Below are 56,554 nucleotides of genomic sequence, written 5' to 3' on the forward strand. Positions count from 1 at the left end.
TCGTCCAGGAACGGCCGGATCCTAGCGAACCGCGACGCGATCTCATCCTCAGTCAGCACCCTGCGGGCCTATCACAAACCGGCAGGGGATCTCTCGGACACCACCGCGTAGTTCTCACGCGAGCCCTTAGACACCGCCGCCGCAGGAACAGCAAACTCAGAATCTGCGACCGCAGAAGCAACGGCCATATCCGAAACCACTCAGGGCACCTCGGCCCAGCCCGCGCCCGCCTTCAACCGCCGCCTCACCGTCCCGCTCCTCCTCGGCGCGACCCTCAACCCGATCAACTCCTCGATGATCGCGATCGCGCTGGTGCCGATCGGCACGGCCTTCGGTGCCTCCCCAGCGGCGACCGCGTGGCTCGTCTCCGCGCTCTACCTCGCTACCGCTATAGGCCAGCCGGTGATCGGCCGGCTGGTGGACCGCTTCGGGGCGCGTCCGCTCTTCCTCGCCGGGGCCGGGATGGTCGGCGTCGCCGGGGTGATCGGTGCCGTGGCGCCGTCACTCGGAGTGTTGATCGTGGCGCGCGTGCTGTTGGGCTTCGGGACCAGCGCGCAGTTCCCCGCCGCGATGCACACGGTGCGCGGCGAGGCACAGCGCACCGGTATGAAGACGCCCAGCGGAATCCTCACGGCGCTCTCCATATCGGCGCAGAGCACGATGGTCATCGGCCCCACGCTCGGCGGCGCGCTCATCGGGGTCGGCGGGTGGCGCCTGGTGTTCGCCGTCAACATCCCTCTGGCGCTGGTCTGTATAGCGCTCGGCACACGTAGGCTCCCCAAGAGCGCTCCAGTAGGGACCGAGAGCCGCATCGATCTGGTGGGCATGGGCCTGTTCGCCGCGATGCTGACCAGCCTGCTGCTCTTCCTCATGGACCTGAGCGTCGGCAACCTCTACCTGCTCCTCATCGCAGCTGCGATAGCCATGGCGTTCGTCCGTATAGAGCTCCGCACAGGGGAGCCCTTCATAGATCTGCGCATCTTCGGCGGGAACACTCCGCTGCTGATCACCTATCTGCGCCAGACGCTCACCTACATCCTCACCTACTGCTTCATCTACGGATTCACGCAGTGGCTGGAGGAAGGACGCGGCCTCAGCGCCTCCGCAGCCGGCCTCGTCGTCCTGCCGACGTCCCTTACCGCGATCGTCGTGGCCTGGTTCACCGGACGGCGCAACGGGATCCGCGGCAAGCTCTTCGTCGGCACCGTGTCGATGATCGCGGCGTCTACAGCGTTGCTCGCCCTTAACCGGGGAACCGCTATATGGATCCTCATAGCCGTGGGACTTCTGGCGGGCACCACGCAGGGCATGAACGGTCTCGCCAACCAGAACGCCCTGTTCCGTCAGGCGGATGCGGCCCGCATGGGTACCGCCTCGGGACTGCTGCGTACCTTCCAGTACCTCGGCGCCATCCTGTCGTCGGCCGCGGTGGCGATCGTCTTCCGCACCGGGGCGTCCTCAGGCGGCCTCCACTCCCTGGCCGTCGTTATGATCGGCTGCGGTCTGTTGCTGCTCGCCGTGGTGCTCGTCGACCGCTCGCAGTCCCTTCGTGCCGCGCACGGCGAACAGACCGGATAAGGAACCCGCGACATGGCGCTGACCACGCTCGACCCGAAGACCGCGCTCGTCCTCATCGACCTCCAGCACGGCATCGTCGCGCCTCCCGCAGTCCCCTACAGCAGCGCCGAGGTAGTGGCACACGGCAAGGAACTGGCCGACGCCTTCCGCGCCCACGGGCTCCCGGTGGTCCTGGTGAACGTCTCCTTCTCCCCCGACTTCGCCGACGCCCCGCAGGGCCGGGACGACGAGGAGCCGGTCGAGGACGACGGCGACGACGACGAGGGGATGCCCGCGGACTTCGCCGTCATCGTCGACGAGCTCGGCGCGCAGAGCACCGACATCCGCGTCACCAAGCACCAGTGGGGCGCCTTCCACGGCACCGACCTCGACACCCAGCTGCGTCGGCGGGGCGTCACGCAGATCGTCCTGGCCGGCCTGGTCACCAGCCGCGGCGTCGACACCACCGCGCGCGAGGCGTACGCGCACAACTACAGCGTCGCCTTCGCCACCGACGCCATGGCCGACCGCGGCATCGAGGTGCACGAGAACGCCGTCGAGCGCATCTTCCCGCAGATCGGCCAGCGCGCCTCTACAGCGGAGATCCTGCAGCTTCTCGCTAAGACGCATGGCTAGAGAGCGTTAGCAGTTCCGTCCAGAGGCTCCGACACTTCCTGCAGCAGCCCATAGACGAACCGGGCACGGCGCCGTACGACGACGCCGTGCCCGTCGTCGTATCCGTACTCACTGTGCCAGCGCGTCGGAGCGTCCTCAGGAAGGTGCCGCACCCGCGGATACATCCGCTCCAGGTCCCCGACCACGTACTCCCACGGCTCCAGCGCCTGATCCTCCGGCGCCGCCGGCGGCTTCGTCCCGGGCGCGCGCACCAGCCACTCCTGCCAGACCTGCCCGCCCGGCCCGACCACGATCTCGAAGCGCAGCTCCGGCCACAGCGGCAGCACCCAGCGATAGAGCCGGCTGACCAGATCCCCGGTCCGCATGTCCATCTCGTTGTCCGACGGGCCGAGCACAGCCCTGAAGCGTTCCGGCCCGCGGGGCGAGGAGCGCGACCGCACATAGCGTTGCCACCAGGCGTTCGCTTCACGCATCTCAGTGATGGTGAAGCCCAGGCCCTGCCGAGCTTGTTCCACGAGGGCCGGTTGGTAGTCGGCCATCCGACGCAGGAGGACCAGCTGGAATTCCGAGCGCGAGATCATCACCGGAGAGCTTAGTGCGGAACGCCTGCGCGCCCTAGAAGTCCGGAGTCTCAAACGGCTCGTCACGCTGCGGCGGGCGCCGAGGCTCCGGTGGCTGTCCGGTACCCCACGGCTCGTCACGCTGCGGAGCCCGGCCGCCTTGCGGTGGTTGCCCTGAACGCGGCACGCGGCCGGGATCGGAGGGCACTCCACCGCGCGGCTCCGGACGCCCGGGACGCGGCACCCACTCGGATCCGGGCTGCGCACTGTCACGCTGGGGGTTCCGCGAGCGCTGCGCCTGTTCGGCCTCCGCACGCTCGCGGCGCGAAACCTTCCTGGGCTCCGGCGCGCGCCCGGACCGCTGCGCCTGCTCGGCGTCGCGCTCGCCACGCCGCGGTGCCCTCCGCGGATCTGCCGCGTCGCGTGGCCGTTGCACCCGGTCCGCGTCGGAAGGCTCCCGGCGCGGTGCCTTCCTGGGCTCGGCCACCCTCCCGGACCGCTGTGCCCGATCCGAATCAGAGGGCTCACCCCGACGCGGCGCCTTCCTCGGCTCCGCGGCCTTCCCCGACCGTTGCGCCTGTTCGCCCCGTACCTGCTCACCCCGCGCGGGCTTCCCGCGCCGGAACCACCCCGAGCCGGCTATCGGACCCGAATCAGCAGCCTGCCGCGCGTCCGCACCCTCACGCCGCCGCTCCGCACCTTCGCGCCGCGCGGACGGTGTTCCAGTGCCGGGGACATCGTCCCGAGCCGGCTTGCCGTCTCGTCGTACCCGTCCCGGATTCGCCGCCTGCCGCTGGTCCGCACTTGGCCGTGGTCCCGGTGCCGGTCCCTTGCCCGGCACCCCGGTCGGCCGCAGCCGTCGCGCATCAGTAGGGCCGACCGCGTCATCGGTACGTCCCTGCGTCCCCGCCGGCCGCAGCCGTCGAGGATCCGTCGGCCGACCCGGATCCGCCACCGGACGCGCGCTCGCCTCTCCGCCCCGCGCACCGCCATCCCCACCGCGTGACCCGGCCGCCGAAGGCCCCGCCGCCAGCTCCCGCCGCGTCGCGCTCCGTCCCGTCGGCAGCGCGTGCCCGACCGGCACCGGACCGCGCGCCTGCGTCTGCTCCAGCGCCCTCTCGCGGCCCCGCAGGTATCCGGCGACGAACTTCTCCAAGCCCATCTCGGCGAGCGGCATGCGCTGCTGCGGGTCGTAGGCCGCCAGGCCGGTGTCCGACTCCACCGCGTGCGCGAAGCGGAACGCCATCGTGGCCGCCATCCGCGCGACCGGGCCGTCGTACCAGTAGGGCAGCGCGATGACGCCGTCCTCGCCGAAGAACGTGAACCGCAGGCGGGTCACCGGATGCACGAGCTCACGCTGGCCGCGGCCGCGGAACTCCTCGATCTGGCCCAGGATCTGCGCGGCGTGGAGCACGAGGTCGGGCCACGGCTCCAGGCGCGCGGCCACTATCCTCGGGTCCTCCTCGCGGGCCGCCGTGCGCGCGGCGGTCAAGGCCTGGCCCCACGTCTGGCCCAGGATGTGCGGGAGGAAGACCACCTCGTGGCTCATGTGGCAACTTTAGTCGCGTTCGGACCTTGATCGATCTCAGGACGCGAACGCGCGAGTCTTAAAAACACGTGCGGTGAAGCAGTTCCTTGAGGAGCGGGGAGATATCAGCAGATGACGCGCGCCGCCGGTCGGCAGCGCGCGTCGTCGCCGTGTGCTTCCACCGCTCGAAGGGCGTCAGCTCGCGTAGGCGTCCACGACTTCCAGCGCCTCGTCCAGCGCCGCCAGCCCCTTGCGCGCGTCCTCCTCGGAGATGGTGCACGGCGGCACCACGTGCAGCCGGTTGAAGTTGATGAACGGCCACACGCGGCGCGCCTTCATCGCCGCCGCGAGCTCGTTCATCGGCGCCGCGTCCGCGCCGGCCGCGTTGTAGGGCACCAGCATCTCGCGCGTCTCCTTGGAGCGGACCAGGTCCAGCGCCCAGAACGCGCCGACGCCGCGCACCTCGCCGACGCTCGGGTGCTTCTCCGCGATCGCGCGCAACTCCGGTCCGAAGACCTCCTCGCCGAGCCGCGCCGCGTGCTCGATGATGCCCTCCTCCTTCATCGCGTTGATGGTCGCGACGATGGACGCGCACGCCAGCGGGTGCCCGGAGTAGGTCAGCCCGCCGGGGTAGACGCGGTCCTTGAAGGTGTCGCGGATCTTCTCGGAGATGATCACACCACCGACCGGGACGTAGCCGGAGTTGGAGCCCTTGGCGAAGGTGATCAGGTCCGGGGTGACGCCCCAGTGGTCGACGGCGAACCACGCGCCGGAGCGCGCGAAGCCGGCCATCACCTCGTCGGCGATGTACACGATCCCGTACTTGTCGCACAGCTCGCGCACGCCCGCCAGGTAGCCGGCCGGCGGCATCAGCACGCCGGCGGTACCGACGATGGTCTCCAGGATGACCGCGGCGATGGTCGCCGGACCCTCGTACTGGATGGTCTCCTCAAGGTGCTGGAGCGCGCGCTGGCACTCCTCCGCCTCGGTCGTGGCGTGGAAGTGCGAGCGGTACAGGTGCGGCCCGAAGAAGTGCACGGCGCCGCCGGTGGACTGGCCCACCGCGTCGTTGGCCCAGCGGCGCGGGTCGCCGGTGACGGAGATGGCCGTCGAGGTGGAGCCGTGGTAGCTGCGGTAGGTGGAGAGCACCTTGCTGCGGCCGGTGTGCAGCCGCGCCATGCGGATCGCGTTCTCGACCGCCTCCGCCCCGCCGTTGGTGAAGAAGACGTAGTTCAGGTCGCCCGGCGCCAGCTCGGCGATCAGCCGCGCGGCCTCGCCGCGGACGTCGTTGGCGAACGACGGCGCGATGGTGCACAGCTTGCCGGCCTGCTCCTGGATCGCCGCGACGACCTTCGGGTGCTGGTGGCCGATGTTGGTGTTCACCAGCTGGGACGAGAAGTCCAGGTAGCGATTGCCGTCGTAGTCCCAGAAGTAGGAACCCTCCGCGCCGGCGACCGGGAGCGGACTGATGGCCCCCTGCGCCGACCAGGAGTGGAACACGTGGGCGCGGTCGTTCGCGAAGACCTGCGCGCCGGCCGCCCGGTTCTCATTCAGCACAGCGTCGTCGGAGGAGATGTCAGTCATAACCCCGAACGTACATGTTGCGGCCCCCTGCGAGGGAGGCCGCAACATGTCAAGGAATCGTCCGGAGGCCCTTACACAGGGGACCTACAGGAACGAGCGCAGCTGGATCGTGGCGTTGCGCTCCGGGCCGACGCCGATCGCCGAGATCGGCGCCCCCGACATCTCCTCCAGCGCCTTCACGTACGACTTCGCGTTCTCCGGCAGGTCCTCGAAGGACTTGCAGCCCGAGATGTCCTCGGTCCAGCCGGGGAACTCCTCGTAGATCGGGGTCGCGTGGTGGAAGTCGGTCTGGGTCATCGGGATCTCGTCGTGCCGGACGCCGTCCACGTCGTAGGCCACGCAGACCGGGATCCGCTCGAAGCCGGTCAGCACGTCCAGCTTGGTGAGGAAGAAGTCGGTCAGGCCGTTCACCCGGGAGGCGTAACGGGCCACCGGCGCGTCGAACCAGCCGCAGCGCCGGTCCCGGCCGGTGGTGACGCCGTACTCATGGCCGATGCTGCGCAGCGCCTCGCCGTTCTCGTCGAACAGCTCGGTCGGGAACGGGCCGGCGCCGACGCGGGTCGCGTACGCCTTCAGGATGCCGATGCTGCGGGTGATGCGGGTCGGGCCGATGCCGGCGCCGGTGCACGCCCCGCCGGTGGTCGGGTTCGAGGAGGTGACGAACGGATAGGTGCCGTGGTCCACGTCCAGCAGCGTGCCCTGGCCGCCCTCCAGCAGCACCACCTTGCCCTCGTCCAGGGCCTTGTTCACCACCAGCGAGGTGTCGGCGACCATCGGCCGCAGCCGCTCGGCGTAGCCCAGGTACTCCTCGACCACCGCCTCGGCGCTCAGCGCGCGCCGGTTGTACACCTTCACCAGCATCTGGTTCCGGTCGCGCAGCGCGCCCTCGACCTTCTGCAGCAGGATCGAGGGGTCGAACAGGTCCTGGACCCGCACCCCGATCCGGTTGATCTTGTCCGCGTAGGTCGGCCCGATGCCGCGCCCGGTGGTCCCGATCTTGTTCTTGCCCAGGAACCGCTCGCTGACCTTGTCCATGGTCCGGTGGTAGGGCGTGATCAGGTGCGCGTTGGCCGAGATCAGCAGGTGCGAGGTGTCGACCCCGCGCTGGTCCAGGCCGTCGAGCTCGGCGAACAGCACGGCCGGGTCGATCACCACGCCGTTGCCGATGACCGGCACGCAGCCGGGCGAGAGGATGCCGGAGGGCAGCAGGTGCAGGGCGTACTTCTGGTCGCCGATGACGACGGTGTGGCCGGCGTTGTTGCCGCCCTGGTAGCGGACGACGTAGTCGACCGAGCCGCCGAGCAGGTCCGTGGCCTTACCCTTGCCTTCGTCGCCCCACTGGGCGCCGACGAGCACGAGAGCGGGCATGGAGATGCCTTTCCAACGCTAGACGCCTACTAGCTGCCAGTAGGTCCCTCTAGGGCGACGCGTCTTTGTGTTAACGACGGAAGCCCCGGTCGCAAGCGGCGACAGGGGCTCTTGCGGCAAGAGTTTACCGCGTCGTGTCCGGGGATGGCCATTTCTGTTCGCCAAGCGTCACCGGGGCGCCTTTTTGGACGGGAAGGGCTTTGTCCCGCGAGTCGAAGGCCGTGACCTTGGTCAAAGTCTTTCCCTTCGGGACGAAGTAGGCGTAGAAGCGGTAACCGCCGAGGCTCTTGATGGCCACGGGACTCTTGGTGCCGTCGGAGAAGTCGAGCTCCATGTGATCGGCCTTCGAACCGGCGATGCCGTACCCGGAGTCCTGAATGTTCGTGGCGTCCCCGCGCACCGGGTCCTTCCCGATCAGCACCGTCCCGTTCACGACCGCGGTTTGGCTGCACTCCGGGGACGGATGGCCCCCGGCCTTCCCGCCCGCCTGGAACACCACGCACGGCCCCGCCGGTCCCGCGTAAGCGCTGATGACCGTCTCTTCGCCGGGTCCGAACACACTGCGCGCCAGTTCCACCGAGCCGGAATCCTTGGCCGGCGTCTCGCCGGGCTTGTACCAATGCCCGGCGGCGCTCGCGGATCCCTTGATATTGAACGGCATCGCATATGCGAGCTCCGCGCCATGGGTATCGAAGAGCTCGATCTTACTGACCCCGAGGCCGAACGGCAGAGCGAACAAGACCACAGGAACTCGCGCGGTGGGTACGGCCTCCAGGTTCAGGACTTCTCCGTCCTGAAGGGTGATCGCGGCCCGCGCCACGTTCTTGTTCAGGAACATGGTGTAGTCGTCGGGCTGGCCTTGCAGCCCCCAACTCGAGTTGGGGCTCAGGCTGGCGTACTGGTCCCACGGATACAGATCCGTGAAGCCGCATGACCACTGGATGTAGTAGCAATTCTTGTTGTCGAAGTCGACGCTCCACTTCTTGCCGTCGACCGCGCCCGAGAAGTGCCCCTTGCCGTCGGTGAGCCGCACCGGGTTCACGGTGACGCGCCCTCCGGTGCCGGTGGCTCCGTACACCCCGTTCGGGCCCGAGCCGCCGCTCGCGGCGCCGGCCCCCGCGCTCCCGCCGGCGATCGCGACCGGCACGCCGATCGACAGCGCCGCCGCGATCGCCAGCGCCCCACCGCCGACTGCGCGCCGCCGGGTGCGGATCGCCTTGCCGTGCCGCACCACCGCGTCCACCGGGATGGCCCCGGTCGTGAACCGGCCCAGGTCGGCGAACATCTCCTGGTCGGCGTCGGCGCCGAGGCCGGTGCCGGTACCGGTGCCCGCGCCGCCGGAGCCGCCCGTGCCCGGTTCGAACTGGTCGTCGTTCATGAGATCAGACTCCTGTCCTGAAGCTGTGTGCTGGTGCGGAGCTTCGCCAGGGCCCGCGAGGCCTGGCTCTTCACGGTGCCGAATATTTGTTCGCACACCATGACGGGACCTGGGGTGTTGGGGTTGGACTGCGGCTCGCAGCTCTCCCCTAGGTTTTGATCATCTCGTCGGTCGGGCAGGCTGCGCCTTGCCGGGCGTTGTCTCCATCGTCAAGCGCTCTCCTTGATGATGGAGGCGGCGTCTGGCAGCCCTTGTGGTGTCCGACCGGCGAGATGATCAAAACCGGACGCAACCAACATCGTTCGGGAGTGATCTTCGCGGCCATCTCGGAGGGAGGGCTCGCCGAAGGCGTGTCATTCAGCTCGTGGACCACTCGGTCGGTGTCGGCGGCGGAGAGTGCGGCGCACGGGGCGTATCCGGCGGAGTGGCGCGCCGTAGGCGTCGTTTCAGCTTTTTGCCTGTGGCCAACCGCGAAGTGCAACGAGTTGCCTGTTCCGGTGACCACGTGCCCCAAGAGCGAAGGGGGTGTCTTCGGAGGAGGGCAAGGGCTAACGAAGTGCCCTTGACGTCCGGAGAAGGCGCCACCGTAGCGGCGGCTACATTCGCGCCTGCGGACCACGAGCGGCAAGCAACTCTTCCGCCGAAGGTGCCCATGATCTCACTCCCACACAACGCTCAGATCCGATCATCCAAGGTACGGGTGATCACGCTTCTCCGCGTAGTGCCTCAGCCGAAGGCGCTGCGTAGCGTGCATCGGGAGAGCATCAAAATCGGAAGGGGCTACGAACTCCAGAGCTGTCGACTCGTCTGACGGCGTCAGCTCCCCGCCGATGACCTTTGCCGTGTAGCAGATGTTGAACTGCTGGCGGACTTCGCCATCCGAGTACGCAATGAGGTGTCGTGGGTCGGAGTATGTACCAACCAGCCCCGTGATCTCGACTTCGAGACCAGTCTCTTCGCGAGCCTCACGTACGGCGCACTGCGTTAGCGACTCGCCGAGTTCCATCGTTCCGCCTGGCAGCGCCCAGTTGCCTGAATCGGTGCGTCGCAGCAGCAGTACGCGGCCGGCCATGTCAGCGATGACCGTTGAGGTGGCCACCACGAGCGAGTTTGGCGCGGGTGCTGCCGGATCGTCGAAGTAGTCGATGCGAAGCATGCCGTTACGCTACTGGGTTCGCCTGCTCCCAGACGGCGTCGAACGAGTCGCGGTACGTGTTGACCATGGTGGCACTCTTGCCGCGTCGTAGATGCCAGACCGGTGCGCCGAAGGCATTCACGCCCCAAACGTGGCCGTTGACCAGCAGTTCGTCGTCAGCGCGGTAGATACTGTTGTAGAGCGTTGTGCCGTGGGTTCTGATCTCGATGTTCCGTGTGCCGATCAACGGCTGGTAGTGCATAAGGGCGAGTCGGCAGCGGCTCTCGATGCCATGACCGAACTTCTCCTCGTTACCTCGGGCGGCGACGTTGGGCGAATCGGGGTCGCCAAGCGCGATGCGGACAGCACAACCGTTCGCGGCCTTGTCAGCGAGCAACTCGTTGAATCCGGGGACTGATTCGTGGAGCTGGTTTGCGGCGTATACGAGGATGTCAATGGCATGCTCGGCCTGTTCGAAGAAGCTGAACCACACAGCGGGAGCCATCTCGGCTCGCTGGCCGTAGATCGCGACCAGTTCCGGTGACAGGGCTCGTGCTGAGCGACCTTGGTGCAGGTTGGGCCAAAGAAACATGGCGTCCTCCTGGAGGACTTCGGCGGCTGGTACCGCGAGACGGGCATACGGGACTCGGCCCGTATTCACCCAGCGCTCAACCGTCTTGGGATCAATCCCGATGGCAGCGGCAAGTGTCTCAGCCGTCATCCCTCTTGTTGCCATCGTTGCCCGTAGGCGCTCGTTCGCCATACCTCACCTCGCAGACGTCTACCTCTAGGACTTGTATAGCGCACAGGACGTCTTAAAGTCGTCCCTTGCGACAGTTTAGGCGTCCTGCTTCTGACCGAATACTCAGAGTCATGTCTGATGCCAAAGACCGGCTGGTCAACGCGGCGGCTAGCAGGGGCGGGCTTGAGGGTCCGACTCCGGTTCGCATCCTCGCGAGGCTTGCCCCGGATCCGGGCGCGCCGCCGGTCGGTTTCACCGTGATCACCGCAGATGACTTGCCGATCGGCTCGATCAAGACGGGCGACCAGATCGGCATTGATGGGCGCTGGTCTCGGGTCACCAGCTGCCACGCCCTGAACGGATGGGTGACCGTCACGACTCCGCTTGGGTTTCCGTCCGTCACCTCAGCCTTTCGGGACGCACCGGTTCATCTGGCTCGGGTGGTCGATCTCGAAGGCATCGGGCTATCCGAAGGCTGCCGATGATGACGTGCGAGCACGAGCGGGGCGAGCCTCGCTATCGGACCGTGGCTCTGCTCGGTGTCACCTGGGCGGCGGCCATGACGGTGATGTCCGGCATCCTCACGGTCCATCTCGTGGAGACGGCGGCGTCCGGCGACGTGAGCCCCGAATACCACCCGCCGCTCGCGAGCGTAACTCAAGCGGAGCCGTGGCCCGCAGCCCCCTGATCCCCGCCGCCGGTCCTGCTCTCCCAGACGTGGCACCGGCGGTGGGTTCCACAACCCACCCCCCGGAAGGAGTGAGCGCTGTTATGAGCTGGCCTCCAGGAAGCTGTTCGAAGCGGCTCCGGGACATCCGCGAGAACGATGAAGTGCTCGTTGAGCTGATGTTCCGCACGGTCGAGTCATGGGAGGACACGCCGAAGGGCTTCGTCGTCCACTTCAAAGATCGGGACGTTCCGCCCAGGACGTATCCCGGCCCCAACACCACCGTGACCGTATGGGATGCGCGGCTGAACGCACCCCCCGCACCCATTCAAATGTCTATCTGAAGACTCCGGCGGCTGCGTCTTCGGGCGCGTAGTCGCCGTCCATCGCGGCTCGCGCACCCTCTCCCTTCTCCCGCCAGGGGGCGCGCGGGCCGCCACCCGACCCCTGCCGCCGCGCCCCCCATCCGCAATCGCTCGCGACGGCGGGTCATACCCCTACGAGTCAGCGAGAGGAGGCAAATTGATGAAGCTCAAGCACTGGTGGTTCGCCAACGGCGGAGGAGATGACGACGGAGGCGGCGACGGGAACCCGCATGGCGGCGGCTCCGGCGACGGCGTCCCGGACATCGGCGACGGTGACGACGACTGACGCAGACCACGACCACAACTGAAGATCACAATGCATGCACCTCGACCCGCATGCATGGACCCGGAGGAGGGGACCGACTGCAACGGCCCCCTCCTCTGCCAATGAAAGCACACGAGGGTGAACATGGTTCATTTCCACGTCTACGTCTCCCGCGTTCCGGGCCTGCTGGCCAACGGCAACGCCGAGAGCCAGCCGGAAGCCCCGGGATTCAGAATCTCGCAGGTGCCGCCTCAGATCACGCGGCGGTGGCTGTTGCGGGACTCCAAGATGATCACGGAGACGTTCGCGACTCCGGGGTTGGCGGCTGACTGGTACGCGAAATGGATCGAGGCGAACCCTCGGCCGGATGGGGCGTACTTCCCGAAAGATCCGCAGGAGGAGCAGCGGGCTCGGATGGTCGAGTTCACGTTGAAGACGCTGATGGGCGCCGAGGACCGGGTGGACGGTTTCTATACCGCCGGTGGCGAGTACGTGTCCGCGTCGATCATCGCCTGTCCTCCGCGTGATGGGAAGTGGCCGTGTCCGTTGGGACGCACCAGTTAGGAGAAGCACTCCACATGGCCAAGAAGCCGATCAGCGGTGTTCCACAGCTTGACGCCTACCTCGAAACGCGACTGACGGCCGAGGAGCAGGAGCAAATGCGGCAGACCTACCAGAACGGAGACCCCGAGGGCAGTCAGGCGATCGTCAACAAGGCGAACATCCGCAACGAGAACAAGAAGAAGTAGCGCTGTGGGCTGGTGGTTGCTGCCATAGCCCACTGTGCGTGAGGGCGGGCGCCTGACTGCCACTTGGTGTCCCGTCCCACGTGCGACAAGAGCAAGCCGGACCACCTGATTCCTGGGGAGGAGCGGTGGTCCGGCGGGGTGATTAACCCCGGTGCCGATGGTACCGGGGCGTACTGACATGTACGCGTCCTGATTCCTCGGCACGGGTCGGTTGGTCCGTTGCTGCCGGGAAGTTGGTTCTGCGTGATGGAGGTCGGGGGCTGGTGGATGGTTCACCCGGATTGGTGGACGTGTCGGCCGGGTGTGAATTACGTGCGGGCTTGGGCGCGTGCGCGGTGGCTGGCCGGGGTGCTGCGGGAGCTGGCTTCGGTCGAGGGCGCGCCTGAGGGTCTTCGGTTGGCGCTGGAGTTGTACGGGGTGGGCAAGGCGGTGCGTGTGGACGGCGCGGTGTTGGTGTGGATCGGTCCGACACCTCACGATGCGGACATGGTGGCGTGGTGCCTGGATGGTGAGGCGGCATCCGGTGCCGGGGTGCGGGCTGTGGCGTGGTGGACGATGGCTGCTTGAGCTGGTGGCGTGCTGCGTGGCCTGGGTAGCGCGGGCGGGTTCGGCCGGCGGGCGGCTTCCCGCGGGGCGGATCTTGCAAGTGTCCTCGCCGCCCGCCGGCCGGTTCCGCCTGGTGACCCGGCCGTGTTCGTTGCCTGGCTGGGACGGTCCGTCGCGGGGCGGAGACAGGAGCGGCGGAGCGGCCCAGACGGGCAGTTGTCGTCAGTGTCCGCTATGTGTTGCCTGTCTTGCAGCCGTCGCCTGGAGGTCGTGACTACCTACTTGCCTAGATGGTCCGGTTCCGTGCGCGCGGTCCGGGACGGACCGCGTCGCGCGGACCGGCCGAAGGCCGCATGCCGCGCGGGCGCGAGGACGGCGCGGGTCGCGCGCGGCGGCCGTAGGCCGCCCTTGAAGAAGTAAAGATATGTTGCGGGACCCTTGAAGAAGTAAAGATATGTTGCGGGACCCTTGGCCACTGACCATGCATCAAGGTCCTGTCATACGGTCAGGATGGCGGTACGTGCGGGTGCGGGGCTGGTGATGACTTCGAAGCGGTCGGCGGGTGCTTCGATCGTGGTGACTTCCAGTGTCCGGCCGTGCTGATCGGTCATGGCGCGTCGGATTTGGAGGATCGGTGTTCCGGGCTCGGTGCCGAGGTCGTTGAGTTCGTCGCCGCGTGGCATGCGGGCGGTGATGGTGGTTGCGTATCCGGTGGCGCCGGAGTCGGCGAGTCTGTCGTAGAGGGGCCTGATGGTCGTGTTGTCGGGTTCGGCGGGCTCGAATTCTTCGTTGGCCGGGTCGTGCGCGTCGTCGGGTTCGTGGTCGGTGTTGTCGAACACGTCGTCGTGCTCGAACGGCTCGTCGTGCTCATCGCGGACCGGAGGGGTTGCGAATGTGGCCGGTTCCTTGTTCTGCCCGATGTTGAGGCCGATCAGGTGTGCGGGGGTGGTGGAGGTGATGGAGATGACGCGTTGGGTGTGGCGGTGTCGCCAGTGGGTGAAGCGGTAGTAGATGAGTTCTCCGGTGCGGATGCCGAGTGCTTCGGCTTGGTCGCGGGTGGCGGCGGTGATGACGGCGTTGGTCACGCGTGTGGTGCCGTCTTGTTGGAAGCGTGCGGCGTCGGGGTGTTCCTCGCGGTCCCATCCGATTCGGGTCGGGTTGAAGTCGTCGGCGAGGAGGTCGGGGTGTTCGGCGGCGTTGATGGCGATGAGGCGTCGGTCGGGTCTGGGGCGGACGAAGGTTCCGCGTCCTTGGGCGGCTGTGACCAGTCCTTCCCCGGCGAGTTCGGTGATGGCGCGCCGGACGGTGGGTCTGGAGGTGTTGTAGCGGGTGGCCATGGCGTGTTCGCCGGGCAGTGGGGCGCCTGGGGCGTAGATCTCCCGTGCGATGTCGGCGCGGAGCTGGTCGGCGATCTGCTTCCACAGCGGGGAGTCGTCGGTGGTGTTCGTGGTGTCCATGGCATGTCTCCAACAGGTCAGCCGAAATGTGCCTCCACTTGTACTACAGGCTGCGCTATCATGTCTATGTGGGCCAAGATGTAGTACAAGCTGGGAAGACTGGACGGGTCGGCGACGGAATAGAGCCCTGGTTCGATCGGGCGCTGCTGGCGTTGATGATGCAGCCGGAGTATCGGGCCTGGGAGGAGCAGGTTCGGCTGATCGGGGGCTGTGAGCATCCGATCTATCTGAGGGGGCGCACGGTCATCCGTGATGCTGGCTCTGGTGTGGTGCTGTCGGTGTTCGATTCGGCGGCGCTGCCGTATGGGCGGTTGATGGTGCCGTGTGGGAACCGGCGCTCCTCGCGGTGTGGGCCGTGTTCGCGGGTGTATGCCGGGGACACGTTTCAGCGGATTCGGGCGGGGCTGATCGGCGGGAAGGGTGTTCCGGAGGAGGTGGCGGGGCATCCGATGGTGTTCGCGACGTTGACGGCGCCGTCGTTCGGGCCGGTGCACACGCGGGTGGACAGGAACGGGGTGGTGCTGCCGTGTCGTGCCCGGCGTGGCGGTCAAGTGTGTGAGCACGGCCGGGTGGTCGGCTGCGGCGTTCGTCACGGTCCTGATGATCCGGCGTTGGGTACGCCGTTGTGCCCGGCCTGCTTCGACTACACCTCGGCGGTGTTGTGGAACGCCCATGCCGGGCGGTTGTGGCACCGGTTCTGTGATGATCTGCGGCGGGTGACGCTGCCGGGTGCCTCGGGGCTGACGAAGCGGGAGTTCGCGAAGCTGGTGCGGGTGTCGTTCACCAAGGTCGCGGAGTATCAGCGTCGGGGTTTGGTGCACTTCCATGCGGTGGTGCGGCTGGACGGTCCCGACGGGGCGAAGTCGATGCCTCCGGTGTGGGCCACGGCGGAGCTGCTGTCCGAAACGATCGGGCAGTCGGCGCGGCGGGTACGGGTAGCCGCCGCTCACAAGGGTGCGCAAGACCTCATGTGGGGTGCGCAGTTTGATGTGCAGCCGATCGTGTTCGGTGACGGCGGCGAGGGGCTGTCGGCGGCGCAAGTGGCGGGATACATCGCGAAGTACGCGACCAAGGGTGCCGAATGTGTGGGGACGCTGGATCGGCCGATCACCTGTCGCAAGTGCGGCGGAACGGGGCTGGGTGGGGCGTGTCCGTCGTGTGAGGGCACCGGGCTTGGTGTGGTGATCGCTGACCTGCCGATCCCGTCTCATGCCCGTGCTCTGGTGGCGACCGCATGGCATCTGGGCGGACTGCCGGAGTACGAGGATCTGCGGTTGCGGGCGTGGGCGCATCAGTGCGGGTTCGGTGGTCACTTCTCTACCGCGTCGCGTCTGTATTCGGTGACCATGACCAGGTTGCGCAACGATCGCGCGGCGTGGCAGCGGGCTCGGGCTGGCCTGGCGGAGTTGCCTGATGACGTGATCGTGGAAAGTGAGTGGGAGTTCGCAGGGTCCGGATATTCCGCAGTGGAGGCGGAGCAGGCGGCGGCGATCCGGGAGGCGATCGAGTTCAACCGGGAGTTGGCGCGGGATGCTGCTGATGAGCTGGCTCGGGGACGTGATGCCGCATGACTGGTAAGTCGAAGCCTCGTCATCATGTGGTGCCTGGCGGTCCTGCCGATCGGGAGTTCCACCTGGCGCGGGTGTGTTCGCAGTTCCCGAAGACGATCAGTGTGGAGTCGGTGCGGCGGCTGGCCCGTCTGTTTGAGGCGGAGAATCGCGCCGAGTAGGCGGTGAGCACGCGGGGCCGGATTCCTGAAAGCGGGTCCGGCCCTTCACCATGTCCGGGCCGGTGTCGGCGGTGCCAGGGGGCGGCGTCGCGGAGTGATCCGCTTGAAAGGGGCGCGCCGTAGGCGTCCATTCACGTCGACGTCCTGTGGTGGGTCGCCTGCGGGTGCCGGCCGCGTGTGGGCTGGCGCGGATCGGGTGGGTGGGTGGGGTGCGGCGCCGCCGGCGGACCGCTAAACGATCATGGCCGTTCCCGGGTGATCATCCGCTAGCGTGGTGCGGGGCCAGGCTCCTAGACCGAGTCTGGCCCCGCGTGCTGTACCGGTGGCGTGCCTACAGCTGCGGCGGGTCTATCTTGACGCGGCCGAAGTCAACCACGCCGCGCACGCTGGATGCCTCGATCCGCACCGCTGGGAACAGAAACCGCAACACGGCGACCTTGCGCTCGCCGGTCATCTTGTCGAACGCCTTGCCCGCCCCCGGTCCGATCACCACGCCTTCAAGGGCCGTCAGCGGCCGGACGACGGTGGCGCGCTGCCGGGCCGCCATCCGCTTCTTGATCTTGGCCTGCATCTGACGCATCTCATCAGTGCCGATCTCGTTGGCATCCCACATCTCGCGGACCTCGGCAAGCTTACGCTTGTCCTCGGCCTCGGCCTTCGCGTCATCCTCGGTGGACGCTGTCACCGGCGACCTGGTCAGCGCAGACGCGGACAGGTTCTCCAGGAAGTCCTTCGCAGCGTCCACCACGAACTCTTCCAAGTCCTTCGCCCTGATCTTGCGTGAGCACACGTCCGGCTCGGAACTGGTAGACCGGGTGCACTTGTAGTAGGCCACCCCACCCTGCATGTTCCCGACCATAGAACGCGTGCACTTCGTGCACAGCACCATGCCTGACAGCAGATAGTGCCGGTAACTGCGGCGCGCATCTGCGTAGTCCAGGGAACGGCGGGCCCGAAGACGGCTCGCCTCCTCCCACTCGCCTACGGTCACGATCTCCGGCCACGCGCCCTTGCGGTAGTTCCCTTGCTCGTCCTTCTGCACCTCGCCGCGATACATGATCAGACCGGCGTGCCTGGCAGACGTCAGCAGCGCACGCACCCGCCCCACCGTCCAGCCCCCGCCACCAGCGGACGGAATCCCTCGCTCGTGGATGTCCCGGAAGATCGTCCAAATCGCGTCTCCGTCCAGGAACCGGGTAAAGATCTCCTTCACCACCTCCGCCTCGTCCGGCACGACGGCGGACATGTCCTTGGTGTAGCCGTAGGCGCGCCGTCCGCCGTGCGCCTTCCCGGCCGCCAAAGCGTCCTCCTGCGCCGACATCACCCGGCGGGAGGTGTCATCGGAGGACTTGCACGCGTGCGCCACCTCGATCCGCAGGAAGAACCGGTCATCGGCGCTGGACAGATCACGCCGGTTGGCCTGCCCGTGCAGTATCACGTTGCGTTCCTCGGCCTTGATCAGCAACTGCTCAAGATCGGGAGGCTGTCGCATCAGCCGGTCGGGGTGGTAGGCCAGGACGTGACGGAACGCCCCGGCGTCCATCGCCTCAAGCAAGCTGTCCCAACCTGGCCGCTTGCGCTTGCGCTGCCACGCCGACCGCGACGGATCGATGAACACATGATCCGGGGACACTCGCATCCCCATCCGCTCGGCCATCTCCCGGCAGATCCGCTCCTGCCGCTCCACCCCGGTCTGATCGTCGTCCTTGATGTGCGAGATCCGACAGTAGATCGCCGCCGACTCGCCTTCGAACTCTGATGTCCTCATGTCTCTATTGTCTCAAAACCATGGTGGGCAAACAACCTTTGAGTGTGCCGACCGAGCAGCCGAGCACCGCGGCGGCCTGGGTCTCCGTCAGGCCGTCCCAGTAGCGGAGCACGACGACCGCGCGTTGCTTCGGCGGCAGCTCCATGAGCGCCGCCACGAGCGCGTCGCGCTGGTCGAGGGCGGCGGTGCCGTCGGCGACGGCGGGTTCGGCGGGCGCCTCGCCGCCGTACTCGGCGACCCGGCGCTTGCGGAACCGGTGGTTGTTGGTGTTGATCAGGATCCTGCGGACGTAGGCGTCTGGGTCCTGCGCGCGGCGCACCTTCGGCCACGACGCGAAGGCCTTCGCCAACGCGGTCTGCGCCAGGTCCTCGGCGTGGCCGCGGTCGCCGGTCAGCCCGTAGGCGAACCGGACCAGGCCGCCCCACCGGCTGACCATGAACTCACGGAACTCCGCTTCGTGGTCCCCGCGGCTTTCACTTCTGTCACCCCGCATCCGTCCCCCTCGTCTCATGCTTCATGTCGCAGAAGAGGGCCGACTGCGTGCGGATCGTTGCACGCGGAGGGGGAAACGGGGTCTCAGTCCGAGAGCTGCTCCAGGAACGCCACACAGCGCACCGCCTCGACCCCGGCCTCGGTGCAGGCCGCGATCGCCTCGCGCAGCCGCTCGACGGCGGCGTCGCGGCTGCCGTACCGGTCCAGCAGCCAGGCCACCATCTGCTCGGAGAAGTCGTAGTCCATCGCGCTGTGCGGCAGCAGCGCCCGGAACCCGGAGGCGGCGCGCTCGGCGTACGGCATCGCCTTGTCGGTGAGGTCGGCGTTCAGGTGCAGGCGGGCCAGCTGGTCGTCGGTCTCGGCCAGCTCGTAGGCGATGACCTGGGCGTCGCGCTCGTAGCTGCCCGAGCGCTCGGCGGCTTCCAGGACCTGCGCGGCCTCCGCGAACAGCAGGAGCACCTGGTCCAGGACGTCCTCGCGCTCGCTGTCGTGCGCCGTCTCCTCCGACTCGCCGAACGTCACCCAGGCCAGGGCCCTGAGGGTCTTGGCGAGGTTGATCGGGTCCGGCAGGGCCCGGAGCAGGATCACGGCGCGGTCGAAGGCACGCCGGGCCTCGTCGGCGAGCCCGGCGGCGCGCAGCGCGTGCCCGGCGGAGGCCGCGAGCATCGCGTGCCCGCCCTGCTGCGGGAAGTGCTCGGCGATCGCGGCGGCCAGCAGGTACTGCTCGGCGGCGCCGCGGTAGTCCTCCAGGCGGCCCAGGCAGCGGGCCAGCGCCCAGCGGGCGTTGACCACGGTCGCGTCGTCGAGGTGCTCGACGATCTCCGGCAGCGCGGACTCCAGGATGGCGGCCGCGTCGGCGTCGCGGCCGAGCTGTTCGTAGGCGAACGCGAGGCTGTGGCGGGCGCTGGCGGCCAGGTCCGGGACGCCGTGCCGGTCGGCCCACGCGACGGCTTCCAGGGCGTGCTCGGCGCTGTCGTCGTAGCGGCCCAGCCCGCCGGTGGCGTTGGCCAAGACCTGGCGGGTGTACCCGGCCGGGAAGCGCTGCTCGGGCCAGCGTCCGGCGATCTCGAGGGCGGCCAGGCCGGCGCGCTCGGCGTCGGCGTCGCGGTCGGCGGCCAGGTAGGCCTGGGCCAGGAGCATGTTCGGGTGCAGATTCGCCCAGGGGCGCTCGGCGCGGTCGTACAGCGTGATGGCCGCCAGGAGCTCCGGTACCGATTCCTCGGGGCGGCCGCGGCGCTGCGCGATCTCGGCCCGCATGGTGTGCGCGGCGGCGGCGCGGGCCGGGACGTCGAACTCGACGGCGTCGGCCAGGAGGGCTTCGACGCTTTCCGCGAAGGCGTCGAAGGCTGATTCGCGGTCGGCGTCGGATTCGGTGTCGGGATCGATGTAGGAGCCGACCTCGGTCGCACGGCGCGCTTCGAACGCCTGCGCGCGACGGACGGTCAGAACGTCCTCCGGCGCGGCCTGGCCACGTGCGAGCAGCACTCGGGCGGTCGCGTAGAGCTCGACCAGGGCGTGGTCCGGAATGGACTCGTAGGTCCTTTCGCGCAGCGCCTCGGCCAACAGCCCGCGCGCCCGGACGGCGACGGCCCGCCCTTGCATCCCGCCTTCCTCGTAGCGTTCAACGGCTTCGCCGAGCAGCCGGACAGCCCGTTCCATGTCCTCGCAGTCGAGCGCGTCGGCGGCCCGCTCCTCGGCGAGTTGCGCCTGGGCCTCCAGGTCCAGCGCGATACCACGGCGATCGGCCACGATCGCGACGCGCTCCCACATCTTCATGGCCGCGGGATGCGCCACGTCGAAGAGCCGGCGGGCCTCGGCGAGCAGGTCGTCGAAGTCGATGTCCGCGTCCGGGTCGATCAGCTCGGGGAGCGGCTCACGCTGGATCGGCGACGCCGGTTGCGGTGGCGGTGGCGCCGGTCGCGGGACGACGACTAGCGGAAGCTCAGCCACCAGCGGCGTCTGATTGATCGTGGCGGCGATGCGAGAACTCACCGCGTTGTTGCCGTTACGCGCGTCGAAGCGGCGGGTGAGATCGTCGATCTCTGATCGCACCCGGCGCAGCAGCTCGGCGATCGGCCAGTCCCGTCCTTCGGGTCCGGCGACCGGCGCGTTCTGCCCGGCGGCGGTGCGAGCGCGCAGCAGCAGTGCAGCGCAGGACAGGAATTCGAGGTAGTCCGACGGTTCGTAGGGCGGGTCGAACAGGCGGCGGTTCTCCGTCAGGATCTCCAGGGCCCGCTCGTCGTTGCCCGACAGCACGCAGAACTCGATGTGGCGTCCGAAGGCGCTGCGCAGCTCGACGTGCCCTTGGAGCAGGCGGTAGCCACGCAGGTGGTTCGCGCGTGCCTCGTCGTATCGGCCCAGGCGCAGCAGCGGCTTCAGCGACGCGGCGAGGGTGCTGGAGGGCTCGTCCAGGCACGCCGTCTCGTTGTCGATGGTCGGCCGCCACAGACGCAGCGCGGCGAGATCGTCGCCTCGTTCGGCGCGCCACATGCCTTGCGACAAGTGCTCGCACGCCCGGCAGTCGCTCATCTGGTCGCGCTCGGCGGCCAGCCAGCGTCCGAAGTGCGTGTCGGCTTCGGCGACGTCTCCGAGGTGCTGCGCTATCCGGAAGCGCTGGGCGTAGACGGCGCGCATGCCGTATCCGGCCAGGCGGTAGCGGCGTTCCATTTCGTCAACGAACCCGTGGACGGTGGCTAGCGGGACCTCGGGGACCGAGAGCAGGTCGGCGGTCATCCACTTGAAGACCCAGTGCGTCTCGTACTCAAGACGGCTCGCGTCGCGCAGGGTCTTGCCGTGGCGGTCCCACAGGCGCAGGAGACGCGAGAACAGGACCGGCGAGCGGAAGCTCTCCCCGCCGCGCTCGTAGGCCTCGATCACCGTGTGCAGCGCGCAGATCTGGGTCTCGGGATCGCCGAGCTTGTCCGCGGCGGCGAGCAGCGCCTCGGCGCGCACGGACCGGGCCCGGCCCGGCGGCTCGTCCTCGTTCGCCACCAGGGCCGCACGCAGTTCGTCGGGAGTCCAGGTCTGACGCTGGAACGCCGGCTCGCCGGTGGTGGGCATGACGGACATCGGCGAACTCAGTCCTCTTCTTCGGTCTCGGGCTCCTGCCGTCGCCCCACGGCGAATCCCAGCAGGCCCAGGAAGGCCCGGTTCAGCAGTGCCGACTCGCTGGAGCGGATCGGCCGTTTGGATAGCAGGAGCGCCTGGCCGTAGACGGCTTCGATGCCGGTGGCGGCCAGTTCCGCGTCCTCCAGCTCGACCAGGCCCTGGATCAGCGGGCTGCGATGGTTCAGCACCAGCCGGGCCCGCGGCCCGACGGTGCGCAGCGCGCCGAGGATGCCGGCCCACAAGTCGTCGCCGTCGGCGGCAGCCTCCGCCTCGGCGTCGGCCCGGGCCCGCTCGTGCCGGGCCTCGCGGCCGTCGAGGAGCAGCGCCGGGATGGTGACCGGGTGGTAGGCGCGCAGGGCCACGTCGCAGTCGAGCGCGTCCAGCACGCGGCGGGCGGTGGCCAGCAGCGGTCCGGCGGCGGCCTCCTCGGCGGTGTCGACGGTGTCGAGGTGCGCGGCGATGGTCTCAGGGTCCAGGTCGAGGACGGTCACGCCGGGCAGCGCCCGCGGCAGCTTGCGGACCAGGTCGGCGTCGTAGGTGTAGCCACCATTCACTACGCCGAGGCCGACTGCGGCAGCGATCTGCGAGACCTGCTGGAACTCCTCGTCGCCGGCCGTCAGGTGGATGACGCGGTGCTGGTCGGCGAAGGCGGTCAGCGGCAGCCGGCCGGCGGTGGTCTCGAAGGGGAGCCAGGGCAGCGTCAGGGCGAACAGGTCGTCGTCGAAGCGTGCCAGGGCCTTGACCCCGAGGTAGTGGACTGCGAGCAGGCGGTTGAGGCGCGGCGGATCGGTCGCGGCCAGCCCGGCGAGCCAGTCGCGGACCCGGTTGCCGAGCGCCTCGCGGACGGCGGCGAGGCGGTCGTCCTCGTACAGGGCCTCGCGGGAGGCGGTGGGGCGCAGCGCGTCGGTGTCGATGACGCAGCGGGCGAAGAAGGCCCAGTCCGGCAGCAGGCCACGCGCTTGGTCGGTGAGGAGCATGCCCTTGATGTGGACGCGGTGGCCGCCCTGCTCGGAGGTGGTGGCCGCGGTCGGCAGGATGTAGGCGGCGCCCTTGATGCCGAGCAGCGGGATGTTGAGCTCGATCAGGTCCAGTGGCGCGAAGCCGAGGGTGTCCTGGCAGTAGGCGGCCAGCGCCTCGAAGCGGGTGCCCGGCGAGGGGTACTCGCGGTCCCAGACCGGCGGCGTCTCGGTGATGCGGTAGGTGTAGCCGGCCTCGTCTTCGAGCACTGTCTCGTACGGCAGGAGGCTGCCGAAGTCCCGCGCCAGCTCCACGACGCGCGTCGCCTGGAACCAGAACTCCTGGCCGTGCCGCGGCTTCAGGGTGACGATCGTCCCGGGCTCGGCGGGCGACTCGTCGGGAGCCAGGATCCTGATGTCGTAGTGGCCGTCAGCGGCACCCCGCCATTCGACGGCCGGCGCGTCCGCGTCGACGGCGGACTTGGTGACCACGCAGATCTCGTCGGCGACCACGAAGCACGCCAGCAGCCCGATACCGAAACGGCCGAGGAAGTCCCCCCGACCGAGCTCCAGCACACTTTCGGCGCCACCGCCCAACGCGCCCCGCTTCGAACTCCGCCCGATGGTGGCGAGGAACCGGTGCACCTCATCCTCGGTGAGGCCGATCCCACTGTCGCGCACCTGCACCCGCGCACCGTCGGCAAGTATCCGCACGACTGCGGGGGAACCGGGGTCAACAGCCCGCCGGGCGGTGATCGCATCCACCGCGTTCTGCAGAAGTTCGCGCACGAACACCCGCGGACTGGAGTAAAGGTGATGCGAAAGGAGATCGACGATCCCCCGCAGATCCACTTGGAAGGCGTGCACGGACGGAAGACCACGCCCACCGGCATCAGTGGCGGCGGACGCGGACTCGGAGACCAGCGGCTTCTCGGACGACACGCGCTCGATGCTACGCACCCGCGACGACACCCGACGCCGGAATGGCCGCAACCGCGACGGTTTTAGACGATCGCGTCGAACTCCCCGGCCTTCACACCTGCGACGAACGCGATCCATTCGGCTTTTGTGAAGGCTAGGACGGGGCCCTCCGGGTCCCGGCTGTTGCGGACGAGGATCTCGTCTGTACGGACACTGGTCGTCTCGACACACGCGCCGTTGCCTTGTGACGCACTGGACTTGACCCAGCGCGCCTCACTTTGATCGATTTGCATGGACTGCCCTCCCGAATTGACGCGCCGTACCGGGAGTACTTCCTACCCGCTGGTACCTGGGGCAATCGCCGCAAAGTCTCCCATGACCAAGACTTTGCCGAGGTGACAGCCGTGAAAACGCCTCGCGCATCGCAGCGCGAACCGCTTTCACGCCACGAACCGCTTCACGCCACGAGCCCATGCGAACGCCCCGAGCCTTGTGGGCGTGGAGCGCTCGTCCGCACCTTCGACCCGATCGGCTGCAGGTGGGCTGGAAATCTTCGGTGATCGACGCCGCCGGTCAGGCCAGGTCGTCGAACTCCCCGCGCTTGGCACCGTCCACGAACGCGGCGATCTCCCCGCGGGTGAACGTCAGAACCGGGCCTTGCGGGTCCTTCGAATCCCTGAGGTACACAGCCTCGCTTCCCCCCGGCGCCAGCTCAACGCAAGCGCCGTTCCCCGTACTGGCGGCGGCTTTGCGCCATTGCAGGCCGTCGGTGTCGATCATGACATGGTTACCTTTCCTTGTTCCCGCGGTCCTCATGACCGCGAGGACGACCAGTGCTGATACGTGCCACGCAGAAGCCGCATCAGGAATTTGCGAGTGTCCTCAGGGGAAAGGGCGACCTTGGCCATGGCGTCGAACTTCGCCCCGATGGTCGCGATCTCGCCGTGACCGCGGACGAAGAGTTCCATGAACATGCCCTCGAGGTAGCACGTGCTGCTGACCCGGGGCCCTTCGTCAAGGTTCAACAGGAGGATGGTAGACCCCTCCATGCCCCGGTAGAAGCCCGCCGAGTACGGCATGACCTGCAACGTCACGTTGTCGAGCCGGGTCGCCCGGATCAACAGATCGATCTGCTCCTCACGGATCGCACGGGTCTCGGCGTCAACCCCGGCAGGCCGCCACAGGACGTTCTCGTCGATGACGAAATGTGCCTTCAGGAGGTCGTCGGAGTCGCCCCACACGCGGTGCTGACGGTCCATACGGACCCGCACACGCGCCTCCACATCCTCGTCCTGGAGGCCTTCGTCACCGTTCTGGGTGATGACCGCGCGCGAATAGCGCTCTGTCTGCAGCAGGCCCGGGATGAACGTGGCCTCGTAGTTGCGCAGGCTCCTCGCCTGCGTCTCCAGAGCCACGTAGGTGGAGTACTTGCCGGCGATCGTCGAGCTGGTGCCCTGATCAGCCGCCAGCGCGTCCCGGCTCAACGTCATCAGCTGGTCGCGCCGCTGCGCCGGCACCCCGTACAGCTTGCACAGGTCACGCACGTCGCGGGCGACGGCCCCACGCTGGCCGTTCTCCATCCGGCTTATCTTCGCGTCCGAGCACTCCAAGTGCCTCGCAGCGTCCGCGATACTCTTGCCCGCAGTCAGCCGGAGCGACCGCAGTTCCTGCCCGAGCTCCCAGCGCAGAACGTTGATCCCTGCGACCGGCTGGCTCCGCTGGTTCACTCGCACCTGGACCTCCTCGCCGTCAGGCATGTTCCGTACGCAAGTTCAGTGGGCATCTACATGGTGCAACCACCATACGGCAGATGCCTGTTGCAGATTCAGGACGAAAGTGCGCGTGGCAATTGACAGGCGCTCCGGACGAGGAGCATCGTACAACTAAGACAGGGGTACGCGACAGGGTTCTGCTGAAGAGCCACCCACCTGGACCAACGAAAGCCGGGCCGACGTAGTGCGGCGTCGACCCGGCGAAGAAAGGCCCCAAACCGAAATCACTCGAAGAGACGGGAAGAGAACCTCATGGAGATACCTACCCCTACACCCCGCGAACAATCGTGGGCAGGTCTGGAGGACTGCCCGCGCTGTGTGCAGGGCCGGATCGGCAAGGCACGCCTGACGTGCACTCTGTGCTTCGGGGCCTCGATGGTGCAGCCCTGGGTCGCCGACCAGGAGCGGGCTCAACAAGCAAGCTGGGCCGCCTACCTCAGCGCCCGGCGGGACACGATGCCCGACGGGGCGGACCCGGAACTGGGCGAGTGCGCCCGGTGCTGGCCCTCCCGATGCCCGCAGTGCCCGTGGACGCCGCCGGCGGATCCAGAAGCCGGCGGACTCGGGCTGGCGGCCTGAGCCCGGTGGGAGGTGAGGACCCCATGGAAGTATTGATCATCTTCGGTGTCGTCTACGCGGCGTTCTTGATCGGACGCGTGCTCCAGTATCTCTCGGACGCCAAGCGCGTCCTCGGTAGAGGTGTCGACAGGAACGGGAAGCGATAGGACCGCTCCCGGCTAGTAGCGTCTGAGAAAACAGCGCGCCTCCCCCAATGGTGCTCGGGAGGCGCGCGTCGGCGTTTTTCGGCCCGAGAGCTCTACCCCGCCTGGATCTTCGCAGTGTTCTGAACCACGTTCACCTGAATGTTGTGCGTCGAGTTCTGGTCCTCGTGCACCTGACTCGTCAGATCCTGCGTGATGTCCCCGTTGGCCCCGGTGCAGTGACCCGCGGGCACGCACGAGAACCGGTAGCCGCCGGCCGGCACCGTCAGCGTCACCTCGGCGGGCTGTCCGGCCGTGACGCGGATGTTCTGGATGTTCGAGATGTCCCCGGCCACCTGCAGGTTGATCTTGTCGCCGATGGGTGCGAAGACGTCCAGGTTCGCCGCGCTCACGTCCGTGGCCTGGACCTGTCCGTTGGCCGTCACGCTCACGTCCGAGGTGGTCGCCAGGTGGTTGATCGTGACGTTGCCGCGGCCGGTGAACAGCTTCACCGCCGCGTCCAGGCCGGTGGCCGTGATGTCCGCCTGGTCGCTGGAGTGGTCGATCATCGCCTCGACCGACATCGAGCGCGGGACTTGGATGTCGTACTTCGAGGAGCACTCGCTGTTCGGGCAGTGCACGCTGACCAGCAGGTAGCCGCCAGCGCTGATGATCTGCCGCTCCACCGGGTCCAGCAGCGTGGCCTTGTCCGTGGCCTTGATCGTCACCTGGTCGGTGTCCGAGCCGGTGATGTTGACCGAGCCGTTGCCGTCGACGGCGACCAGCATCTGCTGCACGTTCGTGTACGAGTACGTGTGCCTGCTGGTGCGCGGGTAGTGGTTGATCAGCACGTTGCCGACGGCCGCGAGCCCCACCAGCACCAGCACCGTGATCGCCAGCGTCCGCGTGAAGCGCCACGCCCGGCCGCCGCGCTGCCGCCACTCCGACGGCGGGTCCGGCGGGACCACCGGACGGCTGCGGGTCGGAAGCGGCGCGGTCGGTTCGTTCTCCGAGTCGTCGAAGTCGTCGTCGTACTCGGTGTCCGGCCCCCCGGAAGCCGGGTAACGCGGCCCGTCGTCACGCGTCCGGGTCAGGTCGTCCCGGTAGCCGCCGTCCGGCTCGTCGAAAGACACTGAAGCCCCACCCTCCGCGGTATCCCATATCCTGCGGAGGCGAGGCTAGCAGCGTCGAACTGTTGATCGTCTGCAGGTCGGGGTTCTTTGTCGCCCCTTTACCGGCTGGTCACCTCGGTCGTTCGCGGGCCCGGGCCGGTCAGGCGTTCACGGGCTCCGGCGCGGGCTTCACCGAAGTCAGCAACAGCTGCGCGACATCGACCACTTCCATCGACTCCGGAACCTCGCCGGCCTGCTTCCGGGCGGTGATCGAGTCGCCGAGCATCACCAGGCAGTACGGGCACGCCGTGGAGATGACGTCCGGGTTCGTCGACAGGGCCTCGTCGACGCGCTCGACGTTGATGCGCTTGCCGAGGCGCTCCTCCATCCACATGCGGGCGCCGCCGGCGCCGCAGCAGAAGCCCTTCTCCTTGCAGCGGTGCATCTCGGTGTTCTTCAGGCCCGGGACCTTTGCGATGATCTCGCGCGGCGGGGTGTACACCTTGTTGTGGCGGCCCAGGTAGCAGGGGTCGTGGTAGGTGATGTTCTGGTCGATCGGCGTCACCGGGGTCAGCTTGCCCTCGGACACCAGCGTGTCCAGCAGCTGCGTGTGGTGGATGACGTCATAGTTCCCGCCGAGCTGCGGGTACTCGTTGGCCAGCGAGTTGAAGCAGTGCGGGCACGTCGCCACGATCTTGCGCTTCTCGCGCGGCGTGTCCTCGCCGAAGACCTCGTTCAGCATCTCCACGTTGCCCTGCCCCAGCATCTGGAACAGGAACTCGTTGCCCAGCCGGCGCGCCGGGTCGCCGGTGCAGGCCTCCATGCCGCCCAGGACGGCGAACTTCACGCCCGCGATATGCAGCAGCTCGGCGAACGCCTTCGTGGTCTTCTTCGCACGGTCCTCCAGCGAGCCGGCGCAGCCGACCCAGTAGAGGTACTCGACCTCGGAGATGTCCTCCAGTGTCTCGCCGAACACCGGCACCTCGAAGTCCAGCTCCTGGATCCACTCGGTGCGCTTCTTGGGCTGCATGCCCCAGGGGTTCTGCGCCTTCTCCAGGTTCTTCAGCATCGTGCCCGCCTCGGACGGGAACGAGCTCTCGATCATCACCTGGTACCGGCGCATGTCGACGATGTGGTCCACGTGCTCGATGTCCACCGGGCACTGCTCGACGCAGGCGCCGCACGTCGTGCACGACCACAGGATGTCCGGATCGATGACGCCGTTGTCCTCGGCGGAGCCGATCAGCGGCCGCTCGGCCTCGGCGCGGACCAGGTCCGGCAGCGAGAGCCACTTCTCCTCGGCCAGCTTCTCGTTGCCCTCCAGATCCTTGCCGCCGCCGGCGAACAAGTACGGCGCCTTGGCCGCGGAGTGGTCGCGCAGGGCCAGCATCAGCAGCTTCGGCGAGAGCGGCTTGTCGGTGTTCCAGGCCGGGCACTGGTCCTGGCAGCGACCGCACTCGGTGCAGGTCGAGAAGTCCAGCAGGCCCTTCCAGGTGAAGTCCTCGACCGCGCCGACGCCGAACCTGGCGTCCTCGGCCGGGTCCTCGAAGTCGATCGGCACGCCGCCGGAGGCCATCGGGCTCAGCGCGCCCAGCGCGGTGCCGCCGTCGGCCTTCTTCTTGAACCAGATGTTGGGGAACGCCAGGAACCGGTGCCAGGCCACGCTCATCGTGGAGTTCAGGCCGATGGTGATGGCCCAGACCATGGAGATCACGATCTTGACCATCGCGACCGCGTAGATCCAGTTCTCCAGCGAAGTGCGCGACATGCCGTCGAAGGCGTGGATCAGCGGGTAGCTGACCGGGTAGTGCAGGCTGTAGGAGAGGTGGTGGCCCAGCGCGCCCTCGAAGCCGCGCAGCAGCATGATGCACAGCCCGATGGTGAGGATGACCACCTCGACGAAGTAGCCCTGCCACATCGTGGAGCCGAAGAACCGCGAGCGCTTGCCCTTGTCCTTCGAGCCGGCGCCCGAGGGCCGGTTGCGCAGGCGGACGCCGATCAGCCCGGCGATCGCCAGGATCATCACGAAGCTGATCACTTCGGTGACGAACTCGAACGGCCACCAGCGGCCGATCAGCGGGATCGCGAAGTCCGCGGAGAACAGCTGGCCGTAGGCGGTGACCAGGGTGAAGAACAGCAGGCCGAAGCCGACCATGACCACCCAGTGCATGGCGCCGATCCAGCGCTTGCCCTTGCGGGCCAGCCGGGTGTGGCCGAGGAACTCCCGGAAGAGGTTCCTGGTCCGCTCCAGCGGCTCGTTGGTGCGCGCGCCGGGCGCGACCGACTGGCCGAGCTTCACGAACTGGTAGATGTAGACAGCGGTCCGGCCCAGCAGACCGAAGCCGATGACCGAGATCACCAGCGAGACGACGATGGCTGCGAGCTGCATAGCCTCGGTCTCCTCCTACGCGTGCGTATCGACGGACACATCCCGATCACCGTCCGTACGGAGGGTACGGTAGTCGAGGCCCCAGATTATCCTACTGACGAGTAACTTCTGGCGCGCCACAAGTGATGTTGGCAGCACCGGCAGGGAGGAGGGAAGGCTGTGGCGGCCCCTGAGCCTGTGACTCCTACTACATCGGTCGACAATGCTGCTGTGTCGGCTGTGACTCCCGCTACATCCGCTGTCGCGACGTCCGCCGCGCGGCCGACCCCCTCGCTGCCACCTGCGGACGAGCTGCTGGCGTTGCTGGACGGACGGCGCCTGTCGCCCGCACAGCGACGGATAGCGCACTACCTTCTGGAGAACCTTCCCGAGGTCGCCTTCCTGTCGAGCATGGAGCTCGCCGAACGCGTCGGGGTGAGCCAGCCGTCGGTCACCAGGTTCGCGGCGGCGTTGGGCTTCTCGGGCTACCCGGAGCTGCGCGCCGCGTTGCGTCCGATCGCGCTCAGGGTCCCTGAGGCGGGCATCCACAGCGAACGCATAGCGGGGAACGAACTGCACTCCGCTCTCGAGAGCGACCAGGCGAACCTGGAGGCGCTGCACAAGTACGCCGCCGATCCGTCACGGCTGGCCCGGCTGGGCACCGACCTCGCCGCGTCGGAACCGCTCTCCGTGATCGGCCTAAGGATGTCCGCGCCTGTCGCCTCCTACTTCGCCTATGGAGCCGCACGCATTCACCCGGACGTCCGCATCATCGACACGCCGGGCTCGCCGGCCCATGAAGCTCTGCTGCGCGCGAAGTCCGCCGGCGGTACGTGGCTCGTGGCGTTCGTATTGCCGCGCTATTCGGCGGAGTCCGTCGTCATACTCCGGAGCGCTAGAGAGCTCGGACTCAAGACAGCTGTAGTGACGGACGTCCCGCTGGTGCCGTTCGCTCATTTGGCGGACGTACTCCTGCCCGTCGGCGTCGGGTCCCGGTCCGTCTTCGACTCGCACGCGGCGCCCATGGCGTTCGCCGCACTGTTGCTCCAGTCCCTCGCAGACGCCGCTCCAGAGCGGACGCAGGAGCGCCTGGAAGCCTACGAAGCCCTCGCGGAGACCCGCGGGTTCTACGTCGACAAGTGACGTAGCGCGACAAACACCCCCATCGCATCCCCCTGACGCCGGCTCTCGCACACCTTTCGCGAACCCAGTCGGTCAAGAACTCTTGACCAACGGTCAAGACTCCTTGACCATAGAACCCGTGACCACCGAAGAACCAGACAGCGTCCACATCCAGACGGACGAACAGCTGCGCGCCGTCGCCAGCCACACCCGGCACCGGATCCTGCGCGTCCTGCGGGACGGACCGGCGACCATCACGCAGATCGCCGAGCGCCTGGGGATCGCCAAGGGCAGCTCCAACCACCACGTGAAGGTGCTGGCGAAGGCCGGCCTGGTCGCGGTCGTGCAGACGCGCAAGGTCGGCGGGGTCACCGAGCAGTACTACGCGATGACCGGGCGGCGCATCGAGCTGCCGGAGCCCGGGGCCGGACAGCCCGAGACGCTGATGCGGCACGCGTTGGCCGACGTCGAGGACGCACCGCCGAACGAGCAGAAGACCATCGCCCTGAACCACGCACGGCTCAGCCCGGAGGCGTGGGAGGAGTTCAACAAGCGCGTCGAGGCGCTGATGGCGGAGCTCAGGGAGCTCTCGGATCCCACGCAGCCCGCCGCCGACCTGTTCATCGCGTTCTACCGACCGAAGGACGTCTGATGGCCGACAAGCTTCCCGCGCGCTTCTACCGCATATGGACCGCCTCCGCGGTCTCCGCCCTCGGCGACGGCGTCTACTTCGCGGCCGTCCCGCTGCTCGCGCTGACCATGACGCACAGTCCGATCCTGCTCGGCGCGATGGAGGCGTGCTCGCTGCTGCCCTGGCTGTTCTTCGGCATGATCGGCGGGGCGCTGGTCGACCGGTGGGATCGGCGGCGGACGATGGTGATCGCCGACATGTGCCGGTTCTTGTTGCTGGTGTTGGTGACGGCGCTGATAGCGGCTGGCGCCGCGAACATCTATGTGCTGTTCGTCGTCGTTTTCCTGCTGGGGATCGGGCAGGTGTTCTTCGACACCGCGTCGATCGCCTTCCTGCCAGAGGTACTGCCGCGGGACCTGGGCACGTTGCAGGTCGCCAACTCGCGATTGCAGGGGGCTCAGCAGGCCCTCGGCGGTTTCGTCGGGCCGCCGACCGGGTCGTTGTTGTTCGCGCTGGGGCGGTCGGTGCCGATTCTCGCCGACGCCGTGTCGTTCCTCTTCAGCTCCCTGACGATCTGGACGCTGCCCAAGTCGGCGCCGAAGCCGGCGCAGCCGCGGGGATTGCTGCTGCGCGAGGCGCGGGAGGGGGCGGCGTATCTGCTCGGGAACCGGTTGCTGGTGGGGATGGCGCTGCGGCCGGCGGTCGGGAACTTCGCGTTCATGGGGGCGAGCGCCGTGCTGGTGCTGTTCGTGAAGGAGACCCTGCACCTCGGGACCACGGCCTTCGGCCTCTACCTGACGGCGAACGCGATCGGGGCGCTGGTCGGGACGTCGTTCGCCCCGCGACTGACGGGCAAGCTCGGCACCGGCGGGACGCTGACGCTGACCGCGGTCGTGGAGGCCTTGGCACTGCTGGGGATCGGCCTCTCGCCGAACGCGTGGGTCGCCGCGGTCGGTGAGACGGTGCTCGGCGCCGCGATGGGCACCACGATGGGGCTGGGACCGGCGATCCGGCAGGCGATCGTGCCGGACCAGCTGATGGGGCGGGTCGCGGCGACGGGACGGTTGATCAACCTGAGCGCGGGCCCGCTGGGCGCGGTCTTCGGCGGATGGCTGGCGCACGTCGCGGGGCTGCGGGCGCCCTTCATCGTCGGGGCCGGGATCCTGGCCGCGATGGCGGTGGTCGCGGCCCGGATGACCAGCAACAAGCGGATCGAGGCGGCGCTGGCCGAAGCGGCCGAGCGACGGGAACGGGAAGCCGCGCGAAACGGTTCGGTAGCGGTGGCCGCTGAAGCAATGGCCTGATACCCACACTCAACAGCGACCGGCGATCTCGCGACAGACGGCGGTGCCGAGCGGCCCGCAGGCGACCCGGCACCGCCCCTCCTACTACACGTCGTACCAGCGAGCGGTCTGCCGCGCGATCCCCGCGCAGGCCGCCGCCAGCGGTATCTCGAACAGCACCGCCAGGACCAGCGCCTGCACGAAGTCGCCGCCCCGGGAGAGCATCACGTCGAACCAGGCGTCCATGCCGAACAGGGTCGCGGCCACGGTGGCGGCGGTCCGGGCCCGGTGGTCGTGCCGGACCAGCAGGATGCCGAGGGTGGCCAGCGCCAGCGCCTCCATGGTGTCCAGGCCGATCCACACGGTCGACCAGTGGCTCACCACGGCCCTGCCGTGCAGCGTGTTGGCCAGGAAGACCATCCACCCGACCAACACGATCGCCGACCCGACGAACGCGATCGCCATCTTGTGGCGGGCCGCCTGGGACGCCATCAGGGTCCTCGTCCACACCGAGAATCTCAGCCGCATGGCAATCATGATCTACGGCTGACCGGGTGCCGCGCCATGACGACCGCCCCAGGCCGCGGGTGGTGCCAGCCCTACCCCGGACCGTCTGTCAACCATCACGCAGGGTGACACGTCCTCCTTGCACGCAACACTCCTCACTTCGGACGGGGAATTCGATGAGTGGGACGGCAAGGATCCGCACAACAGTCGTCGCCGCAGGGTGCGCGATAGCCCTGGGTTCGATGCTCGGCGCGTGTGGAGCCACAAGCACGACCACAACCACAACCGCGAAGGCACCGGGCATCCTGGCCGGCACTCCGGCACCGGCGAAATCGCCGAGCGGCCCTTCCTTCCCGACAAACGGCCAGGCCTCGACGCCGGCGCCGGTAGTGTCCGAGTTCCTGACCGCAGATCAGCTCCCTGCGGGAAAGACCTACGGCTGGACCCGCGAATACATCACCCCGGTCCACGTCGAGGAACCGTTGGTACCCACCTGCTCCGCCGAAGGCGGAACCGAGCTCAACACCGCCGCCTGGGATGCGCTCTACCCATCGTCGGACCACCAAAGTTCCGCCGAAGAAGTCGTCCACACCTACGCCTCGGCGTCCTACGCGGCGTCACGCGTGGCGGCCTTCGTCCCCAAATGCGCCGGCATCACAGCGCAGACCAGCACCGGCTTTGCCTGGGCGGGCACCAACTCTGGAGTCTCTGGCCACGTCCTCTACGCCCGATGGAACAACAAGGTCGCGACTCTCACCATCACGCTGCACAAGGGCGACTACGACCCCGCACTCGACGCGAAGCTCCTCCAGGAGATGACCCAGCGCCTCGAAAACTCCTAGGCCACACAAAGCGGCGCGCGCCCACGGGATTGCAACCCACGGGCGCACGCCGGTCTGAGGTGAGGCGACGGCCTCAGTTCAGCGGCCCCACGGCCGTCTCCACGGCCGCGACCACCGCGCCGGACTTCAGCGCGTCCTCGGCGGCACGCAGCTCCGGCGACAGGTAGCGGTCCGGGCCGGGGCCGCCGACGCCGGCGTCCCGCAGGGCGCGCACGGCCGCGCCGGTGCCGGCGGCGGGCTGCAACGGCGCGCGCAGTTCCAGCGCCCGGGCGGCGGTGACGAGCTCGACGGCCAGGATGCGCCGCAGGTTGTCGACGGCGGTGCGGAGCTTGCGTGCGGCGGACCAGCCCATGGAGACGTGGTCCTCCTGCATCGCCGAGGAGGGGATGGAGTCCACGGAGGCCGGGACCGCCAGCCGCTTGTTCTCGCTGACCAATGCGGCCTGCGTGTACTGCGCGATCATCAGGCCGCTGTCGACGCCCGGGTCGTCGGCGAGGAAGGCGGGGAGGCCGTGCGAGCGCGCGACGTCGAGCATCCGGTCGGTGCGGCGTTCGGCGATGGAGCCGAGGTCGGCGGCGGCGATGGCGAGGAAGTCCAGGACCATGGCGACCGGGGCGCCGTGGAAGTTGCCGTTGGACTCCACGCGGCCGTCGGCCAGCAGCACCACCGGGTTGTCGACGATCGAGGCGAGTTCGCGCTCGGCGACGGTCGCGGCGTGCGCCATGGTGTCGCGGGTGGCGCCGGCGACCTGCGGGGCGCAGCGCAGCGAGTAGGCGTCCTGGACGCGGGTGCACTCGTTGGGCTCGCGGTGCGACTCCATGATCGCCGAGCCGTGCAGCACCTTCAGCAGGTTCGCGGCGGAGGCGGCCTGGCCCGGATGCGGCCGGATGGCGTGCAGTTCGGGGCGGAACACCTTGTCGGTGCCCAGCAGCGCCTCGACCGACATCGCGGCGGAGATGTCGGCGGTCTTCACCAGCTCGGACAGGTCGCCCAGGGCCAGGATCAGCATGCCGAGCATGCCGTCGGTGCCGTTGATGAGGGCCAGGCCCTCCTTGGGCGCCAGTTCCAGCGGCTCGATGCCGCTCTCGGCCAGGACCGGCCCAGCCTCGACCGCGGACACCCCGTCCGCACCGATGACTTCGCCCTCGCCCATCAGCACCAGGGCGACATGCGACAGCGGCGCCAGGTCGCCGGAACAGCCCAGCGAGCCGAACTCGCGCACCGCCGGCGTGATCCCGGAGTTCAGCAGCGCGGCCATGGTCTCGGCGACCACGGGACGCACGCCGGTGTGGCCGGTGGCCAGCGTCTTGAGCCGCATCAGGGTGAGCGCGCGGATCACCTCGGGCTCGACCAGCGAACCCATGCCGGCGGCGTGCGAGCGGATCAGGGAGCGCTGCAGCTGCGCGCGCATCTCCGGATCGATGTGCCGGGTGGCCAACGCCCCGAAGCCGGTGGAGATGCCGTACGCCGGCGTCGGCGCCGCGGCCAGCCGGTCCACCAGGGCCCGGCCCTCGGCCAGCGCCTTCAGCGCGGTCGCGGACAGCTCGACCCGGGCGCCCCCGCGGGCCACGGCGACCACCTCGCCGAATGTGAGGTCCCCGTCACCGATAACCACAGTCGCGCTCATCCGTCACCTGCTCCCTTGTGCGGTGTCGACTTCGTCTGAATGAATGAGATCATACGGTCGATCGCCCGCATGAATGAGAGGGGTCCAGGAATGACCGCGACCAGTGGTCCGCGCCCGGTCCGCGCCGCCCGAGGCACAAGCATCACCGCACAGGGCTGGCAGCAGGAAGCCGCCATGCGCATGTTGATGAACAACCTCGACCCGGAGGTCGCCGAGCATCCCGACGAGCTGGTCGTCTACGGCGGCACCGGCAAGGCGGCGCGCAACTGGGCGTCCTTCGACGCGATGGTGCGTACCCTGCAGACGCTGAAGAACGACGAGACCATGCTGGTGCAGTCCGGCAAGCCGGTCGGCGTCATGCAGACCCACGAGTGGGCGCCGCGCGTCCTGCTCGCGAACTCCAACCTGGTCGGCGACTGGGCGAACTGGGAGGAGTTCCGGCGTCTGGAGGCCCTGGGCCTGACCATGTACGGCCAGATGACCGCCGGCTCCTGGATCTACATCGGCACACAGGGCATTCTGCAGGGCACCTACGAGACGTTCGCTGCGGTCGCCGCCAAGAAGTTCAACAGCACCCTGGCCGGGACCATCACCCTGACCGCGGGTCTGGGCGGCATGGGCGGCGCGCAGCCGCTGGCCGTCACGATGAACAACGGTGTGGCGATCTGTATCGACTGCGACGAGCGCTCGATCGACCGCCGCGTCGAGCACCGCTACCTGGACGTGAAGGCGACCTCGCTGGACCACGCGCTCCAGCTGGCCACCGAGGCCCGCGACAAGCGCGAGCCGCTGTCGATCGGCGTGCTGGGCAACGCCGCCGAGCTGGTCCCGCAGCTGCTGGCGATGGACGCGCCGATCGACATCGTCACCGACCAGACCTCGGCGCACGACCCGCTGGCGTACCTGCCGCTCGGCGTGGACTTCCACGACATGAAGCAGTACGCGAAGGACAAGCCGGCCGAGTTCACGCAGCGTGCCCGCGAGTCGATGGCCAAGCACGTCGAGGCGATGGTCGGCTTCCAGGACAAGGGCGCCGAGGTCTTCGACTACGGCAACTCGATCCGCGGCGAGGCGCAGCTGGCCGGGTACACCCGGGCCTTCGACTTCCCCGGCTTCGTCCCGGCCTACATCCGTCCGCTGTTCTGCGAGGGCAAGGGGCCGTTCCGCTGGGCCGCGCTGTCCGGCGAGGCGAGCGACATCGCCGAGACCGACAAGGCGATCCTGGAGCTGTTCCCGGAGAATGAGTCGCTGGCGCGGTGGATCAAGATGGCCGGCGAGCGCGTCCACTTCCAGGGCCTGCCGGCGCGCATCTGCTGGCTCGGCTACGGCGAGCGCGACCGGGCCGGCGAGCGGTTCAACGACATGGTCGCCTCCGGTGAGCTGGTCGCGCCGATCGTCATCGGCCGCGACCACCTGGACGCCGGTTCCGTGGCCTCGCCGTACCGGGAGACCGAGGCGATGGCCGACGGCTCCGACGCGATCGCCGACTGGCCGCTGCTGAACGCGATGGTGAACGTGGCCTCGGGCGCGTCGTGGGTGTCGATCCACCACGGCGGCGGCGTCGGCATGGGCCGCTCGATCCACGCCGGGCAGGTCACGGTCGCCGACGGCACGAAGCTGGCCGGGGAGAAGGTGCGCCGGGTGCTGACCAACGACCCGGGCATGGGTGTCATCCGGCACGTCGACGCCGGGTACGACCGCGCGGACGAGGTCGCCGCGGAGCGCGGCGTGCGGGTGCCGATGCGTGAGGGTGACGCGTAACAGTGTCCTTGCAAACTGCTATCCACAGGGCTGTGGATGAAGCAGAAGCGAGCAGCTACCTGGAGATGTGGCGCTCGCTTCTGCCCCTCGGCCTGAACTCCGACACCGGCGGCTACCGCCGTTTCGCTTGGAACACCGCGGATCTGGCATGCCGCGAATGGTTCCGCTCCGAGGCCGCCGCGCGCGGCCTGGAGGTGGAGACCGACCGCAACGGCAACCTGTGGGCGTGGTGGGGGCCGAAGGGCCCCGGCGCCGTGGTCACCGGGTCGCATCTGGACTCGGTGCCGGACGGCGGGGCGTTCGACGGGCCGCTGGGCGTCGTGTCGTCGTTCGCGGCGGTCGACGTGCTGCGGGCTCGCGGCTTCAGCCCGGCCAAGCCCTTCGCAGTGGCCTGTTTCTCCGACGAGGAGGGTGCGCGGTTCGGCATCGCCTGCGCCGGATCCCGGTTGATGACCGGCGCGCTGTCCGCCGAGAAGGCGCGCGGCTTGTGCGATCTGAACGGCACGACGATGGCGGCCGCGATGGAGCAGGCGGGACAGGACCCTGCCACGCTCGGTCGTGACGACGAGCGCCTGGAAGGCATCGCCGCGTACGTCGAACTGCACGTCGAGCAGGGCAAGGCGCTGGCGTTCACCGAGTCGCCGGTCGCGGTGGCCTCGGCCATCTGGCCGCACAGCCGCTGGCGCTTCGAGTTCGCCGGCGAGGCCAACCACGCCGGGACCACCCGGTTGGAGGACCGGCGCGACCCGATGCTCACCTATGCGAACGCCGTGCTGGCGGCCCGCAAGAAGGCCAAGCTCGGCGGCGCGGTGGCGACGTTCGGGCGGCTGGTGGTGGAGCCCAACGGCACGAACGCCATCCCTTCGCGGGTGCGCGCCTGGCTGGACGTCCGGGCCCCGGGTGATGAGATCCTGGCGGCCGTGACCGAGGAGATCATCAAGGCCGCGGACGAGCGGGCGGGCCGGGACGGCACCGTTTTGAGCACCGAACGGGAGTCCCACACTCCGGTCGTCGAATTCGACGACGTTTTGCGGAACCGTCTGGCGGGCAGTCTTCGTCAAACGTTCGGCGCCGTTCCCGTGCTGCCGACTGGCGCGGGGCACGACGCCGGGATCCTGGCGGCGGCCGTACCGACCGCGATGCTGTACGTCCGCAACCCGACCGGCGTGTCCCACGCGCCCGGCGAGCACGCGGAGGACCGCGACTGCCTGGCCGGGGTGACCGCACTCGCCGACGTGTTGCAGGAGCTGTGCCAGTGACTTTGCCCGAGAAGCCGCAGACCCCTACCGGTTCACCCACTCCGTCCACCACGTCGTTCTGGTGCGAGCTGGCCTGGATCGGCGGCGAGATCAAGAGCAAGGTCCTCATCGAGGTGGCGCAGGGGCGCGTCTCCTCGATCACCTGCGGGGTGAAACCCCGCCCCGAGAAGGCCGAGAAGCTGTCCGGCCTGACCGTCCCGGGCCTGGCGAACGTGCACTCGCACGCCTTCCACCGCGCGCTGCGCGGCCGCACCCAGGTCGAGTCCGGCACCTTCTGGACCTGGCGCGAGCGCATGTACGAGGCCGCCGCGCACCTGGACCCGGACTCCTACCGCGAACTGGCCACGGCGGTCTTCGCCGAGATGGCGCTGGCCGGCATCACCGCGGTCGGCGAGTTCCACTACCTGCACCACTCGCCCAAGGGCGGCCTGTATCAGGACCCGAACGCCATGGGCCACGCCATGGCCGAGGCCGCCGGGGCGGCGGGGATCCGCATCACCCTGCTGGACACGTGCTACCTGTCCGGCGGCTTCGACACGGAGCTGAACGACGTCCAGCGCCGCTTCTCCGACGGCGACGCGTCGCGCTGGGCCGACCGGGTCGAGGCGCTGCGCAAGGCGTACGCCGGCTCCGACACGGTGCGGATCGGCGCGGCGGTGCACAGCGTCCGCGCGGTCCCGGTGGACCAGCTCTCGCCGGTGGTGGCCTTCGCGGCGGAGAACGAGATGCCGCTGCACGTCCACCTGTCCGAACAGCGCGCGGAGAACGACGCCTGCCTGGTCCGCCACCACAAGACGCCGACGGAACTCCTGCACGCCCACGGCGCCCTCGGCCCCCGCACCACGGCCGTGCACGCCACGCACCTGTCGCAGATGGACATCGACCTGCTGGGCACCTCCGGCACGGCGGTCTGCATGTGCCCCACCACCGAACGCGACCTCGCGGACGGCATCGGCCCAGCGCACGCCTGCCACCTGGCGGGCTCCCCGGTGAACCTGGGCTCGGACTCCCACGCGGTCATCGACCTCTTCGAAGAAGCCCGCGCGGTGGAACTCGACGAGCGCCTGCGCACGGAGCGCCGCGGCCACTGGCTCGCCGCGGAACTGCTGCAGGCGGCAACGGCAGCAGGCCACGCATCCCTCGGCTGGCCGTCGACCGGGCGCCTGGAAGTCGGGGCGCTGGCGGACTTCACGACGATCGCCCTGGACACGGTGCGCTTGGCGGGGGTCCAACCCGCGCACGCCGCCGAATCGGTGATCTTCGCAGCGACCGCGGCGGACGTGCGGCATGTCGTGGTCGGCGGCCGGTTCACGGTGCGCGATCATCAGCACGCGCTGGTGGAGGACGTGCCGGGGCGGCTGAAGGCGTCGATCGGGGCGATCTTCAAGTAGGGGCGGCGGTGCGTTAGGCGCGGCGGCGGCTGTCGGTACAGGCGGCGATACTCGTAAAAGGGGTGAATCCCCCGTAACATAATGGAAGCACCGTGACCACCACCCTCCTCACCAACATCGCCGAACTCACCACCCACGCCGCCCCCGGCACCCTCACCGACGCCGCCCTCGTCATCGCCGACGGCCGCGTCGCCTGGACCGGCCCGTCGGCGCAGGCGCCCGATGCCGACGAGCGGGTCGATCTCGGGGGCCGCGCGGTGATTCCCGGCTTCGTCGACAGCCACGCGCACCTCGTCTTCGCCGGGGATCGGTCGCAGGAGTTCGCCGCGCGGATGACCGGCACGCCCTACAGCGCCGGTGGCATCCGGACCACGGTCGCCGCCACCCGTGCCGCGTCCGACGACGACCTGCGCGCCAACCTGAAGCGCCTCACCGGCGAGATGCTGCGGCAGGGCACGACGACCGTCGAGTGCAAGTCCGGCTACGGCCTCACCGTCGAGGACGAGGCTCGCGCCCTGCGCCTCGCGCGCGAGCAGGTCGAGGCGGTCACGTACCTCGGTGCGCACGTGGTCCCCGCCGAGTACAAGGACCGGCCCGAGGAGTACGTCGACCTCGTCAAGGGGCCGATGCTCGATGCCTGCGCGCCGTTCGCCGACTACGCCGACGTCTTCTGCGAGCGCGGGGCCTTCGACGCGGAGCAGACCCGCGAGATCCTGACCGCCGCCCGGGCCAAGGGCCTGGACCTGCGCCTGCACGCCAACCAGCTCGGCAACGGCCCCGGCGTGCAGCTCGCGGTCGAGTTCGGGGCGGCCTCCGCCGACCACTGCACGTTCCTCGACGACAAGGACATCGCGGCCCTCGCCGGATCGCAGACTGTCGCGACGCTGCTGCCCGGCGTCGAGTTCTCGACGCGCTCGCCGTACCCGGACGCCCGGCGCCTGCTGGAAGCCGGCGCGACCGTCGCCATCGCCACCGACTGCAACCCGGGGTCCTGCTACACCAACTCGATGCCGTTCTGCATCGCGGTGGCGGTGCGCGACATGCACATGTCGCCCGCGGAGGCGCTGTGGGCCGCGACCGTCGGCGGCGCCAAGGCCCTGCGCCGCGAGGACGTCGGCCACCTCGGCGTCGGCGCCCGCGCGGACTTCGCCGTCCTGGACGCCCCGAGCCACCTCCACCTCGCCTACCGGCCGGGCGTCCCGCTTGTCCACAGGGTGTGGAAAAACGGGACGCCCGTCAGCTAGCGACCGACGCGGCCGGCGAAGCAGGTCATCGCGGACCGACGAACACAGCAGAAAACCTCACGGGTTGTACTGTCCCGTGTGCGCAGCATCGGTGATCTGCTTGTACACGTTGTCCGTGATCGCCTTCGGCCCGCCGAACACGTCGACATAGGCCACCCCGGGCTGCTTGCCCATCGCGTCGAAATACCCGCCGATCGCGTCGGGCAGGCTGTTCGGGTCGGTCAGCAGCAGCGGCTGCTGCACGTTCGCCACGTACGTCGCGCCGGTCAGCGCGTCCGCGAACGTCGCGCCGCTGGCCACGCCGACCAGGTAGGTCTGCGGGAACTCGCCGAACACCTTCGCCGAGGTCTCGTACCGGTTCGCGCCGTACAGCTCGCTGTGGCACTGCCCGCCGGCCAGCGCGCTCAGCGCGTGCACCGCCGCGCCGCCGACGGCCGTGACCGCGTTGCAGTTCGAGGTGCCCAGCTTGCCCTTGACGTACGCCGAGGTGCTCGGGTCGAAAAAGTTCGGGCCGTCGGTCAGGATGATCGCGGCCGGCTGCGGCGCCTGGCCGGCGACCGAGGTGGCCCGGGGGCCGGCGGCCAGCGGGCCGGCCGACAGCGCGTCCGGGAAGTCCTTGCCGGTGGCCACGACCACGTCCGCCGGGTCGCCGAGGCCGAACTTCGCCACCTGCAGCGCGGTGTCGAAGCGGGTCTGGCCGGCGAAGCGCTGGACCTTGTAGCCCTCGTTGAGCAGCTGCTGGTCGACCGTCGCCGGGACCGCGGCGTAGCCGCCGAGGATGAAGACGGTGCGGCCCTTGGGCACCACGCGGTTGATCTCGTCGTTGGCCGGCCCGTAGAGCCCGGCGTTCGACGGGGTCAGCAGCAGCGGACCGCGCTTGTAGAACGCCAGCGGTCCGCCGGCGAGAGCGTCCGGGAACGTGCCGGAAGTCGCGATGACCGCGGTCTCGGCCTGGCCCCAGCTGCTCTTCGGATCCACCGCGAGCCACTGCTTCTGCGAGATCTTCACCGCGGTGTCCAGCCGGTCCGCGCCGGCGATCCGGGTGACCTGCGCCTGCCCGGCAGCACCCCCCACCAGCAGGTGGGCGCTTTCCCGAGCCGGGGAGTAGCCCGGCCACTGGAGCGTCAGGGTCACGCGATAGACGCCGGGGTTCTGGTAGGTGTGCGCGACGTCGACGTCGGTCGACAGCGACGCCTGCTGGCCGTCGCCGAAGTCCAGGACGGCCTTGCAGCCGTTGCCCGGGTCGATGGTGTTGCCGGCGACCCGGATCATGATGTTCGCGGGCGCCACCGCGGCAGGCGGATTGAAGCTGATCAGGGCCTGCTTCTCCAGCCCCGAGGCGCAGGTTCCGGAGTCGGTCGCGGCGTGCGCCGGCGCCACGGCCAGCGCCGAGGCGGCCGCTCCCGAGACCAGCGCGACGGCGGTGAGTAGGCTGGATGTTCTGCGTTTCATTGGCGAGAAGCCCCCTATACCCGTGGGACGGTGACGTCAGGAGCCTCGCGTAGTTCGCGTCCGTCATCAAAGCTCAGACTACGTATAGACCGTCGATAAAACGCTGTGGGTAAATGTGCCGGGGGGACAGCCTTTGAAGACGATTATCAACCGGGACTTCACGCGGCTCTGGTACGGCCAGGCGGTCTCAAAAGTCGGCGACTACGTCTTCAATACGACGCTCGTCCTGTGGATCGCGACGAAACTGGGCTATCACAAGAGCTGGGCCGCCGGCGCGGTGTCCGGGGTGCTGATCGCAGGACTGGTCGCGATGTTCGCCATAGCCCCGGCTGCCGGGGTCTTCGCAGACCGCTGGAACCGCAAGCGCACGATGCTGCGGATGGACGCGGTCCGCGCCGTCCTGGTCGGCGGGCTCGCCGCGGTCGCGTTCCTGCCGGCCGACCGGCTCCCGGTCGGCGTGTGGCTCGCGCTCATCTACGCGGTCGTCTTCGCCGTCAACGCGGCCGGGACTTTCTTCGGCCCGTCACGCATGGCCGTCGTGCCCGACGTGGTCGACGGCCCCGCGGAGATCGCCAAGGCGTCCGGCATCACGCAGTCCACCGACGCGCTGGCCGGGATGATCGGTCCGCCGCTGGCCGCGCCGCTGTTGTTCGCCGGCGGCGTGCAGTGGGCGATCGTCATCAATGCCCTGTCTTATGTGGTGTCGTTCATGATGATCCGCACAGTGTCCATCCCGGACAACGCCCCGACCGCCGCCGAGAGGTCCGGATCGCGCTTCTGGTCGGAGTTCGCGGTGGGGATCAGGTTCTTCGGCAGGACCAGGGTCCTGATCGTCGTCATCGTCTCGGCCTGCATCGCGAACTTCGGCGGCCAGGCGATGAACACCCTGGACGTCTTCTTCACCACCCAGAACCTGCACGCGGCGCCCAAGCTATACGGCCTGCTCGGGATGGCGGCCGGAGCCGGGGCCATCGTCGGCGGCCTGCTGTCCACCCGGGTCGTCGCCCGGATCGGGACGACGAAGGCGATCTGGACGACCGTCGGCACCTCGGGCCTGCTCGTCCTGGTCTACGCCCGGCAGACGTCGATCTGGGCCGCGATCCCCGTCATCTTCCTGGGCCTGCTGCCGGTGGCGATGGTCAACGCGGCCATCGAGCCGCTGGTGATCCAGGTGACGCCGCGGGCCATGCTGGGCCGCGTGGTCTCGGTGATCATGCCGGTGATCAGCGTGACGCAGCTCGGCTCGACGGTGCTGATCGGCTGGCTGTTCAGCACGGTCATGCTGCACTTCCACGCCGACGTCGGCGGACTGCACATGGGCCCGATCGACACCATGTTCACGATCACCGGCCTGCTGTTCGTCGCCGCCGCGGTCTACGCCTACCTCATGCTGCCGCGCGACGGCGTGGTGGCCGCGGCGGAATCGCCGGACGAGGCAGAGCATGTAGCCGTCTGAGAATCCGATGCAACCATCTCGACGCCTCAGCACTCTGAAGCGGCTGTCATGAACGACAGCACACCACAGAGGGCGGGGATCCGGTGCTAGGCAGGCTCAACGAAGAAGAGCTCGCGGACTTCACCGAGTTCGCCCAGGCCCGACAGCGGCACCTGATGCGGACGGCGTTCCTGCTGAGCGGGAACCGCCAGTCCGCGCAGGACCTGACGCAGACGGCGCTGCTGGACCTGTGCCGGGCCTGGCGCCGGGTGCGGCGGGTCGACGACGTCGACGCCTACGCGCACCGCGTCCTCATCAACGCCTACCGGACCGCGGCCCGCAAAGCAGACCGGGAGCGGAAGGCGTTGTGGAACAAGGCCTGGGAGTCCGGCATCGCCGACGACGGCACCGCCCCGGACCGGACCGTCGGCATGCGCCTGTCGCTGCTGTCGGCGCTGGACCGGCTGCCGCCGAAGGCGCGGGCCGTGGTCGTGCTGCGGTACTGGGAGGACCTGAGCGTGGAGGCGACGGCCGCCGCGCTCGGGTGCTCGACCGGCACCGTCAAGAGCCAGTCGTCGCGGGCCCTGGCCAGGCTGCGCACGATGCTCGGCGACGGGTTCGCCACCTCCGATTCCGAGCTCTGGGAGAACTCCTATGGGAACTGAACACCCCGACACCGAAAGGATGCACCGGCTGTTCGGCGACGCGTTGGACGACGTCGATCTGACCGGCGACGTCGTCCCCACGGTCCTGACCGGCTACCGGCACAGGGTCAGGATCCGGCGCTACCAGGGCGCCGGCGTCGCGCTGGCGGTACTGGCCACGGCCGGGGTCGCGGTCAGCGCGCTGCCCCGCGGCACCGGCACCGGCACCGGCACCGACGCCGGGATGGTGACGCCCGGGACGGCTCCAGCGAAGCAGTACACGGGCTACTGCGAGCATCGCCAATGGGTCGCGATACCGAGTATCGAAGTGATTTCGGTGAACGCGCTGGCCCCGGACGCACAGGCAGCGGCCGATCAGGCGAACTGCAAGGCCCTGCAAACGGCTCTGCAGTCCGTGTACCCCACCGTCCAGATCGTTCCGCAGTTCAACCCCGACCTCACCCGCGACCCGCGCGTCGACCAGTCGCTCCTGAAGAGGATCGACGCGAACAAGAGCTCCGATCCGGGCAAGTGGTCCGCCGACACCGCGAAGAACTTCGGGGCCGAGCTGAAGTACCTGGCCGTCCACCCGGAGGATCCGGCGAACACCTACATGCCCGACCAGTACGAGATCGTCACGGCCGCGGGCCGGGAATCCCTCGGGGTCAGCCGCGCGAGCGACGCCACCGTCCCCAACCACCCCGAGGTGTTCGTGGGACTGGCCGAGTCCGACAACTGCGCGAACATCCCCTCGGTTCTGGTCGGGAAGATCCACTGCACGCCGGTCGGCGTCGCAGCCGGCTGGCACGGAGCGTTGTGGGACACACCGCCCGGCGGTGTGAACGCCGCGCAGCAGACGGGTGTCGTGACCAACGGCCGGGGGACGGCCATCGAGCTCTGGGGCGACGGGAACGACTACCAGGCCTGGTACCACGAAGGGATGTACACCGTCGGCATGGGAGGGATGGGATCGGGCCTGCCCGGCAACACCTGGATCAACCGTTGGACCGGTCAGACCTATGAGGGCGACGCACCGCCGTCCCTGCACGCCCTGACCGACGCGCAGTGGGCACAGTTCCTCAACGCGCCGGCGTTCCAGAAGTTCGCGGACAGCTACCTCGCTTACCTCAGCAAGCTGCCGACGCCCCAGCACGGGGCGCCGAGCCCGACCCGCAGTCACTGACCGAGCGGCGCGAACCCGGATCAACACAGAGCCTCAAGCACAAAGCGGCTGCCAATCGAATCCAAGTCGATTGGCAGCCGCTGTCGCATTCTGTCAGCCGGAGCCGGGCCAAGCCCGTCCCCGGCCCCTCAACCTCAGCCCGCGACCAGCTCCAGCGTCTCGCGCCCGCCGAGGTACGGACGCAGCGCCGCCGGGACCGTCACCGAGCCGTCGGCGTTCTGGTGGTTCTCCAGGATCGCGACGATCATCCGGGTCATGGCGCACAGCGTGCCGTTCAGCGTGGCCAGCGGCCGCACGCCGTCCGCGCCGCGCATCCGGATCTGCAGGCGGCGGGCCTGGAACTCGGTGCAGTTCGAGGTCGAGGTGACCTCGCGGTACTTGCCCTGGGTCGGGATCCAGGCCTCGCAGTCGTACTTGCGGGCCGCCGAGCTGCCCAGGTCGCCGGCCGCGACGTCGATCACCCGGAACGGGATCTCCAGCGCGGTGATGAACTCCTTCTCCCAGCCCAGCAGGCGCAGGTGCTCCTCCTCGGCCTCCTCGGGCAGGACGTAGGAGAACATCTCGACCTTCTCGAACTGGTGCACCCGGATGATGCCGCGGGTGTCCTTGCCGTAGCTGCCGGCCTCGCGGCGGTAGCAGGACGAGTAGCCGGCGTAGCGCAGCGGCAGCTTGCCGGCGTCCAGGATCTCGTCCATGTGGTACGCCGCCAGCGGCACCTCCGAGGTGCCGACCAGGTACATGTCGTCCTCGGCGAGGTGGTAGACGTTCTCCGCGGCCTGGCCGAGGAAGCCGGTGCCGGCCATCGCCTCCGGCTTCACCAGCGACGGGGTGATCACCGGGGTGAAGCCGTACTTGGTCGCCTGGGCCATCGCCATGTTCAGCAGCGCGATCTCCAACAGCGCGCCGACGCCGGTCAGGTAGTACTGCCGCGCGCCGCCGACCTTGACGCCGCGCTCCAGGTCGATGGCGCCGAGCAGCTTGCCCAGCTCGACGTGGTCGCGCGGCTCGAAGCCCTCGGCCGCGAAGTCGCGCGGGGTGCCGACAGTCTCGCGCAGGACGAAGTCGTCCTCGCCGCCCTCGGGCACGCCGTCGATGACCACGTTGGACAGCGACAGCTGCAGGTTCCGCAGGACGCCGTCGGCCTCGTGCTGGTCGGCCTCGGCCGCCTTCACGCCGTCGGCGAGCTTCTTGGCCTGCTCCAGGAGCGCGGCCTTCTCGTCCCCGGCGGCCTTGGGGATCTGCTTGCCGAGCAGTTTCTGCTCGTTGCGCAGGGTGTCGAAGCGGGAGACGGCCGCGCGGCGCGCCTCGTCCGCGGACAGCAGCGCGTCGACGAGGGTCGGATCTTCACCTCGGGCGCGCTGCGAGGCGCGGACACGCTCCGGGTCTGTGCGGAGGAGACGCAGGTCAATCATGGACCAAGGCTAGCCGGTCCGGGTGGCCCCGCCGTAATGCTTTGATGGATGTCCCAAGCCAGAACGAGCAATCCCGAGCCACACCGGCTGCGGACCGAGGAGTACACCATGCTGGCCACGACCGACGTGAACTCGCTGCCCGAGGGCGGCCTGCTGCTCGACGTCCGCGAGGACGACGAGTGGGCGGCCGGACACGCGCCGACCGCGAAGCACATCCCGATGTCGGAGTTCGTCGCGCGCAAGGAGGAACTCGGCGCGCCCGAGGGTCCGGTCTACGTGATCTGCCGTGCCGGAGGCCGTTCGGCACAGGTGGCGCAGTACTTGACCGAGAACGGCGTGGAAGCCGTCAACGTGACCGGCGGCATGCAGGCGTGGGAGGCCGCCGGCAAGGCGGTGGTCACGGACTCCGGAGCGGCAGGGACCGTGATCTGAGGGCCAGCAGCACATCGCGGTACTGGCGGGCCCGGTGGATCTGGGACCGCCAGTCCTCGCCGGTGACCCGGTGCCGCAGGTCCGCGGGGACCTCGGCGACCTGGAAGCCGGCGCGGAGCAGGTCGATGGTCAGGCCCACCTCGACGCCGAAGCGGGGCGCGTAGCGGACGGCCCCGGCGGCCGCGCGGGTCAGGCAGCGCTGCCCGGACAACGGCGCGGCGGCCTCGAAGCCGGTCAGCCTTTTGATTCCCTCGCGCGCCAGGCCGACCACGAGGCCGTGGCCGCCGCCAGGTTGCGGCGGCGGGAGCGCTACGGCCATGTCGCAGGTTCCGGACCGGACGGCTTCGACGAGCGGGCCCGCGTTGGCCGCGGTGTCTTCGAGGTCGGCGTCCAGGAAGAGGACGTAGCGGGCCTGGTCCGGGAGTGCTGCGACACCGGCGGCGAGGGCTGCGCCCTTGCCGAGGTTGTTGCGGTTGGTCAGCACCCGGGCACCGGCTCTGCGCGCCCGGCGCGTCGTGGCGTCCCGGGAGCCGTCATCCATGACCAGGACGGTTCCCAGCGTGGCCGCGGCGTGCACCGTGGCGGCGATCCGCTCTTCCTCGTTCCAGGCCGGGATGATGACGAAGACGTCACTCGATGTGACCTCTGTGACAGGTTCCGCCTCCATGCCCCGAGCCTAGAGGTAGCGTGACGGGCAATGGACCGCAGCCGACACAGCGACGACAAGATCCTGGACGCCGCCCAGAGCGCACTGCTGGACCTGGGACTGCGCAACACCACGCTGGCCGAGGTGGCCCGGCGGGCCGGGGCGTCCCGGATGACCCTGTACCGGCGCTACCCGGACATCGACGCGCTGCTGACCGAGGTGCTCGGGCGGCAGCTGATCAGGGTGGTGCGGCGCAACGCCGGCCTGCAGGAGTCGGCCGGCGGCGACCGGAGCGCGCGCGATCTGCTGGTCACCGGGACCGTCGAGGTGGTGCGGGCTTTCCACGGCGATCTACTGATGCACAAGATCCTGGAGTCCGACGCCGAGTTCCTGCTGCCGTATCTGACCCGCGAATTCGGCCCGCTCCAGCATTACGCGCTGGACCTGCTGTCGGTGCGGCTGGAACAAGGGCACGAGGACGGGTCGATCCGGCCGGGTTCTGTGGCGTTGCAGGCGCGGACGGTCCTGTTGACGGCGCAGTCGTTCGTGGTGTCGGCGCGGGCGACGGGGCCGGTGCCGGTGGACCGGCTTCTGGAAGAGCTGACCGAGATGCTGGACGCCTATCTGCGACCCGGCCACACCGTTTCCGCTGGGTAATAGGCGCAGCGCTCACGGTACCTAGACGCCCGGGCGCTGGCGACGGGGGATGCACCAGCGACCGGGCTGGAAGCACAGTACCCACGCCGATGGTTCGACGCAAAACAAGAATGTTCGAGACGCGAATCGGCGAAGGGCGAAATGCCGGATCCGCTGCTGTTCGTGCGATTTCATGTCCGGCATGGCACTTTCACGCACGGTCCCGCCGCGCGCCCTGACCCTCGTCGCGGCTGCCGCCGCAGGCGGGACGGCGCTGGTCGGCGCGGGTCTGGTGGCCCACGCGGCGGCTGCCGCCGCCCCGGCCACCGCCCCGGCCGCCACGCACGCGGCGGCGAGCACGTTGATCACGGTGACCGTGGACAGCGTTCCGGCGTTGTCGGTCAACGCCTTCCAGGGCACGTACGCGACCAGCACGGTGGCGCAGAACGGCGGCGACGACTCCGCCGACGGCATGCAGGACCCCACCGGCGTGCTCGACCGGATCACGCTGGACCAGCCGGCGCAGTCCAAGACACACTCCGATCCGGCCAAGAACTGGGCCGATGCGCAGCCTGCGGTGGAGTACACGCTGCATGGGAAGAAGCTCTATGCGATCTCTTCTGTAGACGCGCATGCGGAGTGCGTGCCGTCGTCATCGCAGGGGGCGAGCACTTACGTCCACATGTCTCCGGATTCGGTGACGGTGCTCGGGACGAAGGTCGGGACCGGGAAGACCACGGTGCCGGTGACCGGGGCTCAGCTCGGGGTCACGAATGTGGATCACGGAAGCCTTGAGGTTACGTACACCACTAGCGCCATGCAGGGGCAGCAGACGGATGCGACCTCTGCGCACGCGCATATGGACCTGAGCATCAGTGGGACCTTCTACGACAGCGCAGGCAAGCAGCTCTATAGCGGACCTCTGCAGAAGCTTCGCCTTGGCGATGTGCAGGTGACGTGTCAGAGCTCGGGGACGGTGACGACGCCGATGCCGACCCCGACGGCCACGACAGGATCGTCTGCGCCGGGCAGCCCTCCTGTGAACGTCGGCGATCCGCAGACGCCGGGTCCCGCGGCACCCTCAACGATGCGGGACCGGGACGCCCGGAACCCGGCGGCCTATGCCGCGCCCTCGCGCTCGTCACGGAGTGGCAAGCATTCGAAGGGCACCGGTAAGGGCGAACCCGGTCCTGCCGCTCCGGAGAACGGCCCTGCGCTTCCCGCCGCGAACGTCGCCAAGGCGACGGCTTCGGACGGCGGTGACGGGTCGCTCTGGTGGGCGCTGCTGTCGGTGCTCGGGCTCGGTGGCGGGGCGGGGTTGTACGTCGCGACGCGGAGACGTGGGCGGCATCAGTAGCACATAGCGCGTACACAACGGAGAAGCGCGGGGGTCCTGAGGACTCCCGCGCTTCTGCGCGCTATAGCGTTTGCCGCGCTATAGGGGACGCGGTCTGTAGCGTCCGCCTATAGCGACTGCGGCCCGGCCCTTAGCGCAGCGTCACCTGGCGGCTCACCAGACCGGCCCGCGCACGACGCTCCTCGTTCGTCAGCGGGCTGTCGTCGGCGAGCGCCTTGGCCAGCCGCTCGGCGAACTCGGCGGCCGGCTTCTCGATCTCCGCGGCCTCCATCTCCTTGGGGAGGTCCCACACCGGGACGACCAGGCCGCAGGCCCGGAAGGCGCCGACGTAGCGGGTGTTCTCGCCGAGGTTGGACTGCTTGGCCGCGTGCAGGCGCGCCAGCGCGTCCATCAGCTTCTCCTCCTCGTGGGGCATGACCCAGCGGAGGTGGCCCTTCTCGCGGATGCGCGTCCAGTACGCCGAGGGGACGGACTCCAGCTTCTTGGTCGGGTACGCGGCGGCGTTGGCGTGCTCCAGCGAGAGCTGCGCCTCGGCCGACACCTCCGCGCCCTCGATGATCCAGAAGGAGAAGTCGTCGTGGACGGTGATGTCCAGGCCGTCGCCGCTGGTGTCCAGCAGGTCCTTCAGGCGCGGCCCCTCGGCGGCCGGCGCCGAGGAGTCCACGACGGTGCCCGGCTCGCTGTCCAGGGCGCGCAGCAGGGCGTCTGCCAGGTCGCGGTCCGGGTCGCCGGAGCTGGCCAGCGTCTGGAGCGCCAGCATGATCTCGCCGGTGTCCCGGTGCACCGCCGGGGCTGCCATCGGCAGCACGGTGGCCAGGGTGACGGTGCGGCCGGCGTGCTCGCCGGCCAGCTTCAGCGGCGCGGTGGCGGCCGGGACCAGCTCGCGCATGGCCACGATGTCGGTCTCGCCGGGCAGGCCCTCGAACGGCCGCTTGTTGACCGTCGCCTCGCCGGCCTGCTGGTGCGCGGCAGCGGCGGCTTCGCGTCCGTGGCAGGCCTTGTACCGGCGGCCGGATCCGCAGGGACACGCCTCGCGGGCCCCGACGACGGGGATCTCGCCGTCCACGACCTTGGCGGGCCCGGCTTTCACGGTCCTGCTCGACTTCTTGCCCATGCGTGCCGGCCCTTCCTTGCTGGGGTGATTGCTTCCGGGTCAGCCTAGTAGGCCCGGAGGGTGAGACGAGCCCACACGGCGAGTGACACCCTGCTACTGTCTGGTCATGCGCTCTTTCCCACAACAGTGGTGGTGGTCCGTCCCAGGCGGACCCCGGTAAGCGCACCCACGCTCCCCAAACCGGCCGCCTCACGAGGCGGCCGGTTTCGGTTTCTCTGAGAACTTCCACGGAGAACCCCGGTGGGCCTCACGGAGCGGCCTCTCCAGAGAGGCACCGCAATGGCACACCAGGAACCTCAGGAATTCTTTCCAGGCTCCTCTCCAGACTTCCCCAACCGTCTTCCGGACGGTCCGTTCGCGCTGATCCGGCGCGGCGCGGAGGCGGAGGTAGAGCTACTCACCGGGCGTGCCTTTGAGCAGTTCCCGGCTTTGGCGGATCTCCCTATAGAGGACGCTGACGCGCTTCTCGCGCTCGTCCCCTATAGGCAGCTCATGGAGCGCGGGGACGAGTGTCACGACGATCATGCGCCGTTGCTCGCCATGCGGATCACTGGACGTCACCGATGCGCGGTCTCGGAGTTGCCGCCGGCGACACCGCCGGTCTTGCGGGACGGCGCGTTCGATGTGGATGACGAGGCGTATGGCGCGTCGGTGAAGCGTGTGCTGGACGAGGAGATCGGTGCGGGCGAGGGGTCGAACTTCGTGCTGCGGCGGACGTTCGTCGGGCACTGCGACTCCGCGCGGGAGACGGCGTATGGAGCGTTCTGCGCGTTGTTGGAGAAGGAGCGGAGCGCGTATTGGACGTTCCTCATCGACACCGGCGAAGGGCTGATGGTCGGTGCGACGCCGGAGCGGCACGTGTCGCTCGCCGACGGAGTTGCGGTGATGAACCCGATCAGCGGGACCCTGCGTGAGGCCCCTGCGACGGCCTCGCGGGAGCGCGTGGTGGCGTTTCTGGAGGACGCCAAGGAGCGCGACGAGCTGGCGATGGTCGTGGACGAGGAACTGAAGATGCTCGCCGAGGTGGGGAACATCGGCGGCCGGGTGCGCGGTCCGTTCCTGAAGGAGATGGCGAACCTCGCGCACACGGAGTACTACATCGAGGCGCGCACGACGATGGACCCTCGCCTGATCCTGCGGACCACGATGTTCGCGCCCACCGCCACCGGCTCCCCGATCCGCAACGCGTTCCGCGTGATCAAGCGGCACGAGCGCGGCGGCCGCGGGTACTACGCGGGGGTCGCGGCGCTGATCTCCCGCGACGAGACCGGGGCGCCGGAGATGGACGCGCCGCTACTGCTGCGGGTGGCGTACGTGGGGAACGACGGGACGGTGCGGGTGCCGGTCGGGGCGACGCTGGTGCGGGGGTCGGATCCGTACGAGGAGGTGCGGGAGACGTATGCGAAGGCCGCGGGGGTGCTGCGGGCTTTCGGGGTGGGTTTCGGGGCGCAGCTCGGGTTGGGCCAGGCCGCGCCGCCGGCCGGGGGCGAGGCGCGCGATGCGGCGGGGGCAGAGACGGGAGCACAGACTGGGGCACGGACAGAGCCGTGGTCTGCGGACCCTGAGATCGCGGCACTCCTGGCGTCACGAAATGAGCACCTGTCGGCGTTCTGGCTGAACGAGCACGAGCCTGCGGACCTCGTCGACCCGGTGCTGGCCGGTCGCAAGGTGCTGATCGTCGACAACGAGGACGCGTTCACCTCGATGCTGGCGGTGGAGCTGCGCGCACTCGGCCTGGAGACCACCCGCGTCGCCCACGACGAGGTCCCGGACCACAACGGCTACGACCTGGTCCTCCTCGGGCCGGGCCCCGGCGACCCCCGCGACACGACCTCACCCCGCATGACGAGCGTCCGCAACCTGGCGAAACTCCTCATCGACCACCGCACCCCCACCCTCGGCCTGTGCCTGGGCCACGAGGCACTGGCCGCGGCCCTCGGCCTGGAACTGGTCCGCCTCCCCACCCCGATGCAGGGCACGCAGGTCGAGCTGAACCTCTTCGGCAGCACGGAGCGCGTCGCCTTCTACAACTCCTACGCAGCCCGCATGCCGGAGTTCCTGGTCCTGGAGACAGTGGCCCTACCCGGCACGAACCTGACGGCGGCCCTACGCGGCCCCTCCTTCACCGGCCTACAGTTCCACCCCGAATCGGTCCTGACGACCGACGGCCTCGGCATCCTCAGCCGCGAGATCCGGCGGCTGCTCGCCCGTTGAAGGACGGCCGGCAGGAGGCAAGGACGGATGGCGCGGTCGGTCGGGAAGCCGGCCGCGCCGCCTGCCATGCAAGTCAGCCCTCGCCGCCAAACTCGGCCGCGCAACCGCCAGCCAGCCAGCACCACTGGTCAGCGCAGCGCAACCGCGCCGCTCTGCGCCGCCTGCAAGCAAGTCAGCCCTCGCCCACAAATGCGACACCACCGAAGCCCGCGCCGACCCAGCTCGCCGCCGCCGACCACCACCAGCCCGCGTCACCAGCCCGCGTCATTAACCCCGCCGCACCGCGCCGCCGCCGAGACGAGTCAGCCCTCGCCCCGCGCCGGCGCGCCGCGACCGGTTCCGCTCACATCTCCAGCCCGTCGCGCCCCTCAGGCCGCCGCCGCCGTGCACCCCACCCGCGCCTCGGGGTAGCGGGGCACCCAGGCTGTATCCGAGCCCACCGTGTCCCCGTCCGGTCCGCCGCGGGCCTCGCCGAGGCGGGAGCCGCCCAGGCGGGTGGCTCGGCCCCGGTTGCGGCCGGTGCCGGGCAGGTGCGTGGTCAGGGCCACGCGCATGCGGCGCCACCAGCGGCGGTCGTGGTCTTCGGGGGGTGGTGGTGCGGCGTGGCGGGCGTGGAGGCGGACTGCGGCCCAGACTGTTTTGGGCGCACTGGGGTCCGTCGGGTCGAGCGGGGCTGCCGGGCCCGCCCCTGCCCTGGCGCCGGCTCCGGGCCGGTCCAGGCCTGCCGCGTCGCGCAGGTACGGGGTGCTCGCCTCCGTCTCCGGCGCGTACCACGGTTCCACGCCCCAGGCGTCCGCCAGGAGCCCCACAATGCCGAGTCCGCGGCCGTCCACCGCGGACTCGTCTACGTCGTCCAGGTCTGCCGCCACCAGATCCAGGCCCTCCAGCCCTGGTTCCGGGGGTGGCGCGTGTCCCGGCTGCTGGCGGCCGCCATCTGTCACGGCGATGCGCAGGACCTTGTCGTCCGCCATCCACCAGGCCACCCGGATGGTGCCGCCGGCCAGCGGCAGGGCGTGCCGCAGGGCGTTGCTCACCAGTTCCGAGAGGATCAGGACCGCGTCGTCCGCGGCCGGGGGTGCCACGCGCATCCGCTGGAGTGCGTCGGCCAGCGCGTGGCGGGCCGTACCGACGCTTTCGGGTGTGTACGGGAACTCGATCCCGCCCATGCCGCCCGCGGGTCTGGGCGCCGGGGCGCGCGTGACCGTTTGAGACGGACGTATTGATACCGATTCCCGGGGACTCTCCGGTTGCACCGACATGACGACCCCCACGGCTCCCTCCCTGCCGACGAGGAGCTACTCGCGGTAGATGCCCGGTTCGTCCTTGCGGAAAACGACAAAGTCAGGGTGAATCAGGGTTCAGCTCGATGACGCCATGGCGCGCCGTGGCCGCCGGCGCCGCGCCGTCGCGGCCCAGCCTGGCCAGGACCGCCTTGGGGCGGTTGGAGATGATCGCGTCCACTCCCAGTTCGACGCACAGGTCGATGTCCGAGGGCTGATCCACGGTCCAGACATGAACGCGATTTCCCATGGAGTGCACGCGTTCCACGTATTCGGGATGGATTCGCAGAATATGGATTCCCGGTCCCGCGATCCGCACTCCGCGCGGCAATGACCCGTCGCGCAACCTCAACGGCACCCGGTCCAGAAGCAGCACGGTGTCCAGCGACGGCGCCAGCCTCCGGATCCGGCGCACCGACATCGCCGAGAACGACATCACCCGCACCGGCGAGCGCTCCCCCAGCCGGGGGTGCGCCAGCCCGAACCGGTCCAGCAGCGCCACCAGGTGCTCCTCGACCAGGCCGGCGTAGCGGGTCGGGTGCTTGGTCTCGATCGCCATCTCCACCCGGTTCGGGTGCCCCGTCACCAGCTCCAGCAGCCGCTCCAGGGTCAGCACCCGGTGCGCGCCCTCGCGCCGCAGGTCCGGGTACTCGGCGAACTCCTCGTCGCCGGGCCGCTGCTTCCAGGAGCCGAAGTCCAGCTGCCGCAGCTGCGCCAGCTCCAGCGTGGACACCACGCCGCGGCCGTCGGAGGTGCGGTTCACGCGGCGGTCGTGCACGCAGACCAGCTGCATGTCCGCGGTGAGGCGCACGTCACACTCCACGCCGTCCGCGCCCTGCAGCAGCGCGGCCTCGTACGCGGCCAGCGTGTGCTCCGGCACGTCCTCGGAGGCGCCGCGGTGGGCGATGACGGGGATCTCCGCGACGGTGCGGCGGGGGAGCGCGGGCCCGGAGGCACCGGCCCGGAGCGCGATGTGGGGCCGGGCCGCCGACACCGGCTCGGAGCGGCGCCGATCTGACGGACGGGGCTCTGGGCGGCGCAAAGATTGCACGTCATGAATCCTTCCAGATGACCCCCGGAACCGCGCACCGGAGACGATCGGAAAAGGCAGGTGTTCAAATCGCTTTCACCGCGGCTTCAAACGACGGACATACTGGCTCACCAGACAGGGGGTCCCTTGTCGTATCGTCGTAGCGACGGACCATCCACCGATCGCCCATCATCAGGGGGACATATGAGCCAGCAGCCGTACGGACAGCCCGGATACCAGCAGGGACCGCCGCCGCAGCCGCAACAGCAGTACGCGCCGCCGCCCCCGCAGCAGGGGTTCCAGCAGAACTTCCTGTGCGTGACCACGAACGACATACCGGGCTACCGCATCGACGCCGTCTACGGCGAGGTCTTCGGCCTCACCGTGCGCAGCCGCAACGCCTTCAGCCAGATGGGGGCCGGCCTGAAGTCGATGTTCGGCGGCGAGCTCAAGGGCATGACCAAGGCCCTGATGGACAGCCGCAACGACGTCATGCAGCGGATGATCCAGGAGGCGATGAACCGCGGCGCTAACGCCATCGTCGGCATGCGCTTCGACACCTCGGAGATGGGCGACGTCTGGACCGAG

The 56,554-nt window shown here is 69.1% G+C and carries 52 protein-coding genes (1 of these 52 cut by a window edge); 27 read left to right on the forward strand and 25 right to left on the reverse strand.

The features are described from left to right. Positions 1–186 precede the first annotated feature (186 nt). Together GWK61_RS09915 and GWK61_RS09920 are read left to right on the forward strand one after the other, a co-directional pair. Positions 187–1,578 carry an MFS transporter gene (locus GWK61_RS09915; RefSeq protein WP_194907653.1) on the forward strand — a complete coding sequence of 464 codons (1,392 nt, stop codon included), beginning with the start codon at positions 187–189 and terminating at the stop codon, positions 1,576–1,578. Between the two features lie 12 nt (positions 1,579–1,590). Next, positions 1,591–2,193, forward strand: coding sequence for an isochorismatase family protein (locus GWK61_RS09920; RefSeq protein ID WP_194907519.1), 603 nt, complete (start codon positions 1,591–1,593; stop codon positions 2,191–2,193). Here GWK61_RS09920 and GWK61_RS09925 read toward each other — a convergent pair. From GWK61_RS09925 to GWK61_RS09955, 7 genes are all read right to left on the reverse strand, one after another. Beyond that, a complete protein-coding gene (locus tag GWK61_RS09925) occupies positions 2,190–2,774 on the reverse strand; it encodes a hypothetical protein (RefSeq protein ID WP_194907521.1) in 585 nt (194 codons plus the stop codon). The genes GWK61_RS09920 and GWK61_RS09925 overlap by 4 nt on opposite strands. 34 nt (positions 2,775–2,808) lie before the next feature. Further along, complete coding sequence (locus GWK61_RS09930; RefSeq protein WP_194907523.1) at positions 2,809–4,302, reverse strand: hypothetical protein; 1,494 nt, start codon at positions 4,300–4,302, stop codon at positions 2,809–2,811. A 174-nt stretch (positions 4,303–4,476) separates the two neighbouring features. Beyond that, positions 4,477–5,865, reverse strand: coding sequence for an aspartate aminotransferase family protein (locus GWK61_RS09935; RefSeq protein ID WP_194907525.1), 1,389 nt, complete (start codon positions 5,863–5,865; stop codon positions 4,477–4,479). An 84-nt stretch (positions 5,866–5,949) separates the two neighbouring features. Further along, a complete protein-coding gene (locus GWK61_RS09940) occupies positions 5,950–7,233 on the reverse strand; it encodes an adenylosuccinate synthase (protein ID WP_194907527.1) in 1,284 nt (427 codons plus the stop codon). Positions 7,234–7,357: 124 nt separating this feature from the next. Beyond that, a complete protein-coding gene (locus tag GWK61_RS09945; protein ID WP_194907529.1) occupies positions 7,358–8,611 on the reverse strand; it encodes a hypothetical protein in 1,254 nt (417 codons plus the stop codon). 685 nt (positions 8,612–9,296) lie between these two features. Then, positions 9,297–9,767 (reverse strand): NUDIX domain-containing protein, encoded by a 471-nt coding sequence (locus tag GWK61_RS09950; protein WP_194907531.1) that lies wholly within the window; start codon positions 9,765–9,767, stop codon positions 9,297–9,299. Positions 9,768–9,771: 4 nt separating this feature from the next. After that, positions 9,772–10,509 (reverse strand): helix-turn-helix domain-containing protein, encoded by a 738-nt coding sequence (locus GWK61_RS09955; RefSeq protein WP_194907533.1) that lies wholly within the window; start codon positions 10,507–10,509, stop codon positions 9,772–9,774. A 110-nt stretch (positions 10,510–10,619) separates the two neighbouring features. On the opposite strand from GWK61_RS09955, the gene GWK61_RS09960 reads away from it, so the two are divergent. From GWK61_RS09960 to GWK61_RS09980, 6 genes are all read left to right on the forward strand, one after another. After that, positions 10,620–10,973, forward strand: a complete 354-nt coding sequence (locus GWK61_RS09960; RefSeq protein WP_194907535.1) for a hypothetical protein — start codon at positions 10,620–10,622, stop codon at positions 10,971–10,973. 286 nt (positions 10,974–11,259) lie between these two features. After that, positions 11,260–11,499 carry a hypothetical protein gene (locus GWK61_RS09965; protein WP_194907537.1) on the forward strand — a complete coding sequence of 80 codons (240 nt, stop codon included), beginning with the start codon at positions 11,260–11,262 and terminating at the stop codon, positions 11,497–11,499. Between the two features lie 181 nt (positions 11,500–11,680). Next, positions 11,681–11,806: a hypothetical protein gene (locus tag GWK61_RS58425; RefSeq protein WP_267254235.1), complete on the forward strand. Its 126-nt coding sequence runs from the start codon at positions 11,681–11,683 to the stop codon at positions 11,804–11,806. 123 nt (positions 11,807–11,929) lie between these two features. Then, the gene (locus GWK61_RS09970) at positions 11,930–12,349 is read left to right on the forward strand and encodes a hypothetical protein (protein WP_194907539.1); all 420 of its coding nucleotides are present in this window, start codon (positions 11,930–11,932) and stop codon (positions 12,347–12,349) included. Positions 12,350–12,363: 14 nt separating this feature from the next. Next, entirely contained in the window at positions 12,364–12,534 is a 171-nt protein-coding gene (locus GWK61_RS09975) for a hypothetical protein (RefSeq protein ID WP_194907541.1), read from the forward strand. Positions 12,535–12,846: 312 nt separating this feature from the next. Next, positions 12,847–13,101, forward strand: a complete 255-nt coding sequence (locus GWK61_RS09980; protein ID WP_194907542.1) for a hypothetical protein — start codon at positions 12,847–12,849, stop codon at positions 13,099–13,101. Positions 13,102–13,577: 476 nt separating this feature from the next. Here GWK61_RS09980 and GWK61_RS09985 read toward each other — a convergent pair whose 3' ends face one another. After that, positions 13,578–14,537: a GntR family transcriptional regulator gene (locus tag GWK61_RS09985; protein WP_194907544.1), complete on the reverse strand. Its 960-nt coding sequence runs from the start codon at positions 14,535–14,537 to the stop codon at positions 13,578–13,580. Between the two features lie 38 nt (positions 14,538–14,575). On the opposite strand from GWK61_RS09985, the gene GWK61_RS09990 reads away from it, so the two are divergent. Then, a complete protein-coding gene (locus GWK61_RS09990; RefSeq protein WP_194907546.1) occupies positions 14,576–16,108 on the forward strand; it encodes a replication initiator in 1,533 nt (510 codons plus the stop codon). Positions 16,109–16,597: 489 nt separating this feature from the next. Here GWK61_RS09990 and GWK61_RS09995 read toward each other — a convergent pair whose 3' ends face one another. From GWK61_RS09995 to GWK61_RS10025, 7 genes are all read right to left on the reverse strand, one after another. Then, positions 16,598–18,034, reverse strand: coding sequence for a recombinase family protein (locus tag GWK61_RS09995; protein WP_194907548.1), 1,437 nt, complete (start codon positions 18,032–18,034; stop codon positions 16,598–16,600). Between the two features lie 4 nt (positions 18,035–18,038). Beyond that, a complete protein-coding gene (locus tag GWK61_RS10000) occupies positions 18,039–18,527 on the reverse strand; it encodes a SigE family RNA polymerase sigma factor (protein WP_228562043.1) in 489 nt (162 codons plus the stop codon). Positions 18,528–18,610: 83 nt separating this feature from the next. Continuing rightward, positions 18,611–21,595: a tetratricopeptide repeat protein gene (locus tag GWK61_RS10005; protein ID WP_194907553.1), complete on the reverse strand. Its 2,985-nt coding sequence runs from the start codon at positions 21,593–21,595 to the stop codon at positions 18,611–18,613. Between the two features lie 8 nt (positions 21,596–21,603). Further along, the gene (locus GWK61_RS10010) at positions 21,604–23,514 is read right to left on the reverse strand and encodes an HSP90 family protein (RefSeq protein WP_228562046.1); all 1,911 of its coding nucleotides are present in this window, start codon (positions 23,512–23,514) and stop codon (positions 21,604–21,606) included. 80 nt (positions 23,515–23,594) lie between these two features. Further along, complete coding sequence (locus GWK61_RS10015; protein WP_194907554.1) at positions 23,595–23,804, reverse strand: DUF397 domain-containing protein; 210 nt, start codon at positions 23,802–23,804, stop codon at positions 23,595–23,597. Between the two features lie 280 nt (positions 23,805–24,084). Beyond that, positions 24,085–24,291 (reverse strand): DUF397 domain-containing protein, encoded by a 207-nt coding sequence (locus tag GWK61_RS10020; RefSeq protein ID WP_194907556.1) that lies wholly within the window; start codon positions 24,289–24,291, stop codon positions 24,085–24,087. A 32-nt stretch (positions 24,292–24,323) separates the two neighbouring features. Continuing rightward, on the reverse strand, positions 24,324–25,268 hold the full coding sequence (locus tag GWK61_RS10025; protein WP_194907558.1) for a helix-turn-helix domain-containing protein: 945 nt from the start codon (positions 25,266–25,268) through the stop codon (positions 24,324–24,326). Between the two features lie 267 nt (positions 25,269–25,535). Between GWK61_RS10025 and GWK61_RS10030 the strand changes: the two genes are divergently transcribed. After that, positions 25,536–25,862 (forward strand): hypothetical protein, encoded by a 327-nt coding sequence (locus GWK61_RS10030; RefSeq protein ID WP_194907560.1) that lies wholly within the window; start codon positions 25,536–25,538, stop codon positions 25,860–25,862. Positions 25,863–25,885: 23 nt separating this feature from the next. Next, positions 25,886–26,008, forward strand: coding sequence for a hypothetical protein (locus tag GWK61_RS58430; protein WP_267254236.1), 123 nt, complete (start codon positions 25,886–25,888; stop codon positions 26,006–26,008). Between the two features lie 92 nt (positions 26,009–26,100). Here the strand turns inward: GWK61_RS58430 and GWK61_RS10035 are convergent, their stop codons facing one another. After that, positions 26,101–27,117, reverse strand: a complete 1,017-nt coding sequence (locus GWK61_RS10035) for a hypothetical protein (RefSeq protein ID WP_194907562.1) — start codon at positions 27,115–27,117, stop codon at positions 26,101–26,103. A 139-nt stretch (positions 27,118–27,256) separates the two neighbouring features. After that, complete coding sequence (locus GWK61_RS10040; RefSeq protein ID WP_194907564.1) at positions 27,257–29,485, reverse strand: (Fe-S)-binding protein; 2,229 nt, start codon at positions 29,483–29,485, stop codon at positions 27,257–27,259. Positions 29,486–29,695: 210 nt separating this feature from the next. On the opposite strand from GWK61_RS10040, the gene GWK61_RS10045 reads away from it, so the two are divergent. The 3 genes from GWK61_RS10045 to GWK61_RS10055 all read left to right on the forward strand — a co-directional run bounded on the left by GWK61_RS10045 (position 29,696) and on the right by GWK61_RS10055 (position 32,521). Further along, the gene (locus GWK61_RS10045) at positions 29,696–30,607 is read left to right on the forward strand and encodes a MurR/RpiR family transcriptional regulator (protein ID WP_323747484.1); all 912 of its coding nucleotides are present in this window, start codon (positions 29,696–29,698) and stop codon (positions 30,605–30,607) included. A gap of 118 nt (positions 30,608–30,725) precedes the next feature. Beyond that, positions 30,726–31,238: a helix-turn-helix domain-containing protein gene (locus GWK61_RS10050; protein ID WP_194907569.1), complete on the forward strand. Its 513-nt coding sequence runs from the start codon at positions 30,726–30,728 to the stop codon at positions 31,236–31,238. After that, positions 31,238–32,521, forward strand: a complete 1,284-nt coding sequence (locus GWK61_RS10055) for an MFS transporter (RefSeq protein WP_194907571.1) — start codon at positions 31,238–31,240, stop codon at positions 32,519–32,521. The genes GWK61_RS10050 and GWK61_RS10055 overlap by 1 nt, the downstream gene beginning before the upstream one ends. Positions 32,522–32,605: 84 nt before the next feature. Here the strand turns inward: GWK61_RS10055 and GWK61_RS10060 are convergent, their stop codons facing one another. Next, positions 32,606–33,028: a hypothetical protein gene (locus GWK61_RS10060; protein WP_194907572.1), complete on the reverse strand. Its 423-nt coding sequence runs from the start codon at positions 33,026–33,028 to the stop codon at positions 32,606–32,608. Between the two features lie 155 nt (positions 33,029–33,183). Between GWK61_RS10060 and GWK61_RS10065 the strand changes: the two genes are divergently transcribed. Continuing rightward, the gene (locus GWK61_RS10065; RefSeq protein ID WP_194907574.1) at positions 33,184–33,849 is read left to right on the forward strand and encodes a hypothetical protein; all 666 of its coding nucleotides are present in this window, start codon (positions 33,184–33,186) and stop codon (positions 33,847–33,849) included. A 73-nt stretch (positions 33,850–33,922) separates the two neighbouring features. Here GWK61_RS10065 and hutH read toward each other — a convergent pair whose 3' ends face one another. After that, positions 33,923–35,476: a histidine ammonia-lyase gene (gene hutH, locus GWK61_RS10070; RefSeq protein ID WP_194907576.1), complete on the reverse strand. Its 1,554-nt coding sequence runs from the start codon at positions 35,474–35,476 to the stop codon at positions 33,923–33,925. Between the two features lie 90 nt (positions 35,477–35,566). Here hutH and hutU point away from each other — a divergent pair, with 90 nt between their 5' ends. The 4 genes from hutU to hutI all read left to right on the forward strand — a co-directional run bounded on the left by hutU (position 35,567) and on the right by hutI (position 41,131). Continuing rightward, a complete protein-coding gene (gene hutU / locus GWK61_RS10075; protein WP_194907578.1) occupies positions 35,567–37,237 on the forward strand; it encodes a urocanate hydratase in 1,671 nt (556 codons plus the stop codon). Positions 37,238–37,302: 65 nt separating this feature from the next. Further along, entirely contained in the window at positions 37,303–38,496 is a 1,194-nt protein-coding gene (locus tag GWK61_RS10080) for an allantoate amidohydrolase (RefSeq protein ID WP_194907657.1), read from the forward strand. Next, on the forward strand, positions 38,493–39,887 hold the full coding sequence (locus GWK61_RS10085; protein ID WP_194907580.1) for a formimidoylglutamate deiminase: 1,395 nt from the start codon (positions 38,493–38,495) through the stop codon (positions 39,885–39,887). Before GWK61_RS10080 ends, GWK61_RS10085 begins: the two co-directional genes overlap by 4 nt. 92 nt (positions 39,888–39,979) lie before the next feature. Next, the gene (gene hutI / locus GWK61_RS10090) at positions 39,980–41,131 is read left to right on the forward strand and encodes an imidazolonepropionase (protein ID WP_194907582.1); all 1,152 of its coding nucleotides are present in this window, start codon (positions 39,980–39,982) and stop codon (positions 41,129–41,131) included. Positions 41,132–41,188: 57 nt separating this feature from the next. Here the strand turns inward: hutI and GWK61_RS10095 are convergent, their stop codons facing one another. Continuing rightward, positions 41,189–42,583, reverse strand: coding sequence for a cell wall-binding repeat-containing protein (locus tag GWK61_RS10095; RefSeq protein WP_194907593.1), 1,395 nt, complete (start codon positions 42,581–42,583; stop codon positions 41,189–41,191). A gap of 133 nt (positions 42,584–42,716) precedes the next feature. Here GWK61_RS10095 and GWK61_RS10100 point away from each other — a divergent pair, with 133 nt between their 5' ends. The 3 genes from GWK61_RS10100 to GWK61_RS10110 all read left to right on the forward strand — a co-directional run bounded on the left by GWK61_RS10100 (position 42,717) and on the right by GWK61_RS10110 (position 45,845). Beyond that, positions 42,717–44,039: an MFS transporter gene (locus tag GWK61_RS10100; protein ID WP_194907595.1), complete on the forward strand. Its 1,323-nt coding sequence runs from the start codon at positions 42,717–42,719 to the stop codon at positions 44,037–44,039. A gap of 83 nt (positions 44,040–44,122) precedes the next feature. Continuing rightward, positions 44,123–44,683: a SigE family RNA polymerase sigma factor gene (locus tag GWK61_RS10105; protein ID WP_194907597.1), complete on the forward strand. Its 561-nt coding sequence runs from the start codon at positions 44,123–44,125 to the stop codon at positions 44,681–44,683. Next, on the forward strand, positions 44,673–45,845 hold the full coding sequence (locus GWK61_RS10110) for a hypothetical protein (protein ID WP_194907600.1): 1,173 nt from the start codon (positions 44,673–44,675) through the stop codon (positions 45,843–45,845). Before GWK61_RS10105 ends, GWK61_RS10110 begins: the two co-directional genes overlap by 11 nt. Positions 45,846–45,979: 134 nt before the next feature. On the opposite strand, the gene serS is transcribed toward GWK61_RS10110, so the two are convergent. After that, a complete protein-coding gene (gene serS / locus GWK61_RS10115) occupies positions 45,980–47,257 on the reverse strand; it encodes a serine--tRNA ligase (RefSeq protein ID WP_194907602.1) in 1,278 nt (425 codons plus the stop codon). A 111-nt stretch (positions 47,258–47,368) separates the two neighbouring features. Between serS and GWK61_RS10120 the strand changes: the two genes are divergently transcribed. Next, positions 47,369–47,689 carry a rhodanese-like domain-containing protein gene (locus tag GWK61_RS10120; RefSeq protein ID WP_194907660.1) on the forward strand — a complete coding sequence of 107 codons (321 nt, stop codon included), beginning with the start codon at positions 47,369–47,371 and terminating at the stop codon, positions 47,687–47,689. Here GWK61_RS10120 and GWK61_RS10125 read toward each other — a convergent pair. After that, entirely contained in the window at positions 47,655–48,356 is a 702-nt protein-coding gene (locus GWK61_RS10125) for a glycosyltransferase family 2 protein (RefSeq protein WP_194907604.1), read from the reverse strand. The two genes, GWK61_RS10120 and GWK61_RS10125, sit on opposite strands and share 35 nt — an antisense overlap. A 30-nt stretch (positions 48,357–48,386) precedes the next feature. On the opposite strand from GWK61_RS10125, the gene GWK61_RS10130 reads away from it, so the two are divergent. Both GWK61_RS10130 and GWK61_RS10135 read left to right on the forward strand, forming a co-directional pair. Continuing rightward, a complete protein-coding gene (locus GWK61_RS10130; protein ID WP_194907606.1) occupies positions 48,387–48,992 on the forward strand; it encodes a TetR/AcrR family transcriptional regulator in 606 nt (201 codons plus the stop codon). Positions 48,993–49,173: 181 nt separating this feature from the next. Continuing rightward, a complete protein-coding gene (locus GWK61_RS10135; protein WP_194907607.1) occupies positions 49,174–50,328 on the forward strand; it encodes a hypothetical protein in 1,155 nt (384 codons plus the stop codon). A gap of 130 nt (positions 50,329–50,458) precedes the next feature. Here the strand turns inward: GWK61_RS10135 and GWK61_RS10140 are convergent, their stop codons facing one another. Beyond that, positions 50,459–51,442 (reverse strand): DUF5926 family protein, encoded by a 984-nt coding sequence (locus GWK61_RS10140; protein WP_194907609.1) that lies wholly within the window; start codon positions 51,440–51,442, stop codon positions 50,459–50,461. Positions 51,443–51,805: 363 nt separating this feature from the next. Between GWK61_RS10140 and GWK61_RS10145 the strand changes: the two genes are divergently transcribed. Next, on the forward strand, positions 51,806–53,656 hold the full coding sequence (locus tag GWK61_RS10145; RefSeq protein WP_369125573.1) for an anthranilate synthase family protein: 1,851 nt from the start codon (positions 51,806–51,808) through the stop codon (positions 53,654–53,656). Positions 53,657–54,024: 368 nt separating this feature from the next. On the opposite strand, the gene GWK61_RS10150 is transcribed toward GWK61_RS10145, so the two are convergent. Both GWK61_RS10150 and GWK61_RS10155 read right to left on the reverse strand, forming a co-directional pair. After that, positions 54,025–54,822, reverse strand: coding sequence for an ATP-binding protein (locus GWK61_RS10150; RefSeq protein ID WP_194907622.1), 798 nt, complete (start codon positions 54,820–54,822; stop codon positions 54,025–54,027). A gap of 175 nt (positions 54,823–54,997) precedes the next feature. After that, positions 54,998–55,852: a glycerophosphodiester phosphodiesterase gene (locus GWK61_RS10155; RefSeq protein WP_194907662.1), complete on the reverse strand. Its 855-nt coding sequence runs from the start codon at positions 55,850–55,852 to the stop codon at positions 54,998–55,000. Between the two features lie 318 nt (positions 55,853–56,170). Here GWK61_RS10155 and GWK61_RS10160 point away from each other — a divergent pair, with 318 nt between their 5' ends. Continuing rightward, positions 56,171–56,554, forward strand: the 5' portion of a protein-coding gene (locus tag GWK61_RS10160) for a YbjQ family protein (protein WP_194907624.1). 45 nt of this gene lie beyond the right edge of the window; the window shows 384 of its 429 coding nt (coding positions 1–384); its start codon is at positions 56,171–56,173; the stop codon falls past the right edge of the window.

It is taken from the genome of Catenulispora rubra, from assembly GCF_015356825.1.
GTDB lineage: Bacteria > Actinomycetota > Actinomycetes > Streptomycetales > Catenulisporaceae > Catenulispora > Catenulispora rubra.

What these genes read in the sequence shown, in the direction of transcription:
- GWK61_RS09930 (WP_194907523.1), bottom strand. Translation starts at nt 4,302, where the DNA reads ATGAGCCACGAGGTGGTCTTCCTCCCGCACATCCTGGGCCAGACGTGG.
- hutU (WP_194907578.1), top strand. Translation starts at nt 35,567, where the DNA reads ATGACCGCGACCAGTGGTCCGCGCCCGGTCCGCGCCGCCCGAGGCACA.
- GWK61_RS09970 (WP_194907539.1), top strand. Translation starts at nt 11,930, where the DNA reads ATGGTTCATTTCCACGTCTACGTCTCCCGCGTTCCGGGCCTGCTGGCC.
- GWK61_RS10055 (WP_194907571.1), top strand. Translation starts at nt 31,238, where the DNA reads ATGGCCGACAAGCTTCCCGCGCGCTTCTACCGCATATGGACCGCCTCC.
- GWK61_RS09925 (WP_194907521.1), bottom strand. Translation starts at nt 2,774, where the DNA reads ATGATCTCGCGCTCGGAATTCCAGCTGGTCCTCCTGCGTCGGATGGCC.
- GWK61_RS09940 (WP_194907527.1), bottom strand. Translation starts at nt 7,233, where the DNA reads ATGCCCGCTCTCGTGCTCGTCGGCGCCCAGTGGGGCGACGAAGGCAAG.
- GWK61_RS09995 (WP_194907548.1), bottom strand. Translation starts at nt 18,034, where the DNA reads ATGAGGACATCAGAGTTCGAAGGCGAGTCGGCGGCGATCTACTGTCGG.
- GWK61_RS09950 (WP_194907531.1), bottom strand. Translation starts at nt 9,767, where the DNA reads ATGCTTCGCATCGACTACTTCGACGATCCGGCAGCACCCGCGCCAAAC.
- GWK61_RS10015 (WP_194907554.1), bottom strand. Translation starts at nt 23,804, where the DNA reads ATGCAAATCGATCAAAGTGAGGCGCGCTGGGTCAAGTCCAGTGCGTCA.
- GWK61_RS10060 (WP_194907572.1), bottom strand. Translation starts at nt 33,028, where the DNA reads ATGCGGCTGAGATTCTCGGTGTGGACGAGGACCCTGATGGCGTCCCAG.
- GWK61_RS09920 (WP_194907519.1), top strand. Translation starts at nt 1,591, where the DNA reads ATGGCGCTGACCACGCTCGACCCGAAGACCGCGCTCGTCCTCATCGAC.
- GWK61_RS10135 (WP_194907607.1), top strand. Translation starts at nt 49,174, where the DNA reads ATGGCACTTTCACGCACGGTCCCGCCGCGCGCCCTGACCCTCGTCGCG.
- GWK61_RS09975 (WP_194907541.1), top strand. Translation starts at nt 12,364, where the DNA reads ATGGCCAAGAAGCCGATCAGCGGTGTTCCACAGCTTGACGCCTACCTC.
- GWK61_RS09985 (WP_194907544.1), bottom strand. Translation starts at nt 14,537, where the DNA reads ATGGACACCACGAACACCACCGACGACTCCCCGCTGTGGAAGCAGATC.
- GWK61_RS10005 (WP_194907553.1), bottom strand. Translation starts at nt 21,595, where the DNA reads ATGTCCGTCATGCCCACCACCGGCGAGCCGGCGTTCCAGCGTCAGACC.
- GWK61_RS10130 (WP_194907606.1), top strand. Translation starts at nt 48,387, where the DNA reads ATGGACCGCAGCCGACACAGCGACGACAAGATCCTGGACGCCGCCCAG.
- GWK61_RS10020 (WP_194907556.1), bottom strand. Translation starts at nt 24,291, where the DNA reads ATGATCGACACCGACGGCCTGCAATGGCGCAAAGCCGCCGCCAGTACG.
- GWK61_RS58430 (WP_267254236.1), top strand. Translation starts at nt 25,886, where the DNA reads ATGGAAGTATTGATCATCTTCGGTGTCGTCTACGCGGCGTTCTTGATC.
- GWK61_RS10030 (WP_194907560.1), top strand. Translation starts at nt 25,536, where the DNA reads ATGGAGATACCTACCCCTACACCCCGCGAACAATCGTGGGCAGGTCTG.
- GWK61_RS09935 (WP_194907525.1), bottom strand. Translation starts at nt 5,865, where the DNA reads ATGACTGACATCTCCTCCGACGACGCTGTGCTGAATGAGAACCGGGCG.
- GWK61_RS10080 (WP_194907657.1), top strand. Translation starts at nt 37,303, where the DNA reads ATGTGGCGCTCGCTTCTGCCCCTCGGCCTGAACTCCGACACCGGCGGC.
- GWK61_RS10125 (WP_194907604.1), bottom strand. Translation starts at nt 48,356, where the DNA reads ATGGAGGCGGAACCTGTCACAGAGGTCACATCGAGTGACGTCTTCGTC.
- GWK61_RS10150 (WP_194907622.1), bottom strand. Translation starts at nt 54,822, where the DNA reads ATGGGCGGGATCGAGTTCCCGTACACACCCGAAAGCGTCGGTACGGCC.
- serS (WP_194907602.1), bottom strand. Translation starts at nt 47,257, where the DNA reads ATGATTGACCTGCGTCTCCTCCGCACAGACCCGGAGCGTGTCCGCGCC.
- GWK61_RS10000 (WP_228562043.1), bottom strand. Translation starts at nt 18,527, where the DNA reads ATGCGGGGTGACAGAAGTGAAAGCCGCGGGGACCACGAAGCGGAGTTC.
- GWK61_RS10095 (WP_194907593.1), bottom strand. Translation starts at nt 42,583, where the DNA reads ATGAAACGCAGAACATCCAGCCTACTCACCGCCGTCGCGCTGGTCTCG.
- GWK61_RS10025 (WP_194907558.1), bottom strand. Translation starts at nt 25,268, where the DNA reads ATGCCTGACGGCGAGGAGGTCCAGGTGCGAGTGAACCAGCGGAGCCAG.
- hutH (WP_194907576.1), bottom strand. Translation starts at nt 35,476, where the DNA reads ATGAGCGCGACTGTGGTTATCGGTGACGGGGACCTCACATTCGGCGAG.
- GWK61_RS09945 (WP_194907529.1), bottom strand. Translation starts at nt 8,611, where the DNA reads ATGAACGACGACCAGTTCGAACCGGGCACGGGCGGCTCCGGCGGCGCG.
- GWK61_RS09955 (WP_194907533.1), bottom strand. Translation starts at nt 10,509, where the DNA reads ATGGCGAACGAGCGCCTACGGGCAACGATGGCAACAAGAGGGATGACG.
- GWK61_RS58425 (WP_267254235.1), top strand. Translation starts at nt 11,681, where the DNA reads ATGAAGCTCAAGCACTGGTGGTTCGCCAACGGCGGAGGAGATGACGAC.
- GWK61_RS10110 (WP_194907600.1), top strand. Translation starts at nt 44,673, where the DNA reads ATGGGAACTGAACACCCCGACACCGAAAGGATGCACCGGCTGTTCGGC.
- GWK61_RS09960 (WP_194907535.1), top strand. Translation starts at nt 10,620, where the DNA reads ATGTCTGATGCCAAAGACCGGCTGGTCAACGCGGCGGCTAGCAGGGGC.
- GWK61_RS10065 (WP_194907574.1), top strand. Translation starts at nt 33,184, where the DNA reads ATGAGTGGGACGGCAAGGATCCGCACAACAGTCGTCGCCGCAGGGTGC.
- GWK61_RS10040 (WP_194907564.1), bottom strand. Translation starts at nt 29,485, where the DNA reads ATGCAGCTCGCAGCCATCGTCGTCTCGCTGGTGATCTCGGTCATCGGC.
- GWK61_RS10140 (WP_194907609.1), bottom strand. Translation starts at nt 51,442, where the DNA reads ATGGGCAAGAAGTCGAGCAGGACCGTGAAAGCCGGGCCCGCCAAGGTC.
- GWK61_RS09965 (WP_194907537.1), top strand. Translation starts at nt 11,260, where the DNA reads ATGAGCTGGCCTCCAGGAAGCTGTTCGAAGCGGCTCCGGGACATCCGC.